We start from the raw sequence: 43585 nt of genomic DNA on the forward strand, positions 1-43585 counted from the left end.
TCACCCCCGCTTTTTGGTATGCGGTGCAGGGGCTGCATGCCCCTACTCTGCCGCAGTGACAAAAAACTTGTCGCCGCGCGGGCCGGTAACCGTGCCCTCATCGAACAGCGCCGCAATCTCGCCCCCTGACAGCCCAGCCACATCGGCCAGCACTTCTTCGGTATGCGCGCCCAGAGCGGGGGCGGGGGCCGGTTTTTGCCGCGCGCTTTGCGAGAAATCCAGCGGGGAGGCGGGCGTCGGATAGCGGCCGATGCCGGGCTGGTGCACCATATGGAACATCGGATTTTCCGGCGAAAGGTCAGGGTCTTCGTGAACCGCCTGCGCGAAACTGCGAAATTGCGACCATGTCACGCCTGCGCGGTCAAACTCTGCGGCGAATTGCGCAACGCCATGGCGCGCGAAAAACGGGGCAAGGATTTCGGTAATCGCAGCGCGGTGGCGGAAGCGCGCGCCCTCCTCCGACAGGGTCTCGCCAATGCGGGCCTGCAAAGCGGCAATCGCGTCTTGCGTGCCAGTGGCTTTTACCAGCCCGCGCCATTGCCGGTCGGTCAGGCCAATGACCATGACGCGCGCACCATCGGCGCAGATGAAATCCTGCCCGTAGCCGCCATATAGCGCATTGCCATATTTGGCCCGGTCGGTGCCATTGACCGCCACTTCCCCAATGATCCCCAGATTGCCCAGCATCGCCGCCGCCGCATCTTTCAGCGAGAACAGCACTTCCTGCCCCTGCCCTGTGCGCAAACGGTGCCGCTCTGCCGCCAGCAGGGCCGTGACGGCCATATTGCCTGCAATGCAATCCCAAGCGGGCAACACATGCGAGACAGGGTCGGACGACCCCTCTGGCCCTGTGGCCGCCGGAAAGCCCAAGGACGGGTTGACCGAGTAATCCACCGCCGCGCGGCCATGCCGGTCACCCAGAAGCGCCACCATCACCAGATCTTTGCGGTAGCGCGAAAGCGTTTCATGGTCCATCCAGCCGCGCACGCGCAGATTTGTCAGGAACAGGCCCGCATCCTCGCCCGGTGCGGTGATGATGCGGGTGATCAATTCGCGCCCTTTGGGCGATTTCATATCGACCGCGACAGATTTCTTGCCCTTGTTCAGCCCCGCCCAGAACAGGCTTTGCCCGTCTTTCGTGACCGGCCAGCGCTTGGCGTCCAAGCCCCCCTCGATGCGGTCAAAGCGGATCACCTCTGCGCCCATCTGCGCCAGTGTCATGCCCGCCAGCGGAATTGCCACAAATGCCGACCCTTCAATGACGCGCATCCCCTTGAGAATTCCCATTGGCTATTCCTCCCAGTCAAAGCGGGCTTGCAGCCCTTGGTGGCCTGCTTCGGCCACAGTGCAGAGCTTGAGCGCCCCCGGCCCATCGGCTTCGGCTTGCAGGTGCAAATGCCCGTCAAACATCGGATGCACGCCGCGAAAGCTGAAGCGCGTGGGCGCGTGGCCGGTGTGGCGCATGGCCGCTTCCATCAGCAATGTCGCCTGCATCGGCCCATGCACAACCAAACCGGGGTAGCGTTCGGCCCCTGTGGCATAGTCGCGGTCATAATGGATGCGATGCGCGTTATACGTCGCCGCCGAATAGCGAAACAGCCGCACAGGGCCAACTTCGACCCGTTCGTTGAAGATCGGGGCCTCTGGCGCAGCTATGGCACGCGGCGCGCGAAACCTGTCGGGGATCGGCAGATAGACGATATCCTGTTCCTCGCGGATCTGCGCGCCGCCCTGCCCGCGCAGGTCGTGGCCGACGCGCACGAAAGCCATGTCGCCGGTATGGCCGGTCTTGAAATCGACACTCAGGATTTCAGAGCGTTTGGTGATCTTCTCGCCAATGGCAAAGCGGCCCTTGAAGGCCAGCTTGCCGCCCGCCCACATGCGCCGGTTAAAGGGCAAGGGCGGCAGAAAGCCGCCCAGTTTGGGGTGTCCGTCAGTGGCGATATCTGCAATCGGCACAAATTCGGGAAACGCCGCCCAATGCCACAGAACCGGCATGATTGCGCCTGTGTGAATGGCGGGTTGCGGGGCCGCCGGTTGCCCCAGCGCGCCCATCAGCATGCCTGCAAATTCGGGCGACAGCGCGCCTTCGCGCGTCTCGACGCGTCCGACCCAGGCCTGCGCGTCTTGCGGGGTGGCGGCGGTGCCGTGCATCGGGCCTTCGGATTTGCTCATGCGGCCTGCCTCGCACCCAGAACGCGCGCGATGGTTTCGCCCATAGCAGACGGTGTGGGGGCCACTGTAATGCCCGCAGCAGACAGGATTTCGACCTTTTCCTGTGCAGATTCGCCAAAGGCCGAGATGATCGCGCCCGCATGGCCCATCTTGCGGCCCTTGGGGGCCGACAGACCGGCGATATAGGCCACAACAGGCTTGGTCATGTGATCGCGCGCATAGGCGGCGGCTTCAGCTTCCTGCGGGCCGCCGATTTCGCCGATCATCATGACGGCATCGGTATCGGGGTCTGCCTCGAACAGTTCCAGAATGTCGCGGAAGGATGAGCCGTTGATCGGATCACCGCCAATGCCCACCGAGGTGGACACGCCAATGCCCAGCGCCTTCATCTGGCTGGCGGCCTCATAGCCCAGAGTGCCCGACCGCCCCACAATGCCCACACGCCCCGGCAGGTAGATTGCGGGCGGCATGATGCCCATGAACCCTTTGCCGGGGCTGATGATGCCTGCGCAATTGGGGCCGATGAAGCGCATTTTGCGCGCGGCGGGAAAGCGGCGCAGGAACCGTTTGACGCGCATCATGTCTTGCGAGGGGATGCCATCTGTCACGCAGACCGCGAATTTCAGCCCTGCTTCGGCCGCTTCCATAATCGCATCCGCCGCACCGGGGGGCGGCACGAAGACCAGCGAGGCTTCTGCCCCCACGGCCTCGACCGCTTCTTTCACAGTGTTGAAAATCGGGCGGCCCAATACGGTTTCGCCCCCCCGCCCCGGCGTTACACCGCCCACGACATTGGTGCCGTGTTTGATCATGTCTTCGGCGTGGAATTTGCCAATACGCCCGGACATGCCTTGCACGATAACGCGGGTGCTCTCGTCAATCAGAATGGTCATTGTGAATGCTCCTTCAAGCGGCCATGCGGGGGCGTGCGGCCACCGCAGTGGCGGCGGCTTCGGCCAAAGTATCGGCAGACAGCAGCGGCAGGCCCGACTCGATAATGATCTGCCGCCCTTCTTCCACATTGGTGCCCGCAAGGCGCACCACGACCGGCAGGGTCAGGTTCAGGTCGCGGTAAGCTTGCACCACACCAGCGGCCACCCAGTCGCAGCGGTTGATGCCTGCGAAGATATTGACCAAGATCACCGACACGTTCGGGTCTGACAGCACAGTGCGAAAGGCCGCGACCACGCGCTCCGCGCTGGCCCCGCCCCCGATATCAAGGAAATTGGCAGGCTGCCCGCCTGCAAGCTGGATCATGTCCATCGTGGCCATCGCCAGCCCTGCGCCATTGATGATGCAGCCGATATCGCCCTCCAGCCCCACATAGCTCAGGCCATGTTCAGCGGCGGCATCTTCGCGCGGGTCTTCTTGGCCCGGGTCGCGCAGGGCCGCGACTTCGGGGCGGCGGAACAGCGCGTTTGTGTCGAAACTCATCTTTGCATCCAGCGCCACCAGATCACCGCTGCCAGTGATAACCAGCGGGTTGATTTCCACCATCGTGGCATCCTGATCGCGGAAGGCGCGGTAGCAGGCGCGCAGCACCGTGGCGAATTGCGCAACCTGTGCGCCTGCCATGCCCAGCCCGAAGGCCAGTTCACGCGACTGGAACGGCGCAAGCCCCACGGCGGGGTCAATCACCATGCGGATCAGGGCGTCGGGCTGTTCTTCGGCCAGATCCTCGATCTCCATGCCCCCTTCGCGCGAGGCGACGATCATGATGCGTTCGGATTTGCGGTCCAGAACAAGGCCCAGATACAGTTCCTTGCCAATATCCGTGGCCTGTTCCACCAGCAGTCGGTGCACGGGCTTGCCGCCCGCATCCGTCTGCTTGGTCACCAGATTGCGGCCCAGAAGCGACAGCGCAAAGGCGCTGACTTCGGCCTCGGACTGGCACAGCTTGACGCCGCCTGCCGCCCCGCGCCCGCCTGCATGGACCTGCGCCTTGACGACAACCGGAAAGCCCAGTTTGCGCGCCTCGTGCATGGCCTGTTCGGGTGCAAAGGCAATGCCGCCATCGGGGACGGGCATGCCAAAGCGTTTTAAAAGATCCTTGGCCTGATGTTCGTGAATATCCATGATCAATCCCTCTTTTATTCGGCGGCAACAGGGGCTTGCCCGCGCGCCTCGATGGCCTGAGCCAGTGAAATCACGTTCATCGCCATCTTCTCGGATGCTGCATCGATCATCTTGCCATCCAGCGCGGCGGCCCCTTTGCCTGCCGCTTCGGCCTTGCGCAATTCCTCGATAATGCGGTGTGCGCGGGTGACTTCGGCCTCTGGCGGGCTGAAAACGGTATTTGCCATCTCGATCTGGCTTGGATGAATGGCCCATTTCCCTTCAAACCCAAGGGCCGCAGCGCGTTCGGCGGCCAGAATATAGCCATCAGGGTCGGCGAAATCGCCAAAGGGGCCGTCCAGCGCGCGCAAACCATAGGCACGGCAGGCAATGATCATACGCGACAGTGACGCATGCCATTGATCGCCCGGATAGGCGGGGTTCAACCCGCCGATATTGACTGTGCGCGCGCGCATGGAGGCTGCGTAATCCGCCACCCCGAAATGCAACGCTTCCAACCGCGAGTCGGATGTGGCGGCATAGCGGGCAATCTCTTCGACATTGGCCATGCCAAGGGCGGTTTCTATCAGCGCCTCGATCCCCACACGGCGGGTCAATCCACAGGCCTGCTCGATCTGGTTGACCAGTGCTTCAACCATATACAGATCGGCCACAACGCCCAGTTTCGGCACCAAGAGCATATGCACGCGGTCGCCTGCCTGTTCCATGATATCGACCACATCGCGGTACATATAGGGCGTGTCCAACCCGTTGATCCGCACACTGACAGTCTTGCCGCGTGCTTCCCAGTCGATGCGGTTCAGCGCCTCGACCGCGTTTTTGCGGGCCTGTGCCTTTTCGGGCGGGGCCACGGCATCTTCCAGATCCAGAAACACCACATCGGCGGCACTTTCAGCGGCCTTGTCGATCATGGTGACATTCGATGCGGGTACTGCAAGCGTAGAGCGTTGCAGCCGCTGCCTGCGCAGCGGATAAAGAGAATGGCTCATCGGGGGAAATCCTTATTCGGCGGCTATGGACAGGGCAGGCGCTTGGGCTTCGCCAGCGAAGATATGTTGCGCGGCGGTAATGCCAGCACCAAGGGTGACAGGCGCACCCGCCGCTTTCAGCGACAATTCGGCAATGCCAAGGGCAGTCAGACACATGCCTTCATTCAGATCGCCCAAATGGCCGATGCGGAACGCCTTGCCCGCAAGCGGGCCAAGCCCGCCGCCGAAATGGGTGTTGTACCGCGTGCGCGCGATCGAGATCACCTCGCGCGCGTCAATGCCGTGGGGGGTGCGGATGGCGGTCACCGTGTCCGAGGCGAAGATGCGATGCTCGGCCACAGTGGACAGGCCAAGAGCGGCCACGCCCGCGCGCACCCCTTCGGCCAGCCGGTGATGGCGGGCAAAGACATTTTCCAGCCCCTCGCTGTGCAACCGCGTCAGCGCGGCGCGCAACCCGTGCAGCAATTGCGCAGGCGGGGTGAAACAGAACGAGCCACCCTCATGCGCGGCCAGCATGGCGCGCAGGTTCAGAAAGCTGCGTGGCATATGGCTGTTCTCCATCGCGGCAAGGGCGCGCGGGCTGGCGGCCAGAATGCCCAGCCCTGCGGGGCACATCAGCCCTTTCTGGCTGCCCGCCACGGCCATATCGACGCCCCATTGGTCCATCTCGAAGGGGATGGACCCGATAGAGGACACACCATCCACAAACAACAGCGCATCATGGAAACAGGCGTCCAGCGCGTGACGCACGGCACCCACATCCGAGGTGACACCCGTTGCGGTTTCATTATGAGTGACAAACACCGCCCTAATCTCGCCATGCCGGTCAGCACCAAGGCGGCGTTCCACCTCGCGCACCGGACAGGGCGCACCCCATGCGACATCGATAATCTCGACCTGCAAGCCCATCGCCTGCGCCATATCGGCCCAGAGTGCGGAAAACTGCCCGTGGCGTGCCATCAGCACTTTGTCGCCCGCATTCAGCGTGTTGGTGATTGCCGCTTCCCATGCGGCTGTGCCGGAACCGGGAAGCAAGGCAATCTGCGCCTCTCGCGTGCCGAAGACGGGCTTCAGCCCTGCCAGCACAGGCTGCAACAAAGCGCCGAATTCCGGCGCGCGGTGGTCTTGCATCGGCACGATCATGGCGCGCTGCACGTCAGCGGGCACATTGGTGGGGCCGGGAATGAACAGATGGGCAGTGCCGGTCAGCATAACGAATCCTCCCTCGTTAGCGTCACCATGACAGACGCAACCGCGATGCTGCGAATGAAAGCGGGTTCTGCTGTAAATGCGAGAGTTTACACAAACGTGTTCTTGTAATATTGTAAACACAACATTTGCAAAGACTGTCGAGGGATGGCAACATGCGCAAAACCTTTATCGGGCCCCATCTGCGCCGCCTGCGACAGGATGCCGGTGAAACCCAAGCCCATATGGCGCGGCGGCTGGGGATCAGCGCGGCCTATGTCAACCTGCTGGAAAACAACCAGCGGTCGGTGTCTGTGGCCATTTTGCTGCGGCTGTTTGAACATTACGGTGTGGATTGGCACGACATTGCCGAAGATGGCGCAGGCGCGCGGCTGGCAGATATGCGCGGTGCGCTGCAAGACCCGTTATTTGACGGCACGCGCCCCGATCTGCATGAATTGCGCGGCGCGCAGACCCATAGCCCCACTGTGATCGAGGCCTTCTTGCGCCTGCACCGCGCCTATATGACCGCCTCTGACCAGTTGCTGGCCCTTGCCGCCCACCCCGGAGAGATGGAGCCGATTTTCAGCGCATCGCCCGAAGGGGCCGTGCATCATTTCTTTCGCCGCCAGCGCAACCATTTCCCCGTGCTGGAACAGGCCGCAGCTGAAGTCTGGGGCGATGCACCGCCCGCCACAGATGACCTGTATGCCGCGCTGAAAGCGCGCCTGCATGACCGCCATGGAATTTCTGTCCGGCAGGTGCGGGTCAATGACCTGCCCCGCACCCTGCGCCAATATGACCAAAGGCGCGGCGAAGTGCTGCTATCCGAAGCCCTTGACCACCCCAACCGTGTCTTTCAGCTGGTGCATGTTCTGGGGCTGATCGAATGCCGCGACCAGATCGAGGGGTTGCTTGTCACCTCCGGGATTGAAGACAAACAGGGTCGCGCGCGCTGTCTGGTGGAACTGGCAAATTATTTCTCTGCCGCAGTCCTGATGCCCTATGACGCCTTTCTGGCCGAGGCGCGCGCCTCGAAATATGATTTCGACCATTTGGCCACGCGCTTTGGTGTCAGTTTTGAACAGGCCTGCCACCGCGCCACAACAATGCAGCGCGAAGGGGCGCAGGGTGTTGCCTTTTTCTTTCTGCGTTTGGACAAGGCGGGCAACGTGACCAAACGCTTCAATGCAACCGATTTTCATCTGGCCGAATATGGCGGTGCCTGCCCCAAGCTGGATGTGCACATGACCTTTCGCCTGCCGGGGCGGATTGTGCCGCAGCTGGTGGAAATGCCCGATGCTTCGCAATATTTCGTCTTCGCGCGCACTGTGGACCGCCCGACATTTGAACGCCACGGGCAGGATAACCGGCTGACTGTGGCGATGGGCTGCACGATCCAGCATGCGCCGGAAATCGGCTATGCCGAAGGGATTGCCCTGCAAGGGGCCGCGGCCACGCCCATCGGGATCAACTGCCGCATCTGCCCGCGCGCGGGCTGTGAACAACGCGCGCATCAGGCCAGTGTGCTGAAAACCCCTGTCGATGAAAGCCGCAGAGGGGCCACGCGCTATGATGCCTGAGCGGGCAGTTGTGCCAGCCACCTGTGCGCCTTAGCACAGCAGCTGTTGGCCTGTGTCCCATGCGGATGGCCGCGAATTGCGCTATATGTGGCTCAAGTCAATATGCAGGAGCACGCCATGACACCCCCACACGCGCAAGCGCCCATTGCAGGACTGCACCATGTCACTGCCATTTCCGGCCCAGCGCAGGAAAATCTGGAATTCTACACAAGCACGCTGAAAACGCGGCTGATTAAACAGACGGTCAATTTCGATGCGCCTGAAATGTACCATCTGTATTATGGCGCAAAGGATGCGACGCCCGGTTCCGTGCTGACATTCTTCAACCGCGAGTCGCGCGAACAGGGGCAGGCGGGCGCAGGGGCCGCGCAGGCTTTTGCCTATGCGGTCGCGCCCGATGATCTGGCGCGGTGGCATGCCGAACTTGGCGGGCGGATAACAACGCGCTTTGGCGCGCAGGTGCTGTCGCTAAGCGACCCGCATGGCCAAGCCTTTGAAATGGTGGCAGATGCGGATGCGGGCGCATGGGGCGAGTTTCATTCGGTCACCCTATGGGTCGCGGACCCTGCCCCCACGGCGCAAATTCTGACCGAGGTGTTCGGCTATGCCTTTGCGGGCGAAGACCGCGGGCCGGATGGCACACGCCTGCGCTACACCCTGCCCGGCGATGCGCCGGGGCGCGTGGTGGACCTGTGGCGCGCGGACACGCCGCGCAAGGCCCGCCCCGGCCCTGGCACCATCCACCATGTGGCCTTTCGCGCGCGCGACGGCGCGCATCAGCAACAGTTGCGCGCGGCATTGCTGGCGCGGGGTGAAAACGTAACCGAGGTGAAGGACCGCCAGTATTTCAAAGCCATCTATTTCCGCGAACCGAGCGGGATATTGTTTGAAATCGCCACTGACGGGCCGGGTTTTGATGCGGACGAGCCGATGTCCAGCCTTGGCCAAAGCCTGAAGCTGCCCCCCCAGCACGAGCCGCGCCGCGCGGAATTGGAACAGCGCTTGCCACCGCTGAAGCTGACGCACGCATAACACCCAAGGGCGCGCCGCACAAAACATGCGGGAGTCCCTGATGCAGGTTAGTGTCGGGGTGCAGGCAACCAGCGAAAGCTGTCTGGTGGCGCATATGGCCTTGCGGTGTGTTCGGCCAGCGCCAACCCCCTTCTGAAAGGACCAACGCGATGGGTAACGACAAGAAGAAAAAAGCCGCATCAGGATCAAAAGCTGCCAAACCGCAATCGGATTACAAGGCAAATGAATCCGAGGGCAAGGCCAGCAAATCCGACAGCAAATTTCAAAAAGCCATCGGCAAGGCAAAAGACGCCTCGCGCAAGGGCTAAAGCAACCTCAGGAAAAAACTGACAGACTTTCGGTTCAAAATTGCGGCCAAACCAAAAAAGCTAAAGCGTTTCGGTGTTGCACCAAAAAACCGGAACGCTTTCAGCGCGCCCGCTCACTGCCGGTTGGCAGAAAGCCTGCACTGCTTGGGCGGTGCAGGCTTTCTGCCGCGCGCCCCCTTACCGCCGCCGGACAGAGTTGCCACCCGCTACAATCCCGTTAATCAGGGCTGCGACGGCTGCGTGTTTGTCTGCGTGATCACCAGCGGGGGCATATTCATGGGCATCTGCCGCATCCCGCAACAGGCCGACAATCTCTTTCTCGGGCAGGATGTTGCGGTCATTCAGCGCCAGAAGCAGCGCTTCACAAATGGCCAAGGCGGCTGTTCCGGCAATATCGTTGGGGACAGTCATCATCAGCCTCGCTTTCATATGGACAGGAACGGATGCGCCTGCATCCGCGTCATCGGGAACGTTGCGTGATCTTAGGGGTTGTCGTGTTGAAATGACTGATCCAAAGCAGCTTGACTCGGAACTTTATAAACGATCTGGAAGGGCTGGCAGCATTCCGCCATGCCTTGGGGCGACATGCATGCAAATCGCGCACAGCGCCCTGACCCAAAAACTCTCTGCTTTTGTGGTGTTGTCAGACACCGATCTGGACACGCTGGCGCGATTTCACCGCCGCAGGCGCAGCTTTGCTGCCGGACATTCCCTGATCCATGAAGGGCAAAACCACAAATCCGCCTTCATTCTGGCCGAAGGCTGGGCCTGTTCCTACAAGATGTTGCCAGATGGCGAGCGACAGATCGTCGGCATTCAGATCGCAGGTGACTTTCTGGGCTTGCGCAGCATTCTGTTCCGAACCTCGGATCATAGTCTGGAAGCGGTGACCCGCATTGAGGCATCCGAAGTGCTGGCATCCGATATTCTGGACAGTTTCGCGCAAGCCCCGCGCCTTGCCACCGCTGTGCTATGGGCCGCATCGCGGGATGAGGCGATGGTGGTCGAGCATCTGGTCAATCTGGGGCGGCGCTCTGCCGAGATGCGCATGGCGCATTTCCTGCTGGAACTGCGCGCAAGGCTGAAACTTGTCGGCATCGGCGATGCAAGCGGGTTTGACTGCCCGCTGACACAATACCATTTGGCCGATATCCTTGGCCTGAGCGCGGTGCATGTCAATCGCGTCTTGCGTCATTTGCGCGAAGATGGGCTGGTCACCTTTCAGAAAGGGCGTGTCATGTTCCATGACATTGCCGCACTTGGAACCCTTGCAGGGTTCGACCCCGATTATCTGGATCAGGACGGGCCATTGCTGCGCTAGTGCTCCGTGCCTGACACAAAATGCCGCCCTGCGTGACAAAGGGCGGTTTGGCGGGGTTTTCAGCCGTTTGCGCGGAGTCAAGGCGCGTAGCGCCGCCGCGCATCGCCGGGCCGTACCCCGGCACGGCGATTTGGCTTGGCTACGCGCAAAGCCTTGATCTTTCGCGGATTTGGCTGGTATAAAGTGCTGTAGCAGGGCGCGAGGATCGCCGCACCACGGCCCGACGCTACGCGGCTTGGGTCATCTTTCCAATCTCCGCCAGGCCCTCAAACCTGTCATTGCGCATTTTTTTGTCAGATAGGAACCATCAACTATAAGCGCTTTCCTTGCCGAAATGCCGTGTCAGCAGATAATAGACGACAGCGCGGTATTTGTTGCGCTCTGAGCGTCCGTATTGTTCGATCACTGCATCAATCGCATCATGCAACTCCTGTCCGTCAGACAGACCCAGCCGCTTTATCAGAAAATTCCGGCGCACTGTGTCCAGTTCATGCTGTTGGGTGGCCGCGACTGTGCTGGCATCGGCATTATAGATCGACGGGCCACACCCGATCGTCACTTTGCGCAGCAAATCCATATCGGGTTCAACCCCGCATTTTTCGCGCAGATCGCTTGCATAACGCGCGATCAGGTCATCTCTGCGTCCCATATCTTTAATCTCCAAAATTGAAATCATGAAAAAAGCCTTGATCCGACTGCGCAGATCAGGCCCAGAGTGGAAGAAAACCCACCCTGAACCAAGTTAAATTTGCACGCTGCGGCTAATTTTTCGTCACAGCATCCCAAGCAGTTGCGGGGTTGGCCAGCCATCGGCAGGCAGGCCAAGCTGGGCTTGAATATCTTGCACCGCCGCGCGCGTATTCGCGCCCAAGATCCCGTCAACCGCACCCACATTGAAGCCGCGCTGTGACAGGCGTTGCTGCAACTGGCGCATCTGGTCTTGATTCAAACCTGTCTCTGGGTTTCCGGCCTGATAGACCGGCGCGCCCGACAGGCGCGTGGCGAAATAGGCAGCCGTGGTGACATAGATAAAGCTTTGGTTCCATTCAAACAGCACGCGGTAATTGTGGAACACCATAAAGGCTGGCCCCCGATGGCCCTGCGGCACAATGACCGAGGCCCGCAGATTGCCCGATGGCAAACGCCCATGCGTGGGGCGCACGCCCAATTGCTCCCACTGGCTGACTGTCATCTCGGTGCGAATACCCGTGCGCGTCAGGTCCAGCCCTTGCGGCAGCGCGACTTCATGCATCCACGGCTCGTTCGCGCGCCAGCCCTTGGCGCGCAGCATGGCAGCGGCAGAAAGCAGCGCATCGGGGGCCGAGCGTTGCAAATCAATCCGCCCGTCGCCATCGCCGTCGACAGCGTAATTGATGATATCCGAGGGCAGCTTTTGCACCATGCCAATCTCGCCCGCCCATGCGCCGCGCGTCTGCACAGGGTCCAGCATGCCGCGGCGATACATTTCCAGTGCTGCGAAAACCTGCGGGCGGAACAACTCTGGCCTGCGGCAGTCATGCGCCAAAGTCACCAGCGCGTTCACTGTGTTGAAATCGCCCTGAACTGCACCAAAATCCGTCTCGAACGCCCAGAAGGCCAGCAAGATGCCGGGCTGAACCCCGTATTGCTGCTGTGCGCGGTCAAACACCGCGCGCTGGCGGTCATAATTGCGCTGACCATTGCTCATCCGGCCTTGCGAGATCAGCGCGCGCGAGAAATCCAGAAACGGGCGCTGGAAAATGCCTTGGCGGCGATCGGCATTGATGACGCTTTGTTCTTGCCGGACATTGCGAAAGAAACTGTCAATGCGGGCACGGTCATGGCCCTGTTGGGCGGCCTCGGATTTCAGCCCCTCCACGAAAGCGCCGAAATTGCCACCACAGCTTTGGGCCTGCACACCAGATGCAAGGCCAACCGATAGAACTGCTGCAAATATTGAAAGAAAACGCATAACACCCCCTGAGAAACTTGTCACACGCTAGCGCATGAAAACCCTCAGGGGGAGTCGTTTTTATGTGATCTGTTTACAGAGATGCGCGGCCATGCGGGGCATCGAAATCCAGCACAGGATTGATCGGGATGATCCGGTTGGGGTTAATCGTGTCATGGCTGTAATGGTAATGCCGCACGATATGGTCCATCCGCACAGTCTGCGCCACGCCGGGGTGTTGGTACAGATCGCGCGTATAGGCCCAAAGGGCCGGGTAATCGACGATCCGGCGGCGGTTGCATTTGAAATGCAGGTGATAGACGTTGTCAAAGCGCACCAGTGTGGTGAACAGCCGCCAATCCGCTTCGGTCAGCGTGTCGCCCATCAGGTAGCGCCGCGTGCTCAGGCGCTCTTCCAGCCAGTCCAGCGCGTCGAATAGCGGGTAGACGGCCTTCTCATAAGCCTCTTGCGTGGTGGCAAAGCCCGATTTGTAAACGCCGTTATTCACTTCGTCATAGACCCGCGCATTGATCGCGTCGATCTCTTCGCGCAGGGCTTCGGGGTAGTAGTCGTCGGAATTGCCGGTCAGCCCGTCAAAGGCCGAGTTGAGCATGCGGATAATCTCTGCCGATTCATTTGACACAATCTTGCCCTGCTTTTTGTCCCACAGCACAGGCACAGTCACGCGCCCCGAAATCTGCGGGTCGGCGCGGGTATAGATGTCGCGCATAAAGGCAGAGCCGAACAGCTTATCGCCGGTCGCACCGTCGAAATCATCACCAAAGGTCCAGCCGTCATCCAGCATTTCGGGATGCACTGCCGAGACATCGATCATCCCCTCCAAGCCTTTCAGCGCGCGAAAGATCAAGGTGCGGTGCGCCCAAGGGCAGGCATAGGACACATACAGGTGGTAGCGCCCCGCTTCGGCCTTGAACCCGCCCTCGCCCGAGGGGCCGGCACTGCCATCGGCGGTGACCCAGTTGCGAAACCGCGATGTATCGCGCTTGAACGCGCCGCCGGTCTTGCTGGTGTCATACCATGCGCTTGACCATTCTCCATTGACCAGTTGGCCCATTGCTAAACTCCTTTTGCTACCCGACTGATTTGGCCCCAACCCGTCGGGATAACAAGCTGCGCACATGCGCAGGGCCTGTGCGCGGCACTATTGCAGATCACCAAAGGCGCGCTGCAACCGTGCGACTGCGTCCTCTATCACGGATCGCGGCGCGCCCAAATTGAAGCGCAGGAAGCTGGTGCCGCCGGTGCCGAAAGTCGGCCCATGATTGGCGGCAATCTGCGCCTCGTGTTCCACCCTTGCAGTGAATTCGGCCACATCCATGCCTGTGCCCGAAAAATCGACCCATGCCAGATAGGTCGACTCCAGCGGCATGGACTGCAGGCCGGGGATTGCATTCACCCCGTCATCAAACACTTTGCGGTTGCCATCCAGATAGGCGCATAGCGCATCGACCCATTCCGCGCCTGCGGGCGAATAGGCGGCCGTTACGGCATGCAAACCGAATGAATTGGGTGAAATGCCCATCGCGGCCAGGGTTGCCCCGAACTGGCGGCGCAGCGCCTCGTCCCCAATAATAACATTCCCGCAATGCGTGCCTGCAAGATTGAAGGTCTTGGATGCAGCGGTCAGCATAACCAGCCGGTCTGCGCAATCGGGTGCGGCCACAGGCATGGGCGTGTGGTGGCACCCGGGCATGACCAGATCATGGTGTATCTCGTCCGAGACAAGCAGCAGATCATGGCGCGCGCAGAATTCTGCCACTCCGCGCAATTCCTCCGCGCTCCAGACCCGCCCGCCGGGATTATGGGGCGAGCACAGGATCAACATCCGCTCTGCCCCTGTCATCTGCGCATCGGCGGCGTCGAAATCCATCTCGTAGCGCCCCCCCACCAGCGCCAGCGGGCATTCGACCACGCGCCGCCCCGCCGCATGGATGGTTCGTGCAAAGGCGTGGTAGACAGGTGTGAACAAAACCACACCGTCACCCGGCTGCGTCCATGTGTGCAGGCACAGACCAACCGCATTGACCAGCCCATGGGTGGTGAAAATATCGCCCGGCGCCACCTGCCAGCCATGGCGGTGGTCCATCCACCAGCAGATCGCCGCGCGATAGGCGGAATCATCGCCGAAATAGCCGTAAATCCCATGATCCAGTGCGGCTTGCAGCGCATCCTGCACCGTTTGCGGCGGGCGGAAATCCATATCGGCCACCCACATGGCAATGCCTGTGTCAGGCGACACGCCATACAGCTTTTCCATCATGTCCCATTTGGTGGAATGCGTGCCGCGCCGGTCGATGATCTGGTCGAAATTCATGTCTGCCCTCCGTTTCGCACCAAAGCTGGCCCGCCTGTCCGCAAGGTGCAAGCACAAAAGCCATTGAACGGCGCTTTGGCTTGGCTTACATCGCCGGTCATGAGCATTAGACCGATCCTGATCCACCCCGACCCGCGCCTCAAGAAGCTGTGCCAGCCGATTGAGAGTGTCAGCACAGATATCGGCAAACTGGCCGAAGACATGCTGGAAACCATGTATGACGCGCCGGGCGTGGGCCTGGCCGCGCCGCAGGTCGGTGTGCTAAAGCGCCTGTTCGTGATGGATTGCGTCAAGGAAGAGGGGGAAAGCCCCCGCCCCATGGCGCTGATCAACCCCGAGATTATCGCCACCTCGGACGAGGTGAACACCTATGAGGAAGGCTGCCTGTCCATTCCCGAACATTATGCCGAAGTCACCCGCCCCAAGCGGGTGACCCTGCGCTGGTTGGGGCTGGACGGAAAAACCCATGAAGAAGAATTCGATGGGCTGTGGGCCACCTGCGCCCAGCACGAGCTGGACCACCTGAATGGCAAGCTGTTCATCGACCATCTGGGCACGATCAAACGCAGCATGATCACCCGCAAGATGCAGAAACTCAAGCGCGACAAGGCACGCGGGTGAGCGTGCGGCCCTGCATCCGCTGGCCCGACAAGCGGCTGCGCAGCCCCGCCGCGCCGGTTGAGGGGATCTCGGACGAGATCCGCGCCATCTGGGCCGATATGATCGACACGATGGAGGCAATGCCCGGCGTGGGCCTTGCTGCCCCCCAAATCGGCGTGATGTTGCGGCTGGCCGTGGTCGATGCGTCAGAGGGGCGCGGGCAAGCGGTGTGCATGGCCAACCCCGAAATCCTGCATGCCAGCGCCAAATTGCGCGCCCATGATGAAGGCAGCCCCAACCTGCCCGGCGTCTGGGCGCGGATCGAACGGCCCCGCGCGGTGACGGTTCAGTTCCTGAATGCGGCAGGCGAGGTCGAGCAGCGCGATTTCGTGCATCTCTGGGCGACAAGCGTGCAACACCAGATCGACCATCTGAATGGCCGGATGTATTTCGACCATCTCAGCCCGCTGAAACGCGACATGCTGCTGCGCCGCGCCCGCAAATCGGGCTAGCCCCTCGCCAGAAAGGACCGACAGAATGCGCGTTATCTTCATGGGCACGCCCGATTTCTCGGTCCCCGCACTAGAGGCCGTGCATGCCGAACATGACGTGGTCTGCGTCTATACCCAGCCCCCGCGCCCCGCAGGGCGGGGCAAGAAACCCCGCCTGACAGCTGTGCATGCCCGCGCCGAGGCCCTGGGGCTGGAGGTGCGCCACCCTGCCAGCCTGAAAGACGCAGCCGCACAGGCCGAATTTGCAGAAATTCAGGCCGATATTGCTGTGGTGGTCGCCTATGGGTTGATCCTGCCGCAAGCGGCGCTGGACGCGCCGCGCTTGGGCTGCCTGAACATCCATGCCAGCCTGCTGCCGCGCTGGCGCGGCGCGGCACCCATCCAGCGCGCGATCATGGCGGGCGATGCCGAGACAGGCATCTGCATCATGCAGATGGAAGCGGGGCTGGATACAGGCCCCGTCCTGCTGCGCGACACGACCCCAATTGCACCGCTGGACACCGCCCAGACCCTGCATGACAGGCTGTCGCAGATGGGCGCGCGGCTGATTGCGCGTGCCTTGGCCGAATTGCCCGCGCTGCGTGCTACAGCGCAGCCCGAAAATGGCGTCACCTATGCCGCCAAGATCGACAAATCCGAGGCGCGTCTGGACTGGACCCGCCCCGCCGAAGAGGTCGCGCGCCAGATCCGTGGCCTCTCCCCCTTTCCGGGGGTGTGGATCGACAGCCCGCTTGGGCGGCTGAAACTTCTGAACGCGCGCGCGGTGGACGGGGACGGCACACCGGGCGCACTCCTGCACGGGCTGACCGTGGCCTGTGGCACAGGCGCGGTGGAAGTGCTGGAAGCCCAGCGCGAAGGCAAACGCGCGATGTCGGCAGAGGAGTTGCTGCGCGGGGCGGGTGCGGCGCGCGGGTGATCTGCGACCAGCGTCGGGGAACCAGAGCGCAAGGGCCGTCGCGCGCGGGGGCGCTCCACCCGTTGGGCTATTGCGCTTTATGCAGGCCATGTCCGAATGGCGGTCAGGCTATGCGCTTGTGGTGGCCAAGGCGTTGCGGGTTTGTGGCAAGCGGTCTTCCTATTGACGCAAGCGCAAACACAAAAAGCAAAGCGCAAAGCCGCGCAAGGGCCGTCGCGCGCGGGGGCGCCCCACGCGTTGGGCTATTGAGCTTTATGCTGGCAATGTCCGAATGACGGTCAGGCTATGCGCTTGTGGTGGCCAAAGCGCCGCCGCTCGGGGGCGCGACGGCGCTTGCGCGGCGGGCTGACGCCCTTGATCCCGCGCAAAGATATTCCTGCCGTTCCGTAAAGTAGTCTTCATCAAGGCTTTTTATGTCCAGTCACACATCCAACTCCTCCACAAACCGCGCATTCTCTGAAATATACTGGAACCGCAATTCCGGCTTCTTGCCCATCAGCCGCTCGACCAGATCTGACGTCTCGCCCGGCAGGTCGTCATCCACCGACACCCGGATCAACCGGCGCGAGGCGGGGTCCATGGTGGTTTCTTTGAGGTCTTTCGCGTCCATCTCGCCCAAGCCCTTGAAGCGCGACACATCGACCTTGCCCTTGCCGCCAAACCCTTCGGCCATCAGCCGGTCTTTTTCGGCCTGATCCAGCGCATAGACGCGCTTGGCCCCCTGGGTCAGGCGAAACAGCGGCGGGCAGGCCAGATACAGGTGGCCTGCATCGATCATGGGCCGCATCTGGGTGAAGAAAAACGTCATCAGCAGCGCTGCAATATGCGCCCCGTCCACATCGGCATCGGTCATGATGATGATCTTGTCATAGCGCAGGTCATCCAGCCGGAACTTGGTACCCAGCCCCACCCCCATCGCCTGACACAGATCCGAGATTTCGGCATTCGTCCCCATCTTGGACGAGGCCGCGCCCAGCACGTTCAAAATCTTGCCGCGCAGGGGCAGCAGCGCCTGTGTTCTGCGGTCGCGTGCCATTTTGGCCGACCCGCCCGCAGAATCCCCCTCGACGATGAACAATTCGGTGCCCGCGCGGTTGGTGGCCGAGCAATCCACCAGTTTGCCCGGCAGGCGCAGTTTCTTGGTGGCGGTCTTGCGGCTGGTTTCCTTTTCCTGCCGCCGCTTCAGCCGTTCTTCGGCCCGCAGCACCAGAAAATCAAGGATTGCCCCTGCCGCTTTGGGGTCGGCGGCCAGCCAGTTGTCGAAATGGTCGCGCACGGCCCCTTCGACAAGGCGCGCGGCCTCGGTCGTGGCAAGGCGGTCCTTGGTCTGGCCCACGAATTCCGGCTCTCGGATAAAGCACGACACCAGCGCGCAACCGCCTGTTATCATGTCTTCGCGGGTGATCTGTGCGGCCTTTTTGTTATTGGCCAATTCACCATAAGCGCGGATGCCTTTCAGCACGGCCGCCCAGAAACCTGCCTCATGCGTGCCGCCCTCGGGCGTGGGCACAGTGTTACAGTAGGATTGCACGAACCCGTCACGCGCGGGCGTCCAGTTGATCGCCCATTCCACCGATCCGGGCTGGTTGAACTTTTCCTGAAAGCCCACCTTGCCCGCAAAGGGCTTGTCGGCATAGGTCAGATTGCCTTTCAACTGCTCGTTCAGATAATCCGCCAGACCACCGGGGAAGTGGAACACCGCTTCCATCGGGGTGTCGCCATCCTCGACCGCGGATTTCCAGCGGATTTCCACGCCCGAAAACAGATAGGCCTTGGAGCGTACCATTTTCAGCAGCCGCGCGGGGCGGAATTTCAGCGCCCCGAAAATCTCGGCATCGGGGTGAAAGGTAAAGGTTGTGCCGCGCCGGTTGGGCGCTGGCCCCACCTTGACCACCGGCCCTTGTGGAATGCCGCGCGAGAATTCCTGCGCGTAAAGTTCACGGTTGCGCGCCACCTCGACCCGCAGGTGATCTGACAGCGCATTGACCACGCTGGCCCCTACCCCGTGCAACCCGCCCGAAGTTTCATAGGCTTTGCCCGAAAACTTGCCGCCAGCATGCAGGGTGCACAAGATCACCTCCAATGCCGACTTGCCGGGGAATTTGGGGTGCGGGTCAATCGGGATGCCGCGCCCGTTGTCGCGGATGGTGATCGAATGATCGGCGTGCAACTCCACCTCGATGCGCGAAGCATGGCCCGCCACGGCCTCGTCCATCGAGTTGTCCAGAACTTCGGCAACCAGATGGTGCAGCGCGCGTTCATCGGTGCCGCCGATATACATGCCGGGGCGCTTGCGCACCGGCTCCAACCCCTCCAGCACTTCGATGGAAGAGGCATCGTAACTCTCGGATTGCGACAACAGGTCGGACATGGGCTGCTCGATTCTACAAGGGGTGATTACACCACCAATAGACCATTGCCGCGCGAGAGTCGCAAGGCGTTGGGGCCGTGCCGCATTATGTGATGCCGCCAGCACGTTTTGCGTTCACAAGACGCAAGGCGTACAGATATGTCAGTCCCGAAACGCCCTGACCGAAAAATTGTCCAGCCCCATGCTTTCATCGCGGACATGCTGGTTGGTCGTGGCCTTCAGCCCGAAATTAAAGCCCTGTGGCGGTGGATTATCGGCAACAACCTGCACCCGCCAGACCCCATCGCGCCAACTTTCGGGCCTATCACTGATCGTGCTGTCGGTAAAATAGCCGGCGCGCTGGTGAACGATGTTGACGTCATATGTGGTGCCATTCAGTTCAAAACTGCCGGTCGGGTTTTGGGTCGAGTTGCTGGTAAAGGCGCTGAAATGCACTTCCTGCCCATTGATCTGGAAAGCCACCCCATCACCACGCCCGCCAAGATGGACATCATTGTTAAGATTGTCTGCGCGCCAGCCATCCCAGCTGTCCAGCGTCAGCAGGTCAAATTCGATCACTGCGCGCGTTGTGTCACTGGGCAGGCGCACGGCATATTCAATCGGGGCTTCGGACCCTGCGAAAGGGCCAAGGAAATGGCCCAGCGCCTCTGTGTAGCTGATGCGGCCGACATTCCAGCCACTCGTATCGCCATTCTCGAAACTGGCCGAGACCAGCTCGAAACTGTTGCCAAGAAAGTCGTAAAGCCGCCCGACGCTTCCGCCGGACAGGGTTTGTTGAATCGTATTGCCAAGTTCGGCCACGCCAACCCGCACCGGCCCCGCGCTTAACAGCCCCAACCCAACAACTGAGCCAGTCAGCACCACCCAGTCAACGGTTACCGCGCCATCTTCGCTCTGCAAAAAATTTCTTATCCGCATAATATCCTCAAGAATCTGGCGATAATGAAGGCGTGTTTACTGTGTGAATAGGGCGATATCTTGACGAAACCTGTGCGTGAATATGACCCGGCGCCGCACTCATGCGGGCGGCGCGCAGCCCCAGTCAGCACCATGTGCAGGAAGTGTCAGACCTGCGTCCAGAGGTGAAACAGCATGCCCATTGCGAACGCGCCGCCCAGCGAAATTGCGATATACAGCGCAAAGACACGCAACTTGACCAAAGCCCAGACCGCAATCGCCGCAGGCAGAGAGGTGACGCCGCCTGCGATCAGAAACGCCATGCCTGCACCTGCCTGCATGCCTTGATCCATCAGCGTGGCGATCAGCGGCAGTGCCGCATAGCCGTTGAAATAGGCGGGCACCCCCACAACTGTTGCAATCGCAATCGGGGCAAGGCCAGTGCCGCCCAGCGTCTGCGTGACCAGTTCGGCAGGCAGATACGCCAGCATCAGGCTTTCCAGCAGAAACGCAAGCGATAGCCATTTCAGCAGGAACAGGAATGTCTTGGCCCCCTCAGTGCGGAATTTGCTGACCCGCGCAGGGTCTTGCCAGAAGGCCCAGACGGGCGGCTTTGGCGCGCGCACTTTCGTGCCGCCGCAGCCGCCATTGCCCACCCCCTCGCGCAAGGGGTCGCTCAGCCCGCCTGCGCGGATGATCAGATGCACGACAGTGCCGCCCAATACCCCCATGCCAAGCGCGATCAGCGTCTTGGCAATCGCAAATTCCAGCCCCAGCACACCGGCTGTCAGAACAAACATTGACGGGTCCATCAAGGGAGAGGCAAGCCAGAACGCCATGACCGGCGCCAATGGCACGCCAATGGCCAGAAGTGCTGCAATCAGCGGAATTACCCCGCAGGAACAAAACGGCGACAGCCCCCCCGCCAGCGCGCCCATCACAATCATCATCGCGGGCGCGCCGGTAAAAGCTTTTGCGATCAGGTTATCTGCCCCTGTGGCCCCGGCCCATGCAGCAATCAGAATAGAGACAGCAAGGAAGGGGGCAATCGACACCAGCGCATTTGCCACTTTCGCCACAGATGGCCCGAATTGCCCCGGATCAACCACACTCACCCCCAACAAGATGACAAGAAATGCCACCCAAGGCCGCTCTTTGCGCCACAAATGCTGCCACGCCGCCGCCAAAGGGCCGGGTTGCGGAAGGGAATGGTCGGTCATATCTATATCTCCGGCTTTCTGGTTATATTTGGCGCACTGCTTAATTTTGAGGCTTTAATCTTGGCGCGCCAATGCTGGCACGCCCTTGCAACACTCGCTCATCAGGAAATCCAGCACATCGCGCATGGCGTCCATATCCGCGCGCGTCTCAACCTCTCGCCCCTTGCGGGTTTGCACAATAAGGCCCGCTTGTTTCAGGCTGCGCAGATGATGCGCAAGCGTGGATAGCGGCATATCCAGATGCGCCGCGATTTCCCCCACCAGCACCCCATCAGGGCCAGCCCGCACCAACAGCCGGAACAATGTCAGCCGTGCGGGGTGACCAAGGGCCGCGAGGGCTGCGGCGGCGGAATCGGTTTGTGTGCTCATACTCCCAAATATAACTAAAAAACTGGTTTTGTAAATACACCACCGACAGGTTTACCCCGCCCGCGCGCAACAAATGAAAAGAAATCTGCCCATTTTGCGCAATCTCGCCTTTTTCCGGCATTGACGCGGGGATATCGCGCGCTTAGTTACGGCATGCTGGCGAATGGTGGATGGCAATGGAAAATGCTCTCGTAGGGATTGTGGGAAAGATGCGCATGGGCCGGTAACGGACTCCCACTCAGGAACCCATGCGCCCCCGAAACCCACGGGGGCTTTTTTAATGCCTGCCGCCGCGCTAAAGCGCATTTGAATTCGACGTTGGATGGAGCAAACGATGACACGTCAGATGACCGGAGCGAAGATGGTGGTTCAGGCCCTGAAGGATCAGGGCGTCGAAGTGGTGTTCGGCTATCCCGGCGGTGCTGTACTGCCCATCTATGATGAGGTTTTTCAGCAAAACGACATTCGCCACATTCTTGTACGCCATGAACAGGGCGCGATCCATGCCGCCGAAGGCTATGCGCGCTCGACCGGCAAGCCCGGTGTTGTGCTGGTCACCTCTGGCCCCGGTGCAACCAATGTGGTGACCGGCATTGTCGATGCGCTGATGGATTCCATCCCGATAGTCGTGCTTGCCGGTCAGGTGCCGACATTCATGATCGGCTCTGATGCGTTTCAGGAAGGCGACACTGTCGGCATCACCCGCCCCTGTACCAAGATGAACTGGCTGGTCAAGGAAACCGACAAGCTGGCGGAAACGATCCATCAGGCGTTTCATGTTGCAACCTCTGGCCGCCCCGGCCCTGTTTTGGTGGACATCCCCAAGGATGTGCAATTCGCCACCGGCACCTATTGCGAAAAGCCAAAGGCCAAAACCAGCCATTACGCCCCCCGCGTCAAGGGTGACCCCGAGATGATCACCAGACTGGTCGAGTTGATCGAGACTGCGGAACGCCCTGTGTTCTACACAGGCGGCGGCGTCATCAACTCTGGCCCTGCGGCCAGCCAACTGCTGCGCGAACTGGCCGAGGCAACAGGCTTTCCTGTCACCTCGACCCTGATGGGGCTTGGGGCCTATCCGGCATCCGGTCAGGCATGGCTGGGCATGCTGGGCATGCATGGCACCTATCAGGCGAATTGGGCGATGCATGATTGCGACCTGATGATCAATATCGGCGCGCGGTTCGACGACCGGATCACAGGGCGGATCAACGCGTTCAGCCCCGACTCGAAAAAAGCGCATATCGACATTGACCCGTCTTCAATCAACAAGGTCATTCATACCGATGTGCCCATCATCGGCGATGTGGGGCATGTGCTGGAAGATGTGCTGAAAATCTGGAAATCACGCGGGCGCAAGATCAACCGCGAAGGGCTGGCGCGCTGGTGGAAACAGATTGAAGAATGGAAGGCCGTGAATTGTCTGGCCTATAAACCCAGCGCCACCTCGATCCGTCCGCAACATGCCATTGCGCGGCTGGAAGCGCTGACCAAAGGCATGGACCGCTACATCACCACCGAAGTGGGCCAGCACCAGATGTGGGCGGCGCAATACCTGGGCTTCGAAGACCCCAACCGCTGGATGACATCGGGGGGCTTGGGCACCATGGGCTATGGCCTGCCTGCCTCGGTCGGGGTGCAGATTGCCCACCCGGATGCGCTGGTCATCAATGTCGCGGGCGAGGCGTCTTGGCTGATGAACATGCAGGAAATGGGCACGGCCATGCAATACCGCGCCCCCGTCAAGCAGTTCATCCTGAACAATGAACGCCTTGGCATGGTGCGCCAATGGCAGGAACTCTTGCATGGCGAACGCTATTCAAGCTCTTGGTCCGAAGCGCTGCCCGATTTCGTCAAACTGGCCGAGGCGTTCGGCTGCAAGGGCATCCGCTGCGACAACGAGGCCGATCTGGATGACGCGATCCGCGAAATGCTGGCCTATGACGGGCCGGTGATTTTCGATTGTCTGGTGGAAAAGCACGAAAACTGCTTCCCCATGATCCCCTCGGGCAATGCCCATAATGACATGCTTCTGGGCGACGCCGAGACGCAGGGCGTTATCGGTGCTTCTGGCGCAGTGTTGGTGTAAGGAAAAAACATGTCTGCTCTGCAAATCAAAAAAGGCTCGTCCAAGCATTCCGCCTATGACCTGCGCGACCCGAATTCGGAACTGATCGAAACCCACACGCTTGCGGTCAGTGTCGACAACGAATCCGGCGTGCTGGCCCGTGTGATCGGGCTGTTTTCCGCGCGCGGCTACAATATCGACAGCCTGACCGTGGCCGAGGTGGACCATATGGGCCACCGGTCGCGCATCACGGTTGTGACATCGGGCACGCCGCAGGTGATCACCCAGATCAAGGCGCAGCTGGAACGCATGGTGATCGTGCATGAAGTGCATGACCTGACAGTTGAGGGGCCATCGGTGCAGCGCGAACTGGCGCTGTTCAAGGTCAAGGGCCGGGGCGAGGCGCGGATCGAAGCCTTGCGCCTTGCCGAAATCTTCCGCGCGAATGTGGTCGATTCCACGCTGGAAAGCTTCGTGTTCGAGATGACAGGCACGCCCGAGAAGGTCGATGCTTTTGCCGAACTCATGCGCCCGCTTGGGCTGGTCGAGGTTGCGCGCACAGGTGTGGCCGCTCTGGCGCGGGGCGCGTAAGCGCCCGCGCCAGCACCGTCAAAAAACTTGAAGGGCGGCCCATCGGGCCGCCCTTCTCAATTAGGTCAAACATGGTCAGCCGGAAATCAGGCTTCGTTTTCCAGCTCTTCAATCGCCTTTTGCAGATCATCCTTGCCGATTTCTTTCTCGGTCACAGCGACTTGCGCGATGATATGGTCCACAACCTTGTCTTCAAAGATGGGCGCGCGCAACTGCTGCTGCATCTGCGGGTTTTTCTGGATGAACTCGAAGAATGCGCGTTCCTGTCCGGGATACTGACGCGCCTGCGCGATAACCGCCTGCGTCATTTCCTGATCTGTCACTTCAACTTCGGCCTTCTGGCCGATCTCTGCCAGCAGCAGGCCCAGCTTCACGCGGCGCACGGCCAGCTTGTCGCTTTCCTCGGTCGTTTCAACTTCGCCATGGCTGTGATCATGCTGATCAACATCTTCCTGTGCGTCATGCCACAGCTGATGCGCGATCTGCTTGCTTTCTGCTTCCACCAGCGACGGGGGCAGATCGAAATTCACAGCCGCGTCCAGCGCATCCAGCAGCCCGCGCTTGAGCACGGCGCGCGATGCCTGCGCATATTCCGCTTCCAGCCGCTCGCTGATCTGGGTTTTCAGCGCTTCAAGGCTCTCTGCCCCGAAATGCTTGGCCAACTCATCGTCGATCACCGCTTCGGCAGGGGCTTTCACGGCCTTGACGGTGCAATCAAACACCGCTTCCTTGCCCGCCAGATGCTCTGCACCGTAATCGGCAGGGAAATTCACAGTCACAGCTTTTTCTTCACCGGCTTTCACGCCCACAAGCTGCTCTTCAAAGCCCGGAATGAACTGGCCCGACCCCAGCACCAGCGGGAAATCTTCGGCGGTGCCGCCCTCGAACGCCTCGCCGTCGATCTTGCCCACGAAATCCATCGTGATCTGGTCGCCGTCTTCGGCCGCGCCATCCTTGTCGTCGAAATTCTGCGCGTTCTTCGCCAGATTCTCCAACGCTTCCTGCACGGCGGCGTCATCGGCCTTAACCACCAGCTTTTCCAGCGCGATGCCGCTGAAATCGGGCGCGTCGATCTTGGGCAGCGCTTCGTAATTCAGCGCCACGACAACATCATCGCCTTCTTTCCAGTCTTCATTGGTCATTTTGACATCGGGCTGCGCCGCGGGGCGGTCGCCGCTGTCTTCAAAATGCTTGTTCATCGCGCCATCAACGGCGTCCTGCATTGCTTCGCCCAACAGGCGCTGGCCGAACTGCTTTTTCAGAAGCGCCATGGGCACCTTGCCCTTGCGAAAGCCCTTCATCTCGATCTCTGGCTGCGCCTCGACCAGCTTCTCATCGACTTTCGCCGCAAGTTCAGCTGCGGTCACAGTGATGGTGTAGCCGCGCTTGAGGCCTTCGTTCAGGGTTTCGGTCACTTGCATGAGCATCCTCGCATGTATGACAGGCCGCTCTGGCGGCGGCCTGATGAAATCTGCGCCTTACTAGGGTGCTGTCTGCGAAGGATCAACCCTCAATCTCTTTATTCCAACCTACCCGCAGAGTCGTTTTGCACTTTCCCTGCCTTGAAAACGCGCTCACTCTAGGGGGAAGCTGTGTTGCGAGGAAATATGCCCCGTCTGATCGCCCTTTTGTCCCTGCTTATTATCGGGCTGTCCATCTGGCAGTTGGAGGGGGACCGCGCGGGCCTGACGATCACGCCCGTGACAGTTGAAGGGGGCACACCCGCCACGCTGTATCTGCGCAATGGCGCTGGCGCGGCCCCGGTTGTTGTCATTGCACACGGTTTTGCAGGCTCGCGCCAGTTGATGGACCCTTTCGCCCTGACGCTGGCGGAGGCAGGCTATGTTGTGGCCAGTTTCGATTTTGAAGGCCATGGCCGCAACCCGCGCCCCATGTCGGGCGATGTGACCACGATTGACGGCACCACGCGGTTGCTGATGGACGAGACAGCGCGTGTGGCGCGCGCGGCACTCGCCCATCCGCGCGCCGATGGGCGCTTGGTCTATCTGGGGCATTCGATGGCCTCTGACATCATTGTGCGGCAGGCGCTGGAAGCGCCGCGCGCAGATGCTGTCGTCGCCATTTCCATGTTCAGCGAGGCGGTCACCGCAGACGCCCCGCGCAACCTGCTGGTCATTGCGGGCGAATGGGAAGCGATGCTGGCCGAAGAGGCGCTCAGGGCGCTGCGCCTGACCGACCCGCAAGCCCGCGCAGGCGACAGTGTGGGCGACCCCGCACAAGGCACAGGGCGGCGCGCCGTCATCGCCCCCAAGGTCGAGCATGTGGGCGTGCTGTATTCCGCCACGGCCCTGCATGCCGCGCGCGACTGGCTTGATGCCAGTTTCGGGCGCGACAGCAGCGGGCCGGTCGCGCAGCGCGGCGGCTGGATCGCGGCGCTGCTGCTGGCCACAGTCGCGCTGGCATGGCCGCTTGCGCGCGCGCTGCCTGCGGGCGCTGGCCCTGTCCCGCCGCCCCTATCTGCCAAGCGCGTCCTGGTCGCGGCCTTGGCCCCTGCCCTGCTGGTGCCGCTTGCCCTTGCCCCGTTCGAGATTCGCGTGCTGCCTGTGCTTGTTGCAGATTATCTGGTGCTGCATCTGGGGCTGTACGGGCTGATGACGCTGGCGCTGTTGTGGCATTGGGGGCAGTTCCAAGGCCAGTTTCCTGCGCGCATCTGGTGGGTGGGTGCTGCGGTTGCGCTGTTCGGGATCGCTGTTCTTGGCGGCGTGATCGACCGTTATGTGGCGTCCTTCCTGCCCCATTCGGGCCGCATGGTCATTATTGCGGGTCTGGCGCTGGGGGCGGTTCCGTTTCTGCTGGCCGATGGCATTTTAACCCAGGGCGGCAAGGCGCGGCTGTGGCGCGTGGTGCTGGCACGGGTGGCATTTCTGGCCTCTCTCGGGCTGGCCGTTGCGCTGAATTTCGAGGCGCTGTTTTTCCTGCTGATCATCCTGCCGGTAATTGTGCTGTTTTTTTTGCTGTTTGGCACAATGTCGGGCTGGGTGGGGCGCAGAACCGGCCTGCCTGCGGCAGGCGGGTTGGGGCTTGGGCTGGTGCTGGCTTGGGCGCTGGGGGTCACATTCCCGATGTTTGACGCGGGCGCGTTCTAAGCTGCGCCCCTTGGCACAAGACGGGTGACACTGAAACAAGACCCCCGCAGCACCTGCCCCCTCAGCCCAGAACCAACGCGCTGGTCCAGACGCGGCGCATCAGGTCGGGCTGTCCGCGCACGCCCAACTTGGCATAGACCTGTTTGGAATAATACCGCGCTGTCTGTGGTGTCAGGCCAAGCGCCTGTGCCGCCTCGGACAGGCTGGCCCCTTGTGCCAAGGCGCGCACCAGACGCGCCTCGGACAGGTTCAGATGCAGCGCTGCCGCAAGGTCCGGGGGCGGGGGCAAAGGCTGGCGGGTTGCGCGCAAGACCCCCTGCACCGCCCCATCGGGAGCGCGGTGGCACAACAGCTCCAGATCGGGCGCAAGCGCCAGCAGCATCGTCTGCCCCATATCGCGCGGCAGGGTGGGCATGCGGGGCAGTTGCGCCAGCAATTCTGCCGCGACAGCGTCGCGGGGTTGCGGCTGGCCGCGTGCGTCAAATTCCACGCATCCCACGCCCATCCGGCGCGCGATATCTTCCGCCTGTGCTGCGCGCTGTGCCATATGCGCAGTGCTTGCCGCAATCTTGCACGCCTGTTCCAGATGCGGGGCCAGCGCGGCCAGCGCGGCGCTGTCCATTGCCCTGAAATCCCCGCGCTGGCGCGACAGCATCAACCAGCCCACCCCCTGCGGCAGGCGCACCCCTATGGCGCGATAATCAGACGCCGCCCCCCCAAGTGCCGGGGCGCGGTCCAGCAGTTCTTCGCCCGTATAGACCCGCCCAAGACGCAGGCCCACAAAGACCTCAGGCATGGGCGCCAGTTGCGCGTCACTCTCAGACCAGACCTGCGCTGGCATATAGAACCGTGCCCCATCGGCCTGCAAATGCGCGGCCAGCGCGCGCAGCATCGGCGGCCAGTTGCCCCCGTCTGCCCCTGCCTGCGACATGGCGATCAAAACCTCGGTGTCTTGTGGTGTAATCACGAAACCCCCAACCCACCTCCCATATGGGAGGTGCGCAGGCATTACCGCAACAGTATTCGGCAAACAACAGTTTTAAACCTTAGGACGGAGTCGTTATGTCCAGCCATACTCTTACACATTTACAACGCCTTGAGGCAGAAGCCATCCACATCATGCGCGAGGTGGTCACACAGGCCGATGCGCCTGTGATGCTGTACTCGGTCGGCAAGGACAGTGCGGTTATGCTGCATCTGGCGAAAAAAGCCTTTTACCCCTCGCCCCCGCCCTTTCCGCTGCTGCATGTGGATACAACATGGAAATTCCGCGACATGTATGCGCTGCGCGACCGTGCGGCGCGCGCGGCAGGCATGCAATTGCTGGTCCATCAAAACCCCGACGCGCAGCGCCAAGGGATCAACCCGTTCGACCATGGCGGGCTGCATACCGATATGTGGAAAACCGAAGGGCTGAAACAGGCACTGGACCTGCATGGCTTTGACGCCGCTTTCGGCGGTGCGCGCCGCGACGAGGAGAAAAGCCGCGCGAAAGAACGCATTTTCAGCTTCCGCACCGCCAGCCACCGCTGGGACCCCAAAAACCAGCGGCCAGAACTGTGGCGCACCTACAATGCCCGCAAGAACAAGGGCGAGTCGATGCGGGTTTTCCCCCTGTCGAACTGGACGGAACTGGACATCTGGCAATATATCCATCTGGAAAATATCGAGATTGTGCCGCTGTATTACGCGGCAGAGCGCCCCACTGTCATCCGCGACGGGCTGATGCTGATGGTCGATGACGACCGTTTTCCGCTGAAGGGCGAAACGCCTGTCATGCGTTCGATCCGGTTTCGCACTTTGGGTTGCTACCCGCTGACAGGGGCAGTCGAAAGCCGCGCGCAGACCTTGCCCCAGATCATTCAGGAAATGCTGCTGACCACCACATCGGAACGCCAAGGCCGCGCTATTGACCATGATCAAGCCGCCTCGATGGAGAAGAAGAAGCAGGAAGGATATTTCTGATGACCGAGATTTACAAAACCGATGCCCTTATTGCCCAAGATATTGATGCCTATCTGGACACCCACCAGCACAAGACCATGCTGCGGTTCATCACCTGCGGGTCGGTGGATGACGGGAAATCGACGCTGATCGGGCGTCTTCTGTATGACAGCAAGATGATTTTTGAAGACCAGCTAGCCACGCTGGAGGCCGATTCCAAGCGCGTCGGCACCCAAGGAGATGCGATTGATTTCGCCCTTCTGGTCGATGGGCTGGCCGCAGAGCGTGAACAGGGCATCACCATCGACGTGGCCTACCGCTTTTTTTCCACCGAAAAACGCAAATTCATCGTGGCCGATACACCGGGCCATGAACAATATACCCGCAACATGGTGACAGGTGCCTCCACCGCTGATCTGGCTGTGATCCTGATTGATGCGCGCAAGGGTGTGCTGACCCAGACGCGGCGGCACAGCTATCTGGCGCATCTGCTGGGCATCCGCCATCTGGTGCTGGCGGTGAACAAGATGGATCTGGTGGGCTATGACCGCGCTGTGTTTGACCGGATCGTGGCCGAATACCGCGCCTTCGCCGAGAGTATCGGCATTGTCGATTTCACGCCTATCCCGATTTCGGGGCTGGCGGGCGACAATATCACCACGCGCAGCAACCAGACACCGTGGTTTGAAGGGCCGGTTCTGCTGGAACATCTGGAAGTGGTGGAACTGGACCAAAGTGCCAACCAGCGAAACGCCTTTCGCATGCCGGTGCAATGGGTCAACCGCCCCAATCTGGATTTCCGCGGCTTCTCTGGCACCATTGCCGCAGGGCAGATTCATGCGGGCGACGAAATTCGCGTGCTGCCCTCTGGCAAGACCTCGCGCATCTCGCGCATTGTGGCCCATGGCGGCGATCTGGACATGGCCGTGGCCGGACAGGCCATTACACTATGCTTTGAAGATGAAATCGACTGTTCGCGCGGGCAGGTTATCACAGCGGCAAACGCCCCTGTCGAAGTGGCCGACCAGTTCGAGGCCAGTGTGATCTGGATGGATGAGGAAGAACTGGTGCCGGGCCGCGCCTATTGGCTGAAAATCGGGCCGCAAACGGTAAGTGCGACTGTGGCGCAGCCGAAATATCAGGTGAATGTCAACACGATGGAGCATCTGGCCGCCAAAACGCTGGACCTGAATGCCATCGGCGTGGCCAATATCACCACCGACCGCGACATCCCGTTCACCGCCTATGCTGAAAGCCGCGATCTGGGGGGCTTCATCCTGATCGACAAGATGACAAACCGCACAGTTGGCGCGGGGCTGATCCATTTCGCGTTGCGGCGCGCGCAGAATATCCATTGGCAGGCAACCGATACCAGCCGCACCCATCACGCCAGTCTGAAAAACCAAAAACCGATGGTGTTGTGGATGACGGGTCTGTCAGGGTCGGGGAAATCCACCATTGCCAACCTAGTCGAGCGGAAACTGGCGCGCATGAACCGCCACACCTTTTTGCTGGATGGCGATAATGTCCGCCACGGGCTGAACAAGGATCTGGGCTTTACCGATGCCGACCGCGTGGAAAATATCCGACGCGTGGGCGAGGTGGCAAAGCTGATGACCGATGCAGGGCTGATTGTGATCACCGCCTTCATTTCGCCCTTCCGGTCAGAGCGCGAGATGGTGCGCGCCATGATGCAACCGGGAGAGTTTATGGAAATCTTCATCGACACCCCGCTGGAAGAGGCAGAGGCCCGCGATGTGAAAGGGCTGTATGCGAAAGCGCGCGCAGGGCAGTTGAAAAACTTTACTGGCATCGATTCCCCCTACGAGCCGCCAGAGGCCCCGCAGATCCGTATCGACACGACGCAAACGACCCCCGAACAAGCCGCCGATCTGATCATCGCGGCGCTTATTCCATAATCTTTTGCGGTGCATGACAGGCGCCTGACCCCAAAATGCCTTTGGGGTCAGCGCGACATGCTGTTGAATATGTCATATTTCCCGCAAGACTTGCGCCAGCGCAAAGACTGCGTGTGATTGATCCGCCATGATGCCGCTTGCGAGGGTCCGTCAGATGCTCGCAAATCTTCACACGGGTCAGGAGGGCAAGATATGTTCAACTTCGCAGGAAAAACCGCCATCGTTACAGGGGCCGCCTCTGGGATTGGCGAGGCTATTGCACTGGAACTTGGCGCAAGCGGCGCTTTTGTCATCGTCTCGGACCTAAAGGAAGATGGCTGTGCCAGCACTGTCGCAACCATCCTTGATCGTGGCGGCAAAGCGGCCCCTTTCGCCGCCGATGTCTCGGACCCAAGCGCGATGGAGGCGCTGGTGGCCTTTGCCGAAGACCAGACCGGCGCGCTGCATCTGGCCGTGAACAACGCAGGCATTGGCGGCGCGCAGGCCCCTGTTGGCGAATACCCGATTGATGCATGGCAACAGGTTATCACTGTCAACCTGAATGGCGTGTTCTATGGCATGCGCTACCAGATTCCGGCGATGGAACGCGCGGGCGGGGGGGCCATTGTCAACATGGCGTCAATCCTTGGGTCGGTGGGCTTTGCCAATTCATCCGCCTATGTGGCGTCCAAGCATGCGGTTTTGGGGCTGACCAAGACAGCCGCGATGGAATACGCGCAAAAAGGCGTGCGCATCAACTCGGTCGGCCCGGCATTTGTTCAGACGCCCTTGCTGACCGACAACCTGAGCCAAGAGATGCTGGACGGGCTGGCAGACCTGCACCCGATGGGCCGCATCGGCACCCCCGAGGAAATCTCGGCGCTGGCGTGCTTCTTGCTGTCAGACCGTGCAAGCTTCATCACCGGCAGTTATCATCTGGCCGATGGTGGATTTACCGCACCCTGACGCAAACACGGACATATCATGACGCATACCCCGCCGCCTTGGGCCAGTTCCGCCGAAGATGTCTTGCACGCGCTGGACGCCACACCCAAGGGGCTTGACGCTGCACAGTTGCGTAAGCGGCTTGACACCTATGGCCCCAATATTCTGCCAGCCGCCCCGCGCCCCGGCCCCTTGGCGCGGCTTGCGCGCCAGTTCAACAACCTGCTGATTCTTGTACTGATCGCGGCGGCGGTCATTACCGTGCTGCTGGGGCACTGGATTGACACAGGTGTGATCATGGCAGTGGTGATTATCAATGCCGTGATCGGCTTTGTGCAGGAAGGCAAGGCAGAAGCCGCACTTGACGCGCTGCGCGACATGCTGGCGCCCAAGGCCAATGTCATTCGCGCAGGCCAGCGCATGGCGGTGGCGGGGGCCGATCTGGTGCCGGGTGACATTGTCATACTGGAAGCAGGCGACAAGGTGCCCGCCGATCTGCGCCTGATCGAAGTCTCTGGCATGACTGTTGAAGAGGCAATCTTGACAGGCGAGTCGGTGCCTGTGCGCAAGGCCACGGCAGCGGTCGCGGCCGATGCCGATCTGGGCGACCGCGCGCCCATGGCCTTCAGCGGCACGATGGTGGCCGAAGGGACAGGGCGCGGCGTGGTCACCGCCACGGCCGAGCAAACCGAAATCGGGCGCATCAGTACGCTTATGTCGAATGTGCAAAGCCTGAAAACCCCCCTGATCCGCCAGATGGAGGTGTTTGCAAAATACCTGACAGGGTTCATCCTTGTGCTGGCCTCTGGCATTCTGGCCTTTACCCTGACCCTGCGCGACATGCCGTTTGCCGAAGCGTTCATGATCGTGGTGGGCCTGTTCGTGGCCGCCATTCCCGAAGGGCTGCCCGCTGTTCTGACAGTGACGCTGGCGATTGGCGTGCAATCCATGGCGCGGCGCAATGCGATCATCCGCCGCCTGCCGATTATTGAAACACTGGGGGCAGTCTCGACCATCTGTTCGGACAAAACCGGCACCCTGACGCGCAATGAAATGATGGTCGCCAGTGCCGTGACAGCGCATGAAGTCGTCGAAATCACAGGCCAGGGCTATGCGCCCGAGGGCGAGGTCAAGGGCGGCGATCAAGACATCCTTGCGGCAATGGCGCAGGTCGCGGCACTGTGCAACACCGCAGCGCTTGTGCAGGGTGACAAGGGCTGGCGGGTCGAAGGCGACCCGATGGAAGGCGCACTTCTGGCTTTCGCAGGCAAGCTGGGGGCCGAGTTTGAAAACCGCCCCGACCCGCGCGCCAGCATCCCTTTCGATGCCCGCTACCGCTATATGGCGGTGCTGCATGACGGGATGGTGCTGCTCAAGGGCGCACCGGAACGCATATTGGCCCATTGCGACACCCAACTGGGCAAGCAGGGCAACACGCCCTTGGACAAACCCTATTGGGACCGCGCCGCGCAGCACATCGCCAATGACGGCCAGCGCGTTCTGGCCCTTGCGCAAATGCCGCTGGAAAGTGGCGATCTGTCCCATGATGCGGTCGCCAGCGGGCTGACCTTGCTGGGTCTGGTCGGCCTGATCGACCCGCCCCGTCCCGAGGCCATCGCCGCTGTGGCCGAGTGTCACAGCGCGGGCATTTCGGTCAAGATGATCACGGGCGACCATGCAGGCACCGCAGCCGCCATTGGCCGCCAGATCGGGTTGCGCCAGACCGACCAGCCCCTGACCGGCGCCGAGATTGACCAGATGGATGACGCCACGCTGGAAGCCGCGATCAAGCGCACCGATATTTTCGCCCGCACCAGCCCCGAACACAAGCTGCGGCTGGTTGAGGCGCTGCAAGCGCGCGGGCAGGTTGTGGCCATGACAGGGGACGGGGTGAATGACGCCCCTGCCCTGAAACGCGCCGATGCCGGCATTGCCATGGGCCAGAAAGGGTCCGAGGCCGCGCGCGAGGCGTCGGATTTCGTGCTGGCAGATGACAATTTCGCCTCGATCGCCGAGGCAGTGAAACAGGGCCGCACGGTCTATGCCAACCTGAAAAAAGTCATCACCTTTCTGTTGCCCGTCAATGGCGGCGAGTCGATCTCGCTGATCATTGCCGTGCTGTTCGGGCTGATGCTGCCGATCACGCCCTTGCAAATACTCTGGGTGAATATGGTCAGCTCTGTCGCGCTTGCCATGTCACTGGCCTTCGAGCGCCCCGAGGCCGCGATCATGCGCCAGCCCCCCCGCCGCGCCAATGCCCCGATCCTGTCACGCTTCATCCTGTGGCGGGTGTTTCTTGTCTCGATCCTGTTCGCGATGGGAATTTTCGGCCAGTTCGCACTGGCGCAAATGCAAGGTGCCGGTCTGGATGAGGCGCGCACCATGGCATTGAACACGCTTGTGGCAATGGAAGTGTTCTATCTGTTTTCCGTGCGCTACCGGCATGGCTGGTCGATCAGCTGGCAAGGCGTGAAAGGCACGCCAGCCGTGCTGCTTGCCGTGGCCATTGTCGTCGTGCTGCAAGCGGGCTTCACCTATCTGCCCTTCATGCAGGCGCTGTTTGACACAGTCGCGCTTGGCCCATGGCAGATCGCGCAATGCGCGCTTGCAGGGGTCATCTTGCTGCTGGTGCTGGAGGTCGACAAACACGCCGCCAGCCTGTGGAAGCGGCTGGGCGCGGATATGAGGGCGGCGCGGGAATAACCCTCAGGTCATAAGCCCTGCCTGCTTGAGCGCGGCAATATAGCCACGGCTGACAGGGACCACCGCGCCATCCCGCATCATCAGGGTGACGCGACCCTGTTTGCGCCGGACCTCTCGAATACCGCTGCGCGCCACCCAGTGCGACCGATGCACCCGCAGCCCTGCCTTGCCCAATTCGTTCTCTGCATCACTCATGCGCATCAGAATCAGGTCTGCGCCTTTCTCTGTCACCACTTGCAAATAGTGATCCTGCGCTTCCAGCCGGATCAACTCTGCGCGTATCTGCACAGGCAGCCGCGCCAGAAACTTTGTGTGCGCAGCCGGGTCCGCGCGCGGCTGGAACCAGCGAAACAGCGCATGAACACCCCCCGAGATTACCAGAATGATGAAAACCAGCCAAAGCCATTGCGCGCCCCTTCCCCACTCTTCAAACAGATAGCTGTTCAGCAGCCAGACCAGACTTGCCATGATCATGGCATAGGCAACCACCAGCCCCAGACGCAACGCCTGCCCCTGCCGCATGGCTCGGCCCAATCGGACAAGCGCGCGGTCCAGCATGATCGCCACAGCCACAACACCCGCCCAGTAGAATGCGCGCGGCACGACCGCCAAGGCTTCCATCGTGCCGAAGGGTCCGGCGAGCGTCGCAAGCACACTCACCCCTGCCCAGACAGCTAGAAGCGCCTGCCATTCACGAAGCGCGGAGTGCAGAGCGTTGCCAGACGCAGCCATTCACGAAGCCCTTGTACCATTCACGCAGCCAGTATTGCCGCGAGAAACAACGCTTGGCAAACCCTCGAAGCAGACAAAAGACAGCTCTCGAAAGGTATTTTACAATGAACTTAGCCCCCTTGACGCAGGCCAGTCTGGCCATCCAGATCCACACGGTTGCAGCCCTGCTGGTAATTTGCCTGACCGTGCTGATTTTCACCCGCCCGCGCGGGTCGCGCGCGCACCGCCAGCTTGGCTGGCTTTGGGTCACCACCATGTTGGGTGTTGCCGTTTCAAGCTTCTGGATCACGCATGGTGGCCCGGTATTCGGCTATAGCTGGATTCACCTGCTCTCGGTCTACGTCATCGGCGGGATTGTCTATGCGCTATGGCAAATCCGGCGCGGGCGCGTGGCGCAGCATCGCGGCATGATGCTGGGCATGGTCTGGGGCGGGCTGGTCATTGCCGGTGCCTTCACCCTGATCCCCGGCCGCATCATGCATGCTGTGCTGATCGGCGGTTAAGCGGTCAGCCCCTCTGGCTCTGGCAGGCCATGTGCGCGGCATGCCGCTGTGACCGTATTGGCCAAAAGGCAGGCGATGGTCATCGGCCCCACCCCACCCGGCACAGGTGTGATCGCGCCCGCAACCTGAGCCGCGCTTTCAAAATGGACATCGCCCACCAGCTTGGTCTTGTCGCCATGCGCAACACGGTTGATCCCCACATCAATCACGGTGGCACCGGGCTTGACCCAATCGCCCGGAATCATCTCGGGCCGCCCCACAGCAGCCACCAGAATATCCGCGCCCCGACAAATGGCGGGCAAATCCTTGCTGCGCGAATGGGCGATCGTCACCGTGCAGCTGTCGCCCAGCAACAGCTGCGCCATCGGCTTGCCCACAATATTGGACCGCCCCACCACAACCGCATTCATGCCAGACAGGCTGCCATGATGCGCGCGCAGCATCATCAGGCACCCTAGCGGCGTGCAGGGCACCATCGACTTTTGCCCGGTCCCCAACAGCCCCACATTGGAAATGTGAAAGCCGTCCACATCCTTGGCGGGATCAATCGCATTGATCACCAGATCGGAATCGATATGCGATGGCAGCGGCAACTGCACAAGAATGCCGTGAATTTCGGGATCAGCATTCAATCTGGCGATCAGCGCCAACAGGTCTGATTGGGGCGTGCCCGCATCCAGCCTATGTTCGAAAGAGGCCATGCCCACTTCGACCGTCAGCTTCCCCTTCGAGCGCACATAGACCTGACTGGCCGGATCTTCGCCCACCAGAACCACCGCCAGCCCGGGTGTCAGATCGTGCTGGTCCTTCAACATCGCAACCTGATCTGCGACCCGTGCGCGAACCTGCGCCGCAAAAGCTTTTCCATCAATAATATGTGCTGTCATCTCATCTATTCCTGTTCATCCCGGCCCAGCGTTTTCTCTTCCCGCGCGATTGACCAGTCTATCAGTTGCGACCACACACCTTCGGCAAGGTCAGGGTCCAACCCTTTTGCAACTGCCTCTGCGCGGACATTGGCCTTCACTTCGTTTACCCGCGCGCCGATCCGGGCTGGCAAGCCCTCGGCGGGCTTCAACTGCGCCGCGCGGTCAATATAGCCTGCGCGCTCTGCCAGCAGGGCAATCAGCTGGCGGTCCAGCCGGTCAATCTGCACACGAAGTTCGGCCATATTTCGGCATTCAGAAGGAAGACGCATCAGCACACCATATCTTGTCGCATATTGGCGTCCTACCGCCCCAGCGCCACGGGTGCAATGCGGCGCATTTGCGGGATGGTGGGTGGGGCGATGCGCGCTTGCGCGCGAGCGCCGTCCACCATCCCGCGCGATCAGAACAACCCTTCGATCAGCCCTTCGTCATTAAAGCGGATCGATTGCGCCGCAGGTTTGCGCGGCAGGCCCGGCATGGTCATGATCTCGCCGCAGATCACCACGATAAACCCGGCCCCTGCCGCCAGCCGCACTTCGCGCACAGGCACCGAATGGTTGTCAGGCGCGCCCCGCAGGGCTGGATCGGTTGTGAAAGAATATTGCGTCTTGGCCATGCAGATCGGCAGATGCCCATAGCCCGCCGCTTCCCATTCCTTCAGCTGGTTGCGGATCTTGGCATCGGCCAGCACCTCATCCGCGCGGTAGATGCGGCGGGCAATGGTCTCGATCTTCTCGAAAAGCGGCATGTCATCGGCGTAAATCGGGGCAAATTGCGCCACTTCGCTATCGGCCAGCTCGGCCACGCGGGTTGCCAGCGCACTGATCCCTTTGGACCCTTCCGCCCAGTGGTGGCACAAGATCGCCTCGGTGCCCAATGCGGCCACATAATCCTTGACCGCCTGCACTTCGGCCGGTGTGTCGGAATGGAAATGGTTGATCGCCACCACAACCGGCACCCCGAAAGATTTCACATTCTCGATGTGGCGCCCCAGATTCGGGCATCCTTTTTCCACCGCGCTGACATTTTCCGAACCCAAATCCGCTTTTGCCACGCCGCCATTCATCTTCATCGCGCGCACTGTTGCCACGATCACCGCAACAGCAGGTTTCAGCCCCGCCTTGCGGCATTTGATGTTGAAAAACTTCTCGGCACCCAGATCGGCCCCGAAACCCGCCTCGGTCACCACATAATCGGCCAGCCCCAGCGCGGTCTGTGTCGCCACGACCGAATTGCAGCCATGCGCGATATTGGCGAATGGGCCGCCATGCACGAAAGCGGGGTTATTCTCCAGCGTTTGCACCAGATTGGGTTGCATCGCATCTTTCAGCAGCACCGTCATCGCGCCTTCTGCGGCGATGTCGCGGCAATAGATGGGCGTCTTGTCGCGGCGGTAAGCGACGACGATATCGCCCAGACGGCGCTGCAAATCTTCCAGATCTGCGGCAAGGCACAGAATCGCCATCACCTCGGATGCCACGGTAATGTCAAACCCCGTCTGGCGGGCAAACCCGTTCGAGACGCCGCCCAAGGACACAACCATGTCGCGCAGCGCGCGGTCGTTCATGTCCATCACGCGCCGCCATGTGATGCGCCGCTCGTCAATCTCCAGCTCGTTGCCCCAGTAGATATGGTTGTCAATCATCGCAGACAGCAGATTATGCGCAGAGGTGATCGCGTGGAAATCGCCGGTGAAATGCAGGTTCATATCTTCCATGGGCACGACCTGCGCATAGCCGCCCCCCGCAGCGCCCCCTTTCATGCCGAAATTCGGCCCGAGCGAGGCTTCGCGGATACAGATTGCCGCGTGTTTGCCGATGGCATTCAACCCGTCGCCCAAACCCACTGTGGTGGTGGTTTTCCCCTCGCCCGCCGGAGTGGGGTTGATCGCTGTCACAAGGATCAGCTTGCCGCGCTTGCGCCCGCGCGCATCGGCCACGAATTCCTGACTGACCTTGGCCTTGTCATGCCCGAAAGGCAGCAGATGTTCGCTTGGAATGCCCAGCTTTGCGCCGATTTCCTGAATCGGTTTTTTCTTTGCTTCGCGTGCGATTTCGATGTCGGTTTTGAAAGTCATGTCAATTTCCCTGCGGCTCTGTGTCGCTCATGGGTCGATATAGCGGGCCGGATGCCGCGACACAGCCGCGATTACGACATTTCGGACGCTGTATGCGCCGCCCCCATTTCCGATCGGAAACCCCTGTGACAATCCGCGCCACGCGGCGCAGAAACGCAAAAGGCGCGGGCTGCACTGCCCGCGCCGTATTTGCATCACGCCAAAGCGATCAGCCTTTCTTCAGGCACCGATTTCCCAGCACTTCGGCAATCTGTACCGCGTTCAATGCAGCACCCTTGCGCAAATTGTCCGACACGCACCACAGGTTCAGCCCGTTATCTATGGTCGAATCCTGCCGGATACGGCTGATATAGGTTGCATATTCGCCCACACATTCCACCGGCGTCATGTAGCCCCCCGGCTCGCGTTTATCGATCACCAGAATACCGGGCGACTCGCGCAGGATATCGCGCGCTTCTTCTTCATCCAGAAAATCCTCGAACTCGATATTGATGGATTCGGAATGGCCCACGAAGACCGGCACGCGCACGCAAGTTGCGGTTACCTTGATCGATTTATCCATGATCTTCTTGGTTTCGGCGACCATCTTCCATTCTTCCTTGGTCGAGCCGTCATCCAGAAACACATCGATATGCGGGATCACGTTGAACGCGATCTGCTTTGGATAGACCGACGGGGCCACTTCCTGACCGGGCACATACAGGCCCTTGGTCTGGTTCCACAGCTCGTCAATCGCTTCCTTGCCCGAACCCGACACGGATTGGTAGGTGCTGACCACCACCCGCTTGATCCGCGCGCGGTCATGCAGGGGCTTCAGCGCCACAACCATCTGCGCGGTCGAGCAGTTGGGGTTGGCGATGATGTTTTTCTTGGTGTAGCCGTCAATCGCTTCGGCATTCACCTCGGGCACAACCAGCGGCACATCGGGGTCGTAGCGATACAGCGAGGAGTTGTCGATCACCACACAGCCGGTCTTGGCCGCGCGCGGCGCATAGGTCTTGGTGGCTTCGCCACCAATCGCAAACAGCGCAATGTCCCAGCCGGTGAAGTCAAACTGCTCCAGATCCTGACATTTCAGGGTTCTGTCGCCAAAGCTGACCTCGGTCCCCATCGAGCGGCGTGACGCCAGCGCCACGATCTCATCGACCGGAAATTCGCGCTCGGCCAGGATATTCAGCATCTCGCGGCCCACATTGCCCGTGGCACCAACGACGGCGATCTTGTAGCCCATAATGGCTCTCCTTTTGAAACGTCGACGGGGGCATAGCGCAAATGCGGCGAAAGGGGAAGGGGCGCTAATCTGTCCGGTCGGTCGAGAAGGCGTATATTATGCACCCGATCAGCAGCAATAGCCCAAAGAACGCAAACAATGCCTGATAGGCCAGTTCCGGCGAGGTTTGTGGTGCGAAGGCATGCACCCGCCCGCTGATAACCTGCAACACCCCGACCCCGCCGATGGAAAACAGGTTCAGCAGCGTGACCCCCCGCCCTGTCATATGCGCCGGAATAAAGCTGCGGCCATGCGCCATCATCATGGGAAAGGACGCGCCGAAAAAGCCCACAGCCGCGAACAGCACCGCCGCCTGCCAGAACCCCGCCAGCGGGAAGCCCCATAGCAGCCCAAGGCACAGCGCCCCCGCCAGATTGCCCGCAAGGATCACCCATTTGCGCGTGCCCAGCAACCGATCCAGCGGGCCATAGGCGAAATTGCCCGCAATCATGGCCAGCGCCATCAGCAAGCTGACCTGCCCGATGCCTGTCGCCCCCGCGGCATGGACATCGGTGTAATAGGGACCGACCCATAGCCCCCGCAACCCCGCCGCAGGCGCATAATTGACAAACAGCAGCGGGATCAGGAACCACAAAGCGGGAATGCGCAGCAGGCCCAGCACGCTGCCTTTCTCGCCTTTCGGTGCATCCACTTTGGGCGGGTCTTGGATGACGTTCCACAGCACCACAGACACCAGCGCCGTCACGCCCGCCAGCGCAAGGATGGAGGGGCGCCAGCCAAACATCTCGGCCGCCCATGCCATTGGCAAGGCCCCAAGGATATTCCCAAGCGAGCCGAACCCGATTACCGCCCCTGCAAGTGTGGCAAAAATCGCAGGCGGAAAGCTGCGCGCGAAGATGTAGTAAGACGCCATAAGCACCGGCGCGCAGCCAATCCCCAGCAGCGCCATTGCCAGATGCAGATGCAGCGCATTTTGTGCCAGCGCAAACACCACCGCACCCGCCGTGCCCCCTACCCCCAGCAAAACCGCTGTCGTCCGGCGTGGCCCGAACAGGTCCAGCGCCCAACCGACAGGCAGTTGCATGGCCGCAAATACCAGAAACCACAGCCCCGAGGACAGCGCCAGATCATCCGCTGTCACCCCGATATCGGATTGCAGCAGCCCCGACAGAACGGCCAGAAACGACCTGTAGAACTGGCTGAGCAGATAGCCGATAACCAGAAAGAAAAGCCCAAGTTTCATCCCGCATGCCTATGTTTTTAGCATTTTGGAAAGTCGTATTTCACTTGTGAAGTGGTTGCAATGGCGCGTTTGCGCAGGTTTCGGGTCGCGTCACAGGCGCGGCTGGGTTAGCCTGCGGGGATATTTGGGGAAAACACGCCATGAAAGATGCACCCGCGGCTGAAGACAGCTATCATTACCAGATCGTCGCGCGCGCGATTGCCCTGATCGATGCGCCCGGCGGCGCACAGCGCAGCCTGCCCGATCTGGCGCAGGATATGGGCATGAGTCCGGCGCATTTTCAACGCGTGTTCAGCCAGTGGGCTGGTGTTTCTCCCAAGCGGTATCAGCAATACCTGACGCTTGGCCATGCGCGCAGGTTGCTGTCGGACCGCCTGACCACCCTGGAGGCATCGCATGAACTGGGCCTGTCGGGGCAGGCGCGGTTGCATGATCTGTTTGTGCGCTGGGAAGCGATGACGCCGGGCGAATATGCCCGCCGTGGCGCGGGGCTAAGCATTCGTTACGGCTGGTTTGAAACACCCTTTGGCCGCGCTCTTGGCATGGCCAGCGCACGCGGTCTGTGTGGTCTGGCCTTTGCCGATGATGGCCAGCATGACACAATTCTGGCCGAAATGATGCACCGCTGGCCCAAGGCGCAGTATAGTGAGGATGCGCAGGCCGCAGCCCCTCATGTGGCGGCAGCCTTTGCGCAATCAGGACAGGCGCAGCTGCACCTGATCGGCACCCCGTTCCAGATCAAGGTATGGGAGGCGCTGTTGCAGGTGCCATCGGGCGAGGTCACCACCTATGGCGACATCGGCAGGGCCATCGGCATGGACCGCGCGGCGCGGGCCATAGGCACTGCTGTAGGGCGCAACCCGATAGGGTTTGTGTTGCCCTGCCACCGTTGCCTGCGCGGCAGCACCGGGGGCTTGGGGGGGTACCACTGGGGGGTGCCGCGCAAACGCGCAATGCTGGCATGGGAAGCCGCACGCCACGATGCAGCACCGCAGGCCCAAACTGGAAAAGCTGCGATAAAGGGAACGTGAGGTGACCTTATGTGTTATACAGGTGTATATCGCAGTCTTGACCTTTTGGAGGAACGTTTGATGAAGGTATCTGTGTCAACCCTGTCGCTTGGTGCTGCTGTACTGGCCTTGGCGGCCTGCGCACCAGACCCCAATAATACACAGAACCGCACATTGGGCGGTGCCCTGACAGGTGCTGCTGTCGGCGGTGTAATCGGTGCCGCCACTGGCGATGGCCGCCGCGCTGCCGCAGGTGCCATTATCGGGGGCACAACCGGCGCGCTGATCGGTCAGCAACTGGACCGTCAGGCCGCAGAGCTGCGGCGCCAGCTTGGGGATAATGTGAATGTTCGCAATACCGGACAAGAACTGATCCTGACCTTGCCGCAAGACCTGCTGTTTGCAACCGACAGCGCAACCTTGCGCCCCGATCTGCAAGCCGACCTGCGCACCATTGCAAGCAATCTGGTAAACTTCCCCCGCAGTGACGTGATTGTGGTGGGCCATACCGACAATACCGGCACCGCCGCGTATAACCAGAACCTTTCGGAACGGCGCGCAGGGTCTGTGGCGCAGGTGTTGCGCGCGCAAGGTGTGGCGTCAAACCGCATCCAGACCCAAGGGCGCGGCCTGACGCAACCTGTTGCCAGCAATGCGACACCGGCAGGGCGCGCACAAAACCGCCGCGTTGAAATTTTCATCCGGCCCCACCAACCCGCCTGATTTTTTGAGAACATACACAAAGGCCAGTCTTCGGACTGGCCTTCCTAAGAAACAGCCGC

General features: G+C 61.0%; 40 protein-coding genes. 17 read left to right on the plus strand and 23 right to left on the minus strand.

The window, feature by feature from the left end; genetic code table 11:
* Positions 1–42: 42 nt before the first annotated feature.
* From BG455_RS04255 to BG455_RS04280, 6 genes are read right to left on the minus strand one after another with little or no spacing between them, the layout of a single operon-like run.
* Positions 43–1287: a CoA transferase gene (locus tag BG455_RS04255; RefSeq protein WP_071468712.1), complete on the minus strand. Its 1245-nt coding sequence runs from the start codon at positions 1285–1287 to the stop codon at positions 43–45.
* A 3-nt stretch (positions 1288–1290) separates the two neighbouring features.
* Positions 1291–2175 (minus strand): HTD2 family dehydratase, encoded by an 885-nt coding sequence (locus BG455_RS04260; protein WP_245735466.1) that lies wholly within the window; start codon positions 2173–2175, stop codon positions 1291–1293.
* The gene (gene sucD / locus BG455_RS04265; protein WP_071468713.1) at positions 2172–3068 is read right to left on the minus strand and encodes a succinate--CoA ligase subunit alpha; all 897 of its coding nucleotides are present in this window, start codon (positions 3066–3068) and stop codon (positions 2172–2174) included. The genes BG455_RS04260 and sucD overlap by 4 nt, the downstream gene beginning before the upstream one ends.
* 13 nt (positions 3069–3081) lie before the next feature.
* Positions 3082–4251, minus strand: coding sequence for a malate--CoA ligase subunit beta (locus tag BG455_RS04270; RefSeq protein ID WP_071468714.1), 1170 nt, complete (start codon positions 4249–4251; stop codon positions 3082–3084).
* 14 nt (positions 4252–4265) lie between these two features.
* On the minus strand, positions 4266–5240 hold the full coding sequence (locus tag BG455_RS04275) for an HpcH/HpaI aldolase/citrate lyase family protein (RefSeq protein ID WP_071468715.1): 975 nt from the start codon (positions 5238–5240) through the stop codon (positions 4266–4268).
* A 12-nt stretch (positions 5241–5252) separates the two neighbouring features.
* Positions 5253–6452, minus strand: a complete 1200-nt coding sequence (locus tag BG455_RS04280) for a pyridoxal-phosphate-dependent aminotransferase family protein (protein ID WP_071468716.1) — start codon at positions 6450–6452, stop codon at positions 5253–5255.
* A 152-nt stretch (positions 6453–6604) separates the two neighbouring features.
* Here BG455_RS04280 and BG455_RS04285 point away from each other — a divergent pair, with 152 nt between their 5' ends.
* From BG455_RS04285 to BG455_RS17060, 3 genes are all read left to right on the plus strand, one after another.
* Positions 6605–8011 carry a helix-turn-helix domain-containing protein gene (locus tag BG455_RS04285; RefSeq protein WP_071468717.1) on the plus strand — a complete coding sequence of 469 codons (1407 nt, stop codon included), beginning with the start codon at positions 6605–6607 and terminating at the stop codon, positions 8009–8011.
* A gap of 117 nt (positions 8012–8128) precedes the next feature.
* The gene (locus tag BG455_RS04290) at positions 8129–9043 is read left to right on the plus strand and encodes a ring-cleaving dioxygenase (protein ID WP_071468718.1); all 915 of its coding nucleotides are present in this window, start codon (positions 8129–8131) and stop codon (positions 9041–9043) included.
* A gap of 107 nt (positions 9044–9150) precedes the next feature.
* Positions 9151–9351, plus strand: a complete 201-nt coding sequence (locus BG455_RS17060; RefSeq protein ID WP_143079875.1) for a hypothetical protein — start codon at positions 9151–9153, stop codon at positions 9349–9351.
* A gap of 177 nt (positions 9352–9528) precedes the next feature.
* On the opposite strand, the gene BG455_RS04295 is transcribed toward BG455_RS17060, so the two are convergent.
* Positions 9529–9765 carry a hypothetical protein gene (locus tag BG455_RS04295; protein WP_071468719.1) on the minus strand — a complete coding sequence of 79 codons (237 nt, stop codon included), beginning with the start codon at positions 9763–9765 and terminating at the stop codon, positions 9529–9531.
* 175 nt (positions 9766–9940) lie between these two features.
* Between BG455_RS04295 and BG455_RS04300 the strand changes: the two genes are divergently transcribed.
* Positions 9941–10672 carry a Crp/Fnr family transcriptional regulator gene (locus BG455_RS04300; protein WP_071468720.1) on the plus strand — a complete coding sequence of 244 codons (732 nt, stop codon included), beginning with the start codon at positions 9941–9943 and terminating at the stop codon, positions 10670–10672.
* A 307-nt stretch (positions 10673–10979) separates the two neighbouring features.
* Here BG455_RS04300 and BG455_RS04305 read toward each other — a convergent pair whose 3' ends face one another.
* From BG455_RS04305 to BG455_RS04320, 4 genes are all read right to left on the minus strand, one after another.
* Positions 10980–11321, minus strand: coding sequence for a DUF2853 family protein (locus tag BG455_RS04305; protein ID WP_071468774.1), 342 nt, complete (start codon positions 11319–11321; stop codon positions 10980–10982).
* A gap of 123 nt (positions 11322–11444) precedes the next feature.
* A complete protein-coding gene (locus BG455_RS04310) occupies positions 11445–12623 on the minus strand; it encodes a lytic murein transglycosylase (protein WP_071468721.1) in 1179 nt (392 codons plus the stop codon).
* A gap of 73 nt (positions 12624–12696) precedes the next feature.
* A complete protein-coding gene (locus tag BG455_RS04315) occupies positions 12697–13677 on the minus strand; it encodes a glutathione S-transferase family protein (RefSeq protein ID WP_071468722.1) in 981 nt (326 codons plus the stop codon).
* An 87-nt stretch (positions 13678–13764) separates the two neighbouring features.
* Positions 13765–14937, minus strand: a complete 1173-nt coding sequence (locus BG455_RS04320) for a MalY/PatB family protein (protein ID WP_071468723.1) — start codon at positions 14935–14937, stop codon at positions 13765–13767.
* Between the two features lie 99 nt (positions 14938–15036).
* Here BG455_RS04320 and def (BG455_RS04325) point away from each other — a divergent pair, with 99 nt between their 5' ends.
* The 3 genes from def (BG455_RS04325) to fmt are packed head-to-tail and all read left to right on the plus strand — an operon-like array spanning position 15037 to position 16965.
* Positions 15037–15558, plus strand: coding sequence for a peptide deformylase (gene def, locus BG455_RS04325; protein WP_071468775.1), 522 nt, complete (start codon positions 15037–15039; stop codon positions 15556–15558).
* Positions 15555–16049: a peptide deformylase gene (gene def, locus BG455_RS04330; protein ID WP_071468724.1), complete on the plus strand. Its 495-nt coding sequence runs from the start codon at positions 15555–15557 to the stop codon at positions 16047–16049. Before def (BG455_RS04325) ends, def (BG455_RS04330) begins: the two co-directional genes overlap by 4 nt.
* A gap of 25 nt (positions 16050–16074) precedes the next feature.
* A complete protein-coding gene (gene fmt, locus BG455_RS04335) occupies positions 16075–16965 on the plus strand; it encodes a methionyl-tRNA formyltransferase (protein WP_071468725.1) in 891 nt (296 codons plus the stop codon).
* A 421-nt stretch (positions 16966–17386) separates the two neighbouring features.
* Here fmt and parE read toward each other — a convergent pair whose 3' ends face one another.
* The 4 genes from parE to BG455_RS04355 all read right to left on the minus strand — a co-directional run bounded on the left by parE (position 17387) and on the right by BG455_RS04355 (position 21822).
* A complete protein-coding gene (gene parE, locus BG455_RS04340) occupies positions 17387–19336 on the minus strand; it encodes a DNA topoisomerase IV subunit B (RefSeq protein ID WP_071468726.1) in 1950 nt (649 codons plus the stop codon).
* 141 nt (positions 19337–19477) lie between these two features.
* Positions 19478–20254, minus strand: a complete 777-nt coding sequence (locus BG455_RS04345; protein WP_071468727.1) for a hypothetical protein — start codon at positions 20252–20254, stop codon at positions 19478–19480.
* A 146-nt stretch (positions 20255–20400) separates the two neighbouring features.
* Positions 20401–21453 (minus strand): permease, encoded by a 1053-nt coding sequence (locus BG455_RS04350; protein WP_177190870.1) that lies wholly within the window; start codon positions 21451–21453, stop codon positions 20401–20403.
* Between the two features lie 54 nt (positions 21454–21507).
* Positions 21508–21822 carry an ArsR/SmtB family transcription factor gene (locus BG455_RS04355; protein ID WP_071468729.1) on the minus strand — a complete coding sequence of 105 codons (315 nt, stop codon included), beginning with the start codon at positions 21820–21822 and terminating at the stop codon, positions 21508–21510.
* A gap of 334 nt (positions 21823–22156) precedes the next feature.
* On the opposite strand from BG455_RS04355, the gene BG455_RS04360 reads away from it, so the two are divergent.
* Entirely contained in the window at positions 22157–23911 is a 1755-nt protein-coding gene (locus BG455_RS04360) for an acetolactate synthase 3 large subunit (RefSeq protein ID WP_071468730.1), read from the plus strand.
* A gap of 9 nt (positions 23912–23920) precedes the next feature.
* Positions 23921–24481, plus strand: a complete 561-nt coding sequence (ilvN, locus tag BG455_RS04365) for an acetolactate synthase small subunit (protein ID WP_071468731.1) — start codon at positions 23921–23923, stop codon at positions 24479–24481.
* 86 nt (positions 24482–24567) lie between these two features.
* Here ilvN and tig read toward each other — a convergent pair whose 3' ends face one another.
* Complete coding sequence (gene tig, locus BG455_RS04370) at positions 24568–25902, minus strand: trigger factor (protein ID WP_071468732.1); 1335 nt, start codon at positions 25900–25902, stop codon at positions 24568–24570.
* Positions 25903–26088: 186 nt separating this feature from the next.
* Between tig and BG455_RS04375 the strand changes: the two genes are divergently transcribed.
* The gene (locus BG455_RS04375) at positions 26089–27588 is read left to right on the plus strand and encodes an alpha/beta hydrolase (protein WP_071468733.1); all 1500 of its coding nucleotides are present in this window, start codon (positions 26089–26091) and stop codon (positions 27586–27588) included.
* A 61-nt stretch (positions 27589–27649) separates the two neighbouring features.
* On the opposite strand, the gene BG455_RS04380 is transcribed toward BG455_RS04375, so the two are convergent.
* On the minus strand, positions 27650–28555 hold the full coding sequence (locus tag BG455_RS04380; RefSeq protein WP_170124708.1) for a helix-turn-helix transcriptional regulator: 906 nt from the start codon (positions 28553–28555) through the stop codon (positions 27650–27652).
* A 95-nt stretch (positions 28556–28650) separates the two neighbouring features.
* Between BG455_RS04380 and cysD the strand changes: the two genes are divergently transcribed.
* The 4 genes from cysD to BG455_RS04400 all read left to right on the plus strand — a co-directional run bounded on the left by cysD (position 28651) and on the right by BG455_RS04400 (position 35078).
* The gene (gene cysD, locus BG455_RS04385) at positions 28651–29553 is read left to right on the plus strand and encodes a sulfate adenylyltransferase subunit CysD (RefSeq protein ID WP_071468735.1); all 903 of its coding nucleotides are present in this window, start codon (positions 28651–28653) and stop codon (positions 29551–29553) included.
* Positions 29553–31451 (plus strand): sulfate adenylyltransferase subunit CysN, encoded by a 1899-nt coding sequence (gene cysN / locus BG455_RS04390; RefSeq protein WP_071468736.1) that lies wholly within the window; start codon positions 29553–29555, stop codon positions 31449–31451. The genes cysD and cysN overlap by 1 nt, the downstream gene beginning before the upstream one ends.
* A gap of 192 nt (positions 31452–31643) precedes the next feature.
* Positions 31644–32396 (plus strand): SDR family NAD(P)-dependent oxidoreductase, encoded by a 753-nt coding sequence (locus BG455_RS04395; RefSeq protein ID WP_071468737.1) that lies wholly within the window; start codon positions 31644–31646, stop codon positions 32394–32396.
* An 18-nt stretch (positions 32397–32414) separates the two neighbouring features.
* Positions 32415–35078: a cation-translocating P-type ATPase gene (locus BG455_RS04400; protein ID WP_071468738.1), complete on the plus strand. Its 2664-nt coding sequence runs from the start codon at positions 32415–32417 to the stop codon at positions 35076–35078.
* Positions 35079–35081: 3 nt separating this feature from the next.
* Here the strand turns inward: BG455_RS04400 and BG455_RS04405 are convergent, their stop codons facing one another.
* Positions 35082–35810: a LytTR family DNA-binding domain-containing protein gene (locus BG455_RS04405; protein ID WP_071468739.1), complete on the minus strand. Its 729-nt coding sequence runs from the start codon at positions 35808–35810 to the stop codon at positions 35082–35084.
* Positions 35811–35914: 104 nt separating this feature from the next.
* Between BG455_RS04405 and BG455_RS17250 the strand changes: the two genes are divergently transcribed.
* Entirely contained in the window at positions 35915–36313 is a 399-nt protein-coding gene (locus BG455_RS17250; protein ID WP_071468740.1) for a DUF2306 domain-containing protein, read from the plus strand.
* Here the strand turns inward: BG455_RS17250 and folD are convergent.
* From folD to BG455_RS04435, 5 genes are all read right to left on the minus strand, one after another.
* Positions 36310–37200, minus strand: coding sequence for a bifunctional methylenetetrahydrofolate dehydrogenase/methenyltetrahydrofolate cyclohydrolase FolD (folD, locus tag BG455_RS04415; protein ID WP_071468741.1), 891 nt, complete (start codon positions 37198–37200; stop codon positions 36310–36312). The genes BG455_RS17250 and folD overlap by 4 nt on opposite strands.
* 5 nt (positions 37201–37205) lie before the next feature.
* The gene (locus tag BG455_RS04420) at positions 37206–37511 is read right to left on the minus strand and encodes a chorismate mutase (protein ID WP_071468742.1); all 306 of its coding nucleotides are present in this window, start codon (positions 37509–37511) and stop codon (positions 37206–37208) included.
* 131 nt (positions 37512–37642) lie between these two features.
* On the minus strand, positions 37643–39319 hold the full coding sequence (locus BG455_RS04425; protein ID WP_071468743.1) for a formate--tetrahydrofolate ligase: 1677 nt from the start codon (positions 39317–39319) through the stop codon (positions 37643–37645).
* A 208-nt stretch (positions 39320–39527) separates the two neighbouring features.
* Complete coding sequence (locus tag BG455_RS04430; protein WP_071468744.1) at positions 39528–40550, minus strand: aspartate-semialdehyde dehydrogenase; 1023 nt, start codon at positions 40548–40550, stop codon at positions 39528–39530.
* 64 nt (positions 40551–40614) lie between these two features.
* On the minus strand, positions 40615–41793 hold the full coding sequence (locus tag BG455_RS04435; RefSeq protein WP_071468745.1) for an MFS transporter: 1179 nt from the start codon (positions 41791–41793) through the stop codon (positions 40615–40617).
* Positions 41794–41933: 140 nt separating this feature from the next.
* On the opposite strand from BG455_RS04435, the gene BG455_RS04440 reads away from it, so the two are divergent.
* Positions 41934–42824 carry a methylated-DNA--[protein]-cysteine S-methyltransferase gene (locus tag BG455_RS04440; RefSeq protein WP_071468746.1) on the plus strand — a complete coding sequence of 297 codons (891 nt, stop codon included), beginning with the start codon at positions 41934–41936 and terminating at the stop codon, positions 42822–42824.
* Positions 42825–42884: 60 nt separating this feature from the next.
* A complete protein-coding gene (locus tag BG455_RS04445; RefSeq protein WP_071468776.1) occupies positions 42885–43526 on the plus strand; it encodes a YiaD family glycine zipper/OmpA-like lipoprotein in 642 nt (213 codons plus the stop codon).
* Positions 43527–43585: the final 59 nt, after the last annotated feature.

The organism is Roseinatronobacter thiooxidans, from assembly GCF_001870675.1.
GTDB lineage: Bacteria > Pseudomonadota > Alphaproteobacteria > Rhodobacterales > Rhodobacteraceae > Roseinatronobacter > Roseinatronobacter thiooxidans.

Excerpts from the sequence above, each read along its gene's own strand:
- sucD (WP_071468713.1), bottom strand. The coding sequence starts at position 3,068 with ATGACCATTCTGATTGACGAGAGCACCCGCGTTATCGTGCAAGGCATG.
- BG455_RS04290 (WP_071468718.1), top strand. The coding sequence starts at position 8,129 with ATGACACCCCCACACGCGCAAGCGCCCATTGCAGGACTGCACCATGTC.
- BG455_RS04375 (WP_071468733.1), top strand. The coding sequence starts at position 26,089 with ATGCCCCGTCTGATCGCCCTTTTGTCCCTGCTTATTATCGGGCTGTCC.
- BG455_RS04300 (WP_071468720.1), top strand. The coding sequence starts at position 9,941 with ATGCAAATCGCGCACAGCGCCCTGACCCAAAAACTCTCTGCTTTTGTG.
- BG455_RS04360 (WP_071468730.1), top strand. The coding sequence starts at position 22,157 with ATGACACGTCAGATGACCGGAGCGAAGATGGTGGTTCAGGCCCTGAAG.
- BG455_RS04350 (WP_177190870.1), bottom strand. The coding sequence starts at position 21,453 with ATGACCGACCATTCCCTTCCGCAACCCGGCCCTTTGGCGGCGGCGTGG.
- def (WP_071468775.1), top strand. The coding sequence starts at position 15,037 with ATGAGCATTAGACCGATCCTGATCCACCCCGACCCGCGCCTCAAGAAG.
- BG455_RS04320 (WP_071468723.1), bottom strand. The coding sequence starts at position 14,937 with ATGAATTTCGACCAGATCATCGACCGGCGCGGCACGCATTCCACCAAA.
- tig (WP_071468732.1), bottom strand. The coding sequence starts at position 25,902 with ATGCAAGTGACCGAAACCCTGAACGAAGGCCTCAAGCGCGGCTACACC.
- BG455_RS04420 (WP_071468742.1), bottom strand. The coding sequence starts at position 37,511 with ATGCGTCTTCCTTCTGAATGCCGAAATATGGCCGAACTTCGTGTGCAG.
- BG455_RS04400 (WP_071468738.1), top strand. The coding sequence starts at position 32,415 with ATGACGCATACCCCGCCGCCTTGGGCCAGTTCCGCCGAAGATGTCTTG.
- BG455_RS04270 (WP_071468714.1), bottom strand. The coding sequence starts at position 4,251 with ATGGATATTCACGAACATCAGGCCAAGGATCTTTTAAAACGCTTTGGC.
- cysN (WP_071468736.1), top strand. The coding sequence starts at position 29,553 with ATGACCGAGATTTACAAAACCGATGCCCTTATTGCCCAAGATATTGAT.
- cysD (WP_071468735.1), top strand. The coding sequence starts at position 28,651 with ATGTCCAGCCATACTCTTACACATTTACAACGCCTTGAGGCAGAAGCC.
- BG455_RS04275 (WP_071468715.1), bottom strand. The coding sequence starts at position 5,240 with ATGAGCCATTCTCTTTATCCGCTGCGCAGGCAGCGGCTGCAACGCTCT.
- BG455_RS04260 (WP_245735466.1), bottom strand. The coding sequence starts at position 2,175 with ATGAGCAAATCCGAAGGCCCGATGCACGGCACCGCCGCCACCCCGCAA.
- BG455_RS04425 (WP_071468743.1), bottom strand. The coding sequence starts at position 39,319 with ATGACTTTCAAAACCGACATCGAAATCGCACGCGAAGCAAAGAAAAAA.
- BG455_RS04255 (WP_071468712.1), bottom strand. The coding sequence starts at position 1,287 with ATGGGAATTCTCAAGGGGATGCGCGTCATTGAAGGGTCGGCATTTGTG.
- fmt (WP_071468725.1), top strand. The coding sequence starts at position 16,075 with ATGCGCGTTATCTTCATGGGCACGCCCGATTTCTCGGTCCCCGCACTA.
- BG455_RS04345 (WP_071468727.1), bottom strand. The coding sequence starts at position 20,254 with ATGCGGATAAGAAATTTTTTGCAGAGCGAAGATGGCGCGGTAACCGTT.
- BG455_RS04315 (WP_071468722.1), bottom strand. The coding sequence starts at position 13,677 with ATGGGCCAACTGGTCAATGGAGAATGGTCAAGCGCATGGTATGACACC.
- BG455_RS04440 (WP_071468746.1), top strand. The coding sequence starts at position 41,934 with ATGAAAGATGCACCCGCGGCTGAAGACAGCTATCATTACCAGATCGTC.
- BG455_RS04445 (WP_071468776.1), top strand. The coding sequence starts at position 42,885 with ATGAAGGTATCTGTGTCAACCCTGTCGCTTGGTGCTGCTGTACTGGCC.
- BG455_RS04285 (WP_071468717.1), top strand. The coding sequence starts at position 6,605 with ATGCGCAAAACCTTTATCGGGCCCCATCTGCGCCGCCTGCGACAGGAT.
- ilvN (WP_071468731.1), top strand. The coding sequence starts at position 23,921 with ATGTCTGCTCTGCAAATCAAAAAAGGCTCGTCCAAGCATTCCGCCTAT.
- BG455_RS04310 (WP_071468721.1), bottom strand. The coding sequence starts at position 12,623 with ATGCGTTTTCTTTCAATATTTGCAGCAGTTCTATCGGTTGGCCTTGCA.
- parE (WP_071468726.1), bottom strand. The coding sequence starts at position 19,336 with ATGTCCGACCTGTTGTCGCAATCCGAGAGTTACGATGCCTCTTCCATC.
- BG455_RS04395 (WP_071468737.1), top strand. The coding sequence starts at position 31,644 with ATGTTCAACTTCGCAGGAAAAACCGCCATCGTTACAGGGGCCGCCTCT.
- BG455_RS04435 (WP_071468745.1), bottom strand. The coding sequence starts at position 41,793 with ATGAAACTTGGGCTTTTCTTTCTGGTTATCGGCTATCTGCTCAGCCAG.
- BG455_RS04430 (WP_071468744.1), bottom strand. The coding sequence starts at position 40,550 with ATGGGCTACAAGATCGCCGTCGTTGGTGCCACGGGCAATGTGGGCCGC.
- BG455_RS04405 (WP_071468739.1), bottom strand. The coding sequence starts at position 35,810 with ATGGCTGCGTCTGGCAACGCTCTGCACTCCGCGCTTCGTGAATGGCAG.
- BG455_RS04280 (WP_071468716.1), bottom strand. The coding sequence starts at position 6,452 with ATGCTGACCGGCACTGCCCATCTGTTCATTCCCGGCCCCACCAATGTG.
- BG455_RS04295 (WP_071468719.1), bottom strand. The coding sequence starts at position 9,765 with ATGATGACTGTCCCCAACGATATTGCCGGAACAGCCGCCTTGGCCATT.
- BG455_RS04305 (WP_071468774.1), bottom strand. The coding sequence starts at position 11,321 with ATGGGACGCAGAGATGACCTGATCGCGCGTTATGCAAGCGATCTGCGC.
- BG455_RS04355 (WP_071468729.1), bottom strand. The coding sequence starts at position 21,822 with ATGAGCACACAAACCGATTCCGCCGCCGCAGCCCTCGCGGCCCTTGGT.
- folD (WP_071468741.1), bottom strand. The coding sequence starts at position 37,200 with ATGACAGCACATATTATTGATGGAAAAGCTTTTGCGGCGCAGGTTCGC.
- BG455_RS17250 (WP_071468740.1), top strand. The coding sequence starts at position 35,915 with ATGAACTTAGCCCCCTTGACGCAGGCCAGTCTGGCCATCCAGATCCAC.